General features: G+C 56.8%; 53 protein-coding genes and 1 tRNA gene (1 of these 54 only partly in view). 24 read left to right on the top strand and 30 right to left on the bottom strand.

Going from position 1 to position 56,577, the window contains the following annotated elements:
* The 7 genes from HBN61_RS09130 to rpsU all read right to left on the bottom strand — a co-directional run.
* Window positions 1-134 carry the start of a flavin monoamine oxidase family protein gene (locus HBN61_RS09130; RefSeq protein ID WP_169962024.1) on the bottom strand. 1,549 nt of this gene lie to the left of the window's left edge, so only the first 134 of its 1,683 coding nucleotides appear in the window; the start codon lies at window positions 132-134; its stop codon lies off the left edge, out of view.
* A gap of 171 nt (window positions 135-305) precedes the next feature.
* Window positions 306-758 (bottom strand): Lrp/AsnC family transcriptional regulator, encoded by a 453-nt coding sequence (locus HBN61_RS09125; protein WP_094992875.1) that lies wholly within the window; start codon window positions 756-758, stop codon window positions 306-308.
* Window positions 759-898: 140 nt separating this feature from the next.
* A tRNA-Ile gene (locus HBN61_RS09120) sits at window positions 899-975 on the bottom strand.
* A gap of 15 nt (window positions 976-990) precedes the next feature.
* Window positions 991-4,362 (bottom strand): bifunctional diguanylate cyclase/phosphodiesterase, encoded by a 3,372-nt coding sequence (locus HBN61_RS09115; protein ID WP_170046562.1) that lies wholly within the window; start codon window positions 4,360-4,362, stop codon window positions 991-993.
* 122 nt (window positions 4,363-4,484) lie between these two features.
* Entirely contained in the window at window positions 4,485-6,335 is a 1,851-nt protein-coding gene (gene rpoD, locus HBN61_RS09110) for an RNA polymerase sigma factor RpoD (protein ID WP_047278039.1), read from the bottom strand.
* Window positions 6,336-6,402: 67 nt separating this feature from the next.
* Entirely contained in the window at window positions 6,403-8,352 is a 1,950-nt protein-coding gene (dnaG, locus tag HBN61_RS09105) for a DNA primase (protein WP_170046561.1), read from the bottom strand.
* A gap of 470 nt (window positions 8,353-8,822) precedes the next feature.
* Window positions 8,823-9,038 (bottom strand): 30S ribosomal protein S21, encoded by a 216-nt coding sequence (gene rpsU, locus HBN61_RS09100; RefSeq protein ID WP_002551877.1) that lies wholly within the window; start codon window positions 9,036-9,038, stop codon window positions 8,823-8,825.
* A gap of 198 nt (window positions 9,039-9,236) precedes the next feature.
* On the opposite strand from rpsU, the gene tsaD reads away from it, so the two are divergent.
* Window positions 9,237-10,262, top strand: a complete 1,026-nt coding sequence (tsaD, locus tag HBN61_RS09095) for a tRNA (adenosine(37)-N6)-threonylcarbamoyltransferase complex transferase subunit TsaD (RefSeq protein WP_094992829.1) — start codon at window positions 9,237-9,239, stop codon at window positions 10,260-10,262.
* Between the two features lie 53 nt (window positions 10,263-10,315).
* Here the strand turns inward: tsaD and plsY are convergent, their stop codons facing one another.
* A complete protein-coding gene (plsY, locus tag HBN61_RS09090; RefSeq protein ID WP_094992830.1) occupies window positions 10,316-10,885 on the bottom strand; it encodes a glycerol-3-phosphate 1-O-acyltransferase PlsY in 570 nt (189 codons plus the stop codon).
* Window positions 10,886-10,959: 74 nt separating this feature from the next.
* Here plsY and folB point away from each other — a divergent pair, with 74 nt between their 5' ends.
* The gene (folB, locus tag HBN61_RS09085; protein WP_094992831.1) at window positions 10,960-11,313 is read left to right on the top strand and encodes a dihydroneopterin aldolase; all 354 of its coding nucleotides are present in this window, start codon (window positions 10,960-10,962) and stop codon (window positions 11,311-11,313) included.
* Window positions 11,304-11,822 (top strand): 2-amino-4-hydroxy-6-hydroxymethyldihydropteridine diphosphokinase, encoded by a 519-nt coding sequence (gene folK / locus HBN61_RS09080; RefSeq protein ID WP_094992832.1) that lies wholly within the window; start codon window positions 11,304-11,306, stop codon window positions 11,820-11,822. Before folB ends, folK begins: the two co-directional genes overlap by 10 nt.
* A 71-nt stretch (window positions 11,823-11,893) precedes the next feature.
* Here the strand turns inward: folK and HBN61_RS09075 are convergent, their stop codons facing one another.
* From HBN61_RS09075 to HBN61_RS09025, 11 genes are all read right to left on the bottom strand, one after another.
* On the bottom strand, window positions 11,894-13,141 hold the full coding sequence (locus tag HBN61_RS09075) for a multifunctional CCA addition/repair protein (protein ID WP_094992833.1): 1,248 nt from the start codon (window positions 13,139-13,141) through the stop codon (window positions 11,894-11,896).
* A gap of 62 nt (window positions 13,142-13,203) precedes the next feature.
* Complete coding sequence (locus tag HBN61_RS09070; RefSeq protein ID WP_169962013.1) at window positions 13,204-14,766, bottom strand: SpoVR family protein; 1,563 nt, start codon at window positions 14,764-14,766, stop codon at window positions 13,204-13,206.
* Window positions 14,763-16,037, bottom strand: coding sequence for a YeaH/YhbH family protein (locus tag HBN61_RS09065; protein WP_170046560.1), 1,275 nt, complete (start codon window positions 16,035-16,037; stop codon window positions 14,763-14,765). Before HBN61_RS09065 ends, HBN61_RS09070 begins: the two co-directional genes overlap by 4 nt.
* A 114-nt stretch (window positions 16,038-16,151) precedes the next feature.
* Entirely contained in the window at window positions 16,152-18,074 is a 1,923-nt protein-coding gene (locus tag HBN61_RS09060) for a PrkA family serine protein kinase (RefSeq protein ID WP_094992835.1), read from the bottom strand.
* Between the two features lie 302 nt (window positions 18,075-18,376).
* Window positions 18,377-18,706 carry a thiosulfate sulfurtransferase GlpE gene (gene glpE, locus HBN61_RS09055; RefSeq protein WP_169962011.1) on the bottom strand — a complete coding sequence of 110 codons (330 nt, stop codon included), beginning with the start codon at window positions 18,704-18,706 and terminating at the stop codon, window positions 18,377-18,379.
* 20 nt (window positions 18,707-18,726) lie between these two features.
* Window positions 18,727-19,611: a symmetrical bis(5'-nucleosyl)-tetraphosphatase gene (locus tag HBN61_RS09050; protein ID WP_094992837.1), complete on the bottom strand. Its 885-nt coding sequence runs from the start codon at window positions 19,609-19,611 to the stop codon at window positions 18,727-18,729.
* On the bottom strand, window positions 19,611-19,991 hold the full coding sequence (gene apaG / locus HBN61_RS09045) for a Co2+/Mg2+ efflux facilitator ApaG/CorD (RefSeq protein ID WP_094992838.1): 381 nt from the start codon (window positions 19,989-19,991) through the stop codon (window positions 19,611-19,613). The genes HBN61_RS09050 and apaG overlap by 1 nt, the downstream gene beginning before the upstream one ends.
* A gap of 115 nt (window positions 19,992-20,106) precedes the next feature.
* Window positions 20,107-20,925, bottom strand: a complete 819-nt coding sequence (rsmA, locus tag HBN61_RS09040) for a 16S rRNA (adenine(1518)-N(6)/adenine(1519)-N(6))-dimethyltransferase RsmA (protein ID WP_169962009.1) — start codon at window positions 20,923-20,925, stop codon at window positions 20,107-20,109.
* A complete protein-coding gene (gene pdxA, locus HBN61_RS09035; RefSeq protein WP_170046559.1) occupies window positions 20,922-21,911 on the bottom strand; it encodes a 4-hydroxythreonine-4-phosphate dehydrogenase PdxA in 990 nt (329 codons plus the stop codon). The genes rsmA and pdxA overlap by 4 nt, the downstream gene beginning before the upstream one ends.
* Window positions 21,908-23,248: a peptidylprolyl isomerase SurA gene (gene surA, locus HBN61_RS09030; protein ID WP_170046558.1), complete on the bottom strand. Its 1,341-nt coding sequence runs from the start codon at window positions 23,246-23,248 to the stop codon at window positions 21,908-21,910. The genes pdxA and surA overlap by 4 nt, the downstream gene beginning before the upstream one ends.
* The gene (locus tag HBN61_RS09025) at window positions 23,223-25,973 is read right to left on the bottom strand and encodes an LPS-assembly protein LptD (protein ID WP_170046557.1); all 2,751 of its coding nucleotides are present in this window, start codon (window positions 25,971-25,973) and stop codon (window positions 23,223-23,225) included. The genes surA and HBN61_RS09025 overlap by 26 nt, the downstream gene beginning before the upstream one ends.
* Window positions 25,974-26,103: 130 nt before the next feature.
* Here HBN61_RS09025 and HBN61_RS09020 point away from each other — a divergent pair, with 130 nt between their 5' ends.
* From HBN61_RS09020 to HBN61_RS09010, 3 genes are read left to right on the top strand one after another with little or no spacing between them, the layout of a single operon-like run.
* Window positions 26,104-27,129, top strand: coding sequence for an aminoglycoside phosphotransferase family protein (locus tag HBN61_RS09020; protein ID WP_170046556.1), 1,026 nt, complete (start codon window positions 26,104-26,106; stop codon window positions 27,127-27,129).
* A complete protein-coding gene (murU, locus tag HBN61_RS09015) occupies window positions 27,126-27,797 on the top strand; it encodes an N-acetylmuramate alpha-1-phosphate uridylyltransferase MurU (RefSeq protein ID WP_170046555.1) in 672 nt (223 codons plus the stop codon). Before HBN61_RS09020 ends, murU begins: the two co-directional genes overlap by 4 nt.
* 1 nt (window position 27,798) lies before the next feature.
* Window positions 27,799-28,563, top strand: a complete 765-nt coding sequence (locus HBN61_RS09010; RefSeq protein WP_169961998.1) for a TerB family tellurite resistance protein — start codon at window positions 27,799-27,801, stop codon at window positions 28,561-28,563.
* 3 nt (window positions 28,564-28,566) lie between these two features.
* On the opposite strand, the gene HBN61_RS09005 is transcribed toward HBN61_RS09010, so the two are convergent.
* Complete coding sequence (locus HBN61_RS09005) at window positions 28,567-29,565, bottom strand: alpha/beta hydrolase family protein (RefSeq protein WP_094992845.1); 999 nt, start codon at window positions 29,563-29,565, stop codon at window positions 28,567-28,569.
* A 74-nt stretch (window positions 29,566-29,639) separates the two neighbouring features.
* On the opposite strand from HBN61_RS09005, the gene HBN61_RS09000 reads away from it, so the two are divergent.
* From HBN61_RS09000 to HBN61_RS08975, 6 genes are all read left to right on the top strand, one after another.
* On the top strand, window positions 29,640-32,033 hold the full coding sequence (locus HBN61_RS09000) for a PAS domain-containing sensor histidine kinase (protein WP_094992846.1): 2,394 nt from the start codon (window positions 29,640-29,642) through the stop codon (window positions 32,031-32,033).
* A gap of 19 nt (window positions 32,034-32,052) precedes the next feature.
* The gene (locus tag HBN61_RS08995) at window positions 32,053-32,682 is read left to right on the top strand and encodes a response regulator (RefSeq protein ID WP_094992847.1); all 630 of its coding nucleotides are present in this window, start codon (window positions 32,053-32,055) and stop codon (window positions 32,680-32,682) included.
* Between the two features lie 250 nt (window positions 32,683-32,932).
* Window positions 32,933-34,057: an ABC transporter ATP-binding protein gene (locus HBN61_RS08990; RefSeq protein WP_094992848.1), complete on the top strand. Its 1,125-nt coding sequence runs from the start codon at window positions 32,933-32,935 to the stop codon at window positions 34,055-34,057.
* 35 nt (window positions 34,058-34,092) lie between these two features.
* Window positions 34,093-35,133 (top strand): ABC transporter substrate-binding protein, encoded by a 1,041-nt coding sequence (locus tag HBN61_RS08985; RefSeq protein ID WP_094992849.1) that lies wholly within the window; start codon window positions 34,093-34,095, stop codon window positions 35,131-35,133.
* A 68-nt stretch (window positions 35,134-35,201) separates the two neighbouring features.
* A complete protein-coding gene (locus tag HBN61_RS08980; RefSeq protein ID WP_170046554.1) occupies window positions 35,202-36,449 on the top strand; it encodes an ABC transporter permease in 1,248 nt (415 codons plus the stop codon).
* A gap of 10 nt (window positions 36,450-36,459) precedes the next feature.
* Window positions 36,460-37,290 carry an ABC transporter permease gene (locus HBN61_RS08975; RefSeq protein WP_170046553.1) on the top strand — a complete coding sequence of 277 codons (831 nt, stop codon included), beginning with the start codon at window positions 36,460-36,462 and terminating at the stop codon, window positions 37,288-37,290.
* On the opposite strand, the gene HBN61_RS08970 is transcribed toward HBN61_RS08975, so the two are convergent.
* Window positions 37,287-37,745 (bottom strand): REP-associated tyrosine transposase, encoded by a 459-nt coding sequence (locus tag HBN61_RS08970; RefSeq protein ID WP_094992852.1) that lies wholly within the window; start codon window positions 37,743-37,745, stop codon window positions 37,287-37,289. The two genes, HBN61_RS08975 and HBN61_RS08970, sit on opposite strands and share 4 nt — an antisense overlap.
* A gap of 217 nt (window positions 37,746-37,962) precedes the next feature.
* On the opposite strand from HBN61_RS08970, the gene rpe reads away from it, so the two are divergent.
* The 7 genes from rpe to HBN61_RS08935 all read left to right on the top strand — a co-directional run bounded on the left by rpe (window position 37,963) and on the right by HBN61_RS08935 (window position 44,237).
* On the top strand, window positions 37,963-38,637 hold the full coding sequence (rpe, locus tag HBN61_RS08965) for a ribulose-phosphate 3-epimerase (RefSeq protein ID WP_094992853.1): 675 nt from the start codon (window positions 37,963-37,965) through the stop codon (window positions 38,635-38,637).
* Window positions 38,634-39,452, top strand: coding sequence for a phosphoglycolate phosphatase (locus tag HBN61_RS08960; protein ID WP_094992854.1), 819 nt, complete (start codon window positions 38,634-38,636; stop codon window positions 39,450-39,452). The genes rpe and HBN61_RS08960 overlap by 4 nt, the downstream gene beginning before the upstream one ends.
* Before the next feature lie 70 nt (window positions 39,453-39,522).
* Entirely contained in the window at window positions 39,523-41,010 is a 1,488-nt protein-coding gene (gene trpE / locus HBN61_RS08955; protein ID WP_170046552.1) for an anthranilate synthase component I, read from the top strand.
* Between the two features lie 11 nt (window positions 41,011-41,021).
* Window positions 41,022-41,615 carry an aminodeoxychorismate/anthranilate synthase component II gene (locus HBN61_RS08950; protein WP_170046551.1) on the top strand — a complete coding sequence of 198 codons (594 nt, stop codon included), beginning with the start codon at window positions 41,022-41,024 and terminating at the stop codon, window positions 41,613-41,615.
* Between the two features lie 9 nt (window positions 41,616-41,624).
* The gene (gene trpD, locus HBN61_RS08945) at window positions 41,625-42,674 is read left to right on the top strand and encodes an anthranilate phosphoribosyltransferase (protein WP_094992857.1); all 1,050 of its coding nucleotides are present in this window, start codon (window positions 41,625-41,627) and stop codon (window positions 42,672-42,674) included.
* Window positions 42,671-43,507 carry an indole-3-glycerol phosphate synthase TrpC gene (trpC, locus tag HBN61_RS08940; RefSeq protein ID WP_170046550.1) on the top strand — a complete coding sequence of 279 codons (837 nt, stop codon included), beginning with the start codon at window positions 42,671-42,673 and terminating at the stop codon, window positions 43,505-43,507. The genes trpD and trpC overlap by 4 nt, the downstream gene beginning before the upstream one ends.
* A 28-nt stretch (window positions 43,508-43,535) precedes the next feature.
* Window positions 43,536-44,237: a lipoate--protein ligase family protein gene (locus HBN61_RS08935; protein WP_094992859.1), complete on the top strand. Its 702-nt coding sequence runs from the start codon at window positions 43,536-43,538 to the stop codon at window positions 44,235-44,237.
* On the opposite strand, the gene crp is transcribed toward HBN61_RS08935, so the two are convergent.
* Window positions 44,234-44,878: a cAMP-activated global transcriptional regulator CRP gene (gene crp, locus HBN61_RS08930; RefSeq protein WP_094992860.1), complete on the bottom strand. Its 645-nt coding sequence runs from the start codon at window positions 44,876-44,878 to the stop codon at window positions 44,234-44,236. The two genes, HBN61_RS08935 and crp, sit on opposite strands and share 4 nt — an antisense overlap.
* A 223-nt stretch (window positions 44,879-45,101) precedes the next feature.
* On the opposite strand from crp, the gene HBN61_RS08925 reads away from it, so the two are divergent.
* Together HBN61_RS08925 and speD are read left to right on the top strand one after the other, a co-directional pair.
* On the top strand, window positions 45,102-45,524 hold the full coding sequence (locus tag HBN61_RS08925; RefSeq protein WP_094992861.1) for an OsmC family protein: 423 nt from the start codon (window positions 45,102-45,104) through the stop codon (window positions 45,522-45,524).
* A 240-nt stretch (window positions 45,525-45,764) separates the two neighbouring features.
* Window positions 45,765-46,556 (top strand): adenosylmethionine decarboxylase, encoded by a 792-nt coding sequence (gene speD, locus HBN61_RS08920; protein ID WP_047277964.1) that lies wholly within the window; start codon window positions 45,765-45,767, stop codon window positions 46,554-46,556.
* A gap of 73 nt (window positions 46,557-46,629) precedes the next feature.
* Here the strand turns inward: speD and coq7 are convergent, their stop codons facing one another.
* From coq7 to hemJ, 6 genes are all read right to left on the bottom strand, one after another.
* Window positions 46,630-47,277, bottom strand: coding sequence for a 2-polyprenyl-3-methyl-6-methoxy-1,4-benzoquinone monooxygenase (gene coq7 / locus HBN61_RS08915; protein ID WP_094992862.1), 648 nt, complete (start codon window positions 47,275-47,277; stop codon window positions 46,630-46,632).
* 118 nt (window positions 47,278-47,395) lie between these two features.
* Complete coding sequence (locus HBN61_RS08910; protein ID WP_005792015.1) at window positions 47,396-47,734, bottom strand: histidine triad nucleotide-binding protein; 339 nt, start codon at window positions 47,732-47,734, stop codon at window positions 47,396-47,398.
* 66 nt (window positions 47,735-47,800) lie between these two features.
* Window positions 47,801-48,589 carry an SDR family NAD(P)-dependent oxidoreductase gene (locus tag HBN61_RS08905; protein WP_094992863.1) on the bottom strand — a complete coding sequence of 263 codons (789 nt, stop codon included), beginning with the start codon at window positions 48,587-48,589 and terminating at the stop codon, window positions 47,801-47,803.
* A 76-nt stretch (window positions 48,590-48,665) separates the two neighbouring features.
* Window positions 48,666-49,181 (bottom strand): DUF805 domain-containing protein, encoded by a 516-nt coding sequence (locus HBN61_RS08900; protein ID WP_170046549.1) that lies wholly within the window; start codon window positions 49,179-49,181, stop codon window positions 48,666-48,668.
* 60 nt (window positions 49,182-49,241) lie between these two features.
* On the bottom strand, window positions 49,242-50,207 hold the full coding sequence (locus HBN61_RS08895; RefSeq protein ID WP_094992865.1) for an NAD(P)H-dependent flavin oxidoreductase: 966 nt from the start codon (window positions 50,205-50,207) through the stop codon (window positions 49,242-49,244).
* Between the two features lie 29 nt (window positions 50,208-50,236).
* Window positions 50,237-50,665: a protoporphyrinogen oxidase HemJ gene (hemJ, locus tag HBN61_RS08890; protein WP_169961981.1), complete on the bottom strand. Its 429-nt coding sequence runs from the start codon at window positions 50,663-50,665 to the stop codon at window positions 50,237-50,239.
* Window positions 50,666-50,799: 134 nt separating this feature from the next.
* Here hemJ and argC point away from each other — a divergent pair, with 134 nt between their 5' ends.
* Both argC and erpA read left to right on the top strand, forming a co-directional pair.
* Window positions 50,800-51,834, top strand: a complete 1,035-nt coding sequence (gene argC / locus HBN61_RS08885; protein ID WP_170046548.1) for an N-acetyl-gamma-glutamyl-phosphate reductase — start codon at window positions 50,800-50,802, stop codon at window positions 51,832-51,834.
* A 135-nt stretch (window positions 51,835-51,969) separates the two neighbouring features.
* The gene (erpA, locus tag HBN61_RS08880; protein ID WP_094992868.1) at window positions 51,970-52,320 is read left to right on the top strand and encodes an iron-sulfur cluster insertion protein ErpA; all 351 of its coding nucleotides are present in this window, start codon (window positions 51,970-51,972) and stop codon (window positions 52,318-52,320) included.
* Between the two features lie 74 nt (window positions 52,321-52,394).
* Here the strand turns inward: erpA and HBN61_RS08875 are convergent, their stop codons facing one another.
* Both HBN61_RS08875 and HBN61_RS08870 read right to left on the bottom strand, forming a co-directional pair.
* Window positions 52,395-53,486, bottom strand: coding sequence for an anhydro-N-acetylmuramic acid kinase (locus tag HBN61_RS08875; protein WP_094992869.1), 1,092 nt, complete (start codon window positions 53,484-53,486; stop codon window positions 52,395-52,397).
* 3 nt (window positions 53,487-53,489) lie between these two features.
* The gene (locus HBN61_RS08870; protein ID WP_170046598.1) at window positions 53,490-54,890 is read right to left on the bottom strand and encodes a peptidoglycan DD-metalloendopeptidase family protein; all 1,401 of its coding nucleotides are present in this window, start codon (window positions 54,888-54,890) and stop codon (window positions 53,490-53,492) included.
* 213 nt (window positions 54,891-55,103) lie between these two features.
* On the opposite strand from HBN61_RS08870, the gene tyrS reads away from it, so the two are divergent.
* Window positions 55,104-56,303, top strand: a complete 1,200-nt coding sequence (tyrS, locus tag HBN61_RS08865) for a tyrosine--tRNA ligase (RefSeq protein WP_170046547.1) — start codon at window positions 55,104-55,106, stop codon at window positions 56,301-56,303.
* Window positions 56,304-56,577: the final 274 nt, after the last annotated feature.

The raw sequence follows: 56,577 nt of genomic DNA, 5'->3' as shown, positions 1-56,577 counted from the left end.
CCCAGTTTATGCGTGGGAATACTGCCCAGACCTGCGGGGTGTTCGATCCAGTCGTCGAAGGCAAAAGGGAAGTCTGGGCCGAAAATGGTGATCGGTTTTTTGCCGTCATTAGGGTGGCGATTGTTCTTATTCATGGCTGACCTTGCTGGCGACCCGCGCTTTACGCTGAGTATAGGAAAAGACAGGCACCATCATAAGGAGTGCAGAACACGTTCTTAAGACGCAAAGTGTCGTCGTTTCGTATTGTATTTGGACAATCTGACGAAGGTTGTGTGCAAAGTGTTGTATGAGTTGAGCGTAGCCACTTAGCCGCGGTCGACTTTGCTGCTGAGAATGATCGACGTTGTGGTTTTCTCAACGCCCTCAACACTGCCGATCTGGTCCAGCAATTGATCCAGTCGTTCAGGCGAATCGCTGCGCAGCCAGGCGACATAATCGAACTCGCCACTGACGGCGCACAACTGCTGCACCTGCGCCATCGCGCTCAGGCGCCTGACCACATCCTTGCCTGAGCGTGGCCGCACAGTGATCCCGACATACGCTTGCAGCCCGCCATCAATCAAGCGCTGCCCCAGTCGAACCCCGTAACCGGTGATGATGTTGTTTCTTTCCAAACGCGACAGCCGAGACGTCACGGTGGTGCGCGCGATCCCCAATTGACGCGCCAACATGGCGACACTTTCACGGGCATTGAGCTGCAGGGCGGCAATCAACTGACGATCGATTTCATCCAGCACGGGCGGGCGAGAGTCTGGCAAGAGAAGCTCCAGTGGCATCATCAAAGTGGACGCTCATGGTACAGCGCTTGAGGGGCGGGGCGTCCAGTGAGGCAGAACGTGGACAGTGAGGCGTTCCAATGCCAGAAACACGAAAGCCGCGCAATGCGCGGCTTTGAGTATGGTGGGCCCAGTAGGACTCGAACCTACGACCAAGGGATTATGAGTCCCCTGCTCTAACCAACTGAGCTATAGGCCCTCAGTAGGTCGCGGATTATAACGATGGTTTCTCGGCAGTGCTATCCGAAAAATCCGAAATAGAGATACGAAGAAAGGTCGCTGCAAATTCTTCCGCTGATAAAGGCACGCTGACTATATACCCCTGAATCTGCTCGCAGCCTGCTTTGGCCAAGAAGTCTTGCTGGGCTTCGTTCTCAACGCCTTCGGCAATGACGGTGAATTGCATGCTGTGACCTAACGCAATGATGGCGCGCACGATGGCTTCGTCATTGGGGTCGTGGGGTAAGCCGCGGACGAATGACTGGTCTATTTTCAAGGTGTCCAGTGGCAGGCGTTTGAGGTAGCTGAGTGAGGAATATCCGGTGCCGAAGTCATCAATGGCCAGTTGCACGCCTAACCGCTTGAGCTGGTGCAGGACGTCCAGCGCTTCTTCGGTCTGGTTCATGATGAAGTTTTCGGTAATTTCCAATTGCAGGCAGCCAGGCGTGAGGCTGTATTTCTTCAGCAGTTGCCGGATACGGGCTACAAGTCGGGGTTGATGCAGTTGAGCACCGGCAAGGTTCACGGACACGGGGCCAAATGGTTCGTATGCCTGGTTCCATTCATTCAATTGCATGCAGGCACGCTCCAGCACCCAGTCGCCCACCTGGATGATCATGCCGTTTTCTTCCGCCAAGTGAATGAAGCGCTCTGGCGCAATGACGCCCAGCGTGGGGTGGGTCCAGCGAATCAGGGCCTCGGCACCGACCAGGCCCAGGTCGGGTAGGCTGATTTTGGGTTGGTAGAACAGTGATAGTTCATTGCGCTCCAGTGCGCGTCGCAGCTCTTGTTCGAGGATCACTCGTTCTCTCGCCTGTGACGTAAGGTCATGGGTGTAGCGCTCTACGCGGTTGCGTCCTTTTAGCTTGGAGCGGTACATGGCGGCGTCGGCGTTTTTAACCAGTGTGGCCACGTCCGTGCCGTCATGCGGGTACACACTGATGCCGATGCTGGCGCTGATAAACAGTTCGTGTTCGCCGGCGGGAAACGGTGCGCTGAAGCAGGCCAGCAGCTTGTTGGCAATCACCTCTGCATCGCGGGGCTGCTGGAGGCCGGGTAGCAAGATAATGAACTCATCGCCGCCGAGGCGGGCGACGGTATCAATGTCGCGTAACTGAACCTTGAGGCGTACGGTAATGCCTTTGAGCAACAGATCGCCAACCGGGTGGCCCAAGCTGTCGTTGATGTTTTTAAAGCGATCAAGGTCTAGAAACAGTACCGCCGCGTGTTGGCCTTCCGCCTTTTGCTGGTTGATGATCTGGTCAAGTCTGCTTTCGAACAATAAGCGGTTGGGCAGGCCGGTCAGCGGGTCGTGATGAACTTGATGGTCCAGACGCGCCTGTGCGTGCTTGAGGCTGGAAATGTCGGCGAATACGGCCACAAAGTGAGTGACGATATTTTCGGGGTTGTGCACCGCGCTGATTGTCATCCAGGAGGGGTAGACCTCTCCGTTCTTGCGTTTGTTATAAATCTCCCCTTGCCAGTGACCTTCTCCGGACAGCTGATGCCACATGGCGGCAAAGAATGCGCTGTCGTGCTGACTGGAGGCCAGAATCCGGGGTGTTTGGCCCAAGGCTTCGGCCTCGCTGTAGCCTGTTATTTCAGTGAATGCACGGTTGACGGCGGTGATTGTTTGCGCCGGATCGGTGAACAAAATGCCTTCAGCGGTACTTTCAAATACGGTGGCTGTTTGCAGGAGTTTCTCCTGCATCTGTTGGCGTTCTGTGATGTCCCGCGCAATGGTCAACATGCAGTCTTCATCGCCAATTTTTAGCGGTCGGCTAGACACTTCGCAGAGGCGGATACGTCCGCTTTTGTGCCGTAGGTGGCACCTGAAATCACGCACAAATCCGTTCTGGGTCAGCAGCGCGAGCAACTCACTGCGCTGATGCACGTCGACCCAAATGTTGAGGTCCAGAGACGAACGCTTCAGCGCGCTGGCTTTGTCGTAGCCAGTCAAGCGGCTGAAGCCTTCGTTGATTTCGATAAGCAAGCCATCACTTTGCCTGCTCAACAACAATCCGTCTGGCGACGCGTGAAAGGCTTTGGCAAATTTCTCTTCAGAGAGGCGAAGGGCTTCTTCGGTTTGTTTGGTTTCGCTGATGTTGATCATCAACCCGCGCAGTACGGGCGTCTGGTTATAAGTGGTGAGGGTAATGATGTCGCGTAGCCACAGTGTTTTGCCCTCTGCGGTGATGACGCGGTAGTCGATGCTGTGATCGCGTCCGGCCTTGATTTCACCCTCGCAGAACGCTTTGGCACGGGGCAAGTCATCGGGGTGGACGATTCGCTCCCAGAAGCCAGGCGTCAGCCACTCTGCCAGCGGGTAGCCAATGAGCGTTTCGGCCTGGGGGGACACATAGGTGTAGCTGTAATCCTCCAGTTGGGCCTCCCAGGCGATGGCTGACAGACTTTCTACCAGGCCTCTGTAGCGGTATTCGCTGCTGCGCAGTTCCTGTTCGAGGGCAACCCGACGGGCTATTTCGGAGCTCAAGCGCCTGTTGATGCGCACGACCACGATCAATACGGTAACGAGCAGCAAGATGCCCGGCAGCACGTACAGTAAAAAACCGCGCCATAACCCCTGATAATTGCCCGCGCTGCCGATCCAGCGCGCTTGAATGGCTTCTACCTCTGCGGGGCTCATGTCGGCCATGACTTTGTCCAGCAGGCGTAGCAGGATGGTTTGCTCTTTGGGTACGGCCATCGCCAGTTGATAGCGATAAGGTGTTTCGCCACTGACGTACAACCCATCCAGCTTGAGCTGGCGCAGGCTCCAGACACTGGATGCCAAGTCGCCGACCATGGCATCTACTTGATCGGTCGCCAGTGCCTGCAACGCGGAGCTGACATTGGGCAGGGCGACAAGATTCAGGTCCGGGTGTTGGGCATGAAGCAGCTCGTGCGGGGCATAGTTTTCGACCACGGCGATTTTAAGCCCGTACAGCTCATCAATGTTTTTTGGGGTGGGGCCGCCTTTGTGCGCGAGGATGACAATTGGGAAGTCGAGATAAGGACGTGTGAAGGCCAGGCTTTTCTGGCGCTCAGGGGTCGACATGATGCCGGGTAGCCAGTCGAGATTCCCTTCTTTGGCGAGTTCAAGGACGTTACTCCAATCGTAGGGCTCAACCGGCTTGATGCTCACGCCCAGACGGTTTTTGATCAGCTCCACGTAATCAGCGGCCAGTCCGGTGTAGAGGCCTTTTTCGTCGCGGAACTCAAAAGGTGGCCATGATGCATCAACCCCTAGGCGCAGTTCGGGATGTTGGGCGAGCCACTGTTGCTCCTCGTCGGTCAACGTCAGGGCGTTGGCCGCTGTAGAAAAAGCGATTAGCAGCAAGAGGATGAAAGCAGGCAGTCGTGGCATGCGGGGCTCGTTCTACTCGCGAATGTGACGAGTGTAGACGGGCTGTGGGATATGGACGTCAGGCGCTGGAAAGGTTGCGTAGGTATAAAGCAAAACCCCCGGCAGGGCCGGGGGTTTTGGTATCACTCGTCGAGGAAGGAGCGCAGGTGCTCGCTTCTCGTCGGGTGGCGCAGCTTGCGCAACGCTTTGGCTTCGATCTGACGAATCCGTTCACGGGTAACGTCGAACTGCTTACCAACCTCCTCAAGGGTGTGGTCGGTATTCATGTCGATACCGAAACGCATGCGCAGTACTTTGGCTTCACGTGCTGTAAGGCCGCCGAGTACATCGCGTGTCGCTTCTTTAAGGCTCTCAACGGTGGCAACATCGATTGGCGACTGCATGGTCGAGTCTTCGATGAAGTCACCCAGATGGGAGTCTTCGTCATCACCGATCGGGGTTTCCATGGAGATCGGCTCTTTAGCGATCTTCAATACCTTGCGGATTTTGTCCTCAGGCATTTCCATGCGTTCGCCCAGCTCTTCCGGGGTCGGTTCGCGACCCATTTCCTGCAGCATTTGGCGGGAAATACGGTTGAGCTTGTTGATCGTCTCGATCATGTGCACCGGAATACGGATGGTGCGTGCCTGGTCGGCAATCGAGCGAGTGATCGCCTGACGGATCCACCAGGTGGCATAGGTCGAGAATTTGTAGCCGCGGCGGTATTCAAACTTGTCTACCGCTTTCATCAAGCCGATGTTGCCTTCCTGGATCAAATCGAGGAACTGCAAACCACGGTTGGTGTACTTCTTGGCGATGGAGATCACCAGACGCAAGTTGGCTTCAACCATCTCTTTCTTCGCGCGGCGGGCCTTGGCCTCACCGATCGACATGCGACGGTTGATGTCCTTGATCTCGGCAATCTTCAGGCCGGTTTCGGCTTCCAGAGCAGACAGCTTTTGCTGGCAACGGATGATGTCCGGTTGCAAGCGGGCAATGGCTTCAGCGTATTTGCTTTTGCCTTTGGCCAGCGCGTCGCTCCAGCTTTCGTCGACTTCATTGCCCGGGAACAGACGAAGGAAATCGGTACGCGGCATGCGTGCATCACGTACACACAGCTGCATGATGGCCCGCTCTTGTGCACGCAGACGCTCCAGAGCGCTACGAACACGTTCAACCAGGCCTTCGAATTGCTTCGGCACCAGCTTGATCGGCATGAACAGCTCAGCCAGGGCAACCAGCTCGGCAATTGCCTGCTTGCTGTCGCGGCCGTGCTTTTTCAGTGCCTTGCGAGTAATTTCCATCTGATCGGAAACGGCGCCGAAGCGCTGTGCTGCGATGATTGGATCGGGGCCGCTTTCGACCTCTTCCTCGTCATCGGTAGCGTCGTCCTTCTCTTCCTCTTCGTCATCACCTTCGGCCTTGGCCGTTTTAGGATCGACAGGAGGTGGAACCTCGGCTGCAGGCGGCGTAATTCCATCGTCCGGGTCGATATAACCGCTCAGGACGTCAGAAAGGCGACCACCTTCGGTGGTGACGCGAGTGTACTCGGAGAGAATATGGTCAACCGTGCCAGGGAAGTGCGCGATTGCGCCCATCACTTCACGGATGCCTTCTTCGATACGCTTGGCGATTTCAATTTCGCCTTCGCGTGTCAGCAGTTCTACCGTGCCCATTTCACGCATATACATGCGCACTGGGTCGGTAGTGCGACCAATATCGGTTTCTACTGCCGCCAACGCTGCAGCTGCTTCTTCAGCAGCGGCTTCGTCGGTGTCAGCATCGGCCAACATAAGGGCGTCCGCATCCGGAGCACTCTCGTGTACGGGGATCCCCATGTCATTAATCATGCGGATAATGTCTTCCACTTGCTCCGGATCTGAAATATCTTCGGGCAGGTGGTCGTTGACCTCTGCGTAAGTCAGATACTTCTGCTCACGGCCGAGGGTGATCAACTCTTTGATACGAGACTGCTGTTGCGCTTTTCCGGACATAACACCCTATCCACTGAAGGTCTTGGCGGGCAAAAAACAAGCCGAGGATTATACCTTAGCTATGACCTCACGCGCCAGTTGAGGTCGGGTTTGATGCGGGATTATTGCGACTCAGAAGGTCGCGTAACTGATTTTTCTCCTCGCTACTTAGCTCGCCTTGACGTGCTTTTCGAAGAAGTTGTTCCAGGTTTCGCTCACGTTGGCGAGCTGACAAGCTAGTTATGGTGTCGAAAAACTGTTGTTCAAGGTTATCGGCGTCAATTAGCCATTCCTTTTCCAGCAGTCTTTGCAGCAAACGACCCTGTTCAGTGCCGTGCCAGCGGGACAACAACTGTATAGAGCTTAGCTTAGGATTCTTCTGTACGGCCTCGACCAGCGCGATCAATAGCTGGTTGTTCGTCTGGTCTTCAGCTGCAAAGTGGCCTGCGTCTTCTACTTTCTTGGCCAGTTGCGGATGGTGCAGTAAGGTTCGCAGGGCGGTTAATGTCGGAGGTTCAACGCCGACCGGAATCCAGGCCTGCTCACGCTCGCCGCCGCGCTTGCCTTTTTTGTCCCAAGGTTTGTTTTCCCATTTTTTACCACCTGCGCCCGTTTTTTTCGGTGTCCATTCCTGTTGGGGGAGGTACGTGTCCGGCTGCTGGAAGTCGCTGTAGTCGGGCATGGCATCGTAATCAATGCCGGGATCGTAGGCGGGTTGCGAGGGTGGTGGGGCGCTTTGAGCCAGTTGGCTGACCGCTTCGCTGTTAAGGCCTGTGATCTCGCTCAAGTGTTGGCGCATCAGGTTGCGCAGGTTGGCGCCAGGCACTTTGTCGATAAGCGGTGCTGCCAGCGTGGCCATGTGGGCCCTGCCTTCGAGCGAGCGTGGATCGGTTTCTTCGGTCAGTTGCTGGAAGAAATAATCGGCCAGCGGCTGCGCGTGCTGGTTAATTCGTGCCTTGAACGCATCGGTGCCTTCAGAGCGCACCAGCGTGTCGGGATCTTCGCCTTCGGGCAGAAACAGGAAACGGGCGCGCCGGCCGTCTTGCAGGCAGGGCAGCGTAGCTTCCAGGGCGCGCCAGGCGGCGTTGCGGCCAGCTTGATCGCCATCAAAGCAAAACAATACGCTGGGTACGACGCGAAAAAGACGTTTCATGTGTTCTTCGCTGGTCGCGGTGCCCAGTGTTGCGACGGCATTGCGCAGGCCTTGTTGGGCGAGGGCAATGACGTCCATATAGCCTTCAACCACGATGATTTCGTCGAGGCTGCGATTGAATTTGCGTGCTTCGAACAGCCCGTACAGTTCCTGCCCTTTGTGGAAGACAGGTGTTTCGGGGGAGTTCAGGTATTTGGGTTTGTCATCGCCAAGCACGCGGCCGCCAAATGCGATGATGCGGCCACGGCTGTCGCGAATCGGAAACATCACGCGATCGCGAAAGCGATCGTAGCGTTTGCCGGTTTCCGCGTTCTCTACAAGCAAGCCTGCATCGATCATGGCTTTTTGCTGCAGTGTGTCGCTGCTCAAGTGCTTGTAGAGGTTGTCCCAGCCGGGCGGTGCAAACCCGAGGCTGAAGTCCCGGGCGATTTCGCCGGTCAGGCCGCGGCCTTTCAAGTAATCCACGGCAGCCTTGCGCGCCGGGTGGCTTTTCAGGGCCTGGCGGTAAAAGTCGGCGGCGGCGGTCAGTAGAGGGTAGAGCGGAGAGTCGGTCGGCTGTCGCGGTTTGTGCGAGCGACCGCTTTCCTCTCTGGGAATCTCCATGCCCGCGGCTTTGGCCAGTTCTTCGACAGCCTGGGGGAAGTCCAGGTTGTCGTGGTCCATGATGAAGCCGAGGGCATTGCCGCCTGCGCCGCAACCGAAGCAATAATAAAACTGCTTGTCAGGGCTGACGCTGAAAGACGGTGTTTTTTCTTTGTGGAAGGGGCAGCAGGCGGTGTAATTCTTGCCTGCTTTCTTCATTTGCACGCGCGAGCTGACGACATCGACGATATCGGTGCGGTTCAGAAGGTCGTCAATAAAGCTCTGGGGGATTAACCCGGCCATGGCGTTCTCGTCATCTCAGCGCAAAAAAAGCCGTATAGAAAGGTTTGGTCGTAGCGGCGTGCAGGCGAAAGCGCTGCTCGTACGTGTGACGTCTGCTCAATCATCTCGGGAAGTGTATCTGTCGAAGCTCCGCAGACTCGTATTTAAATCAGAGTAAATGGGTTCGAAATATCACGCTCTGAGTCCGGCAGTGACCAATGGCTGGTCTCGGATAGCTCATAAGCAGGCATGGGAGAAATGCCTTGGGCTGATCGTCTTTTAGGAAAATCAGAGGTGTGTGCTCGTCGGTAGCCTTGAAGGCTCGTCAGTAAAGACGTGCACCGCTGGCTTAAAGGCCAGGTCTGACGTGATGTAGCAGTTTGTCGCGGTCGCATCTGCGGCCTTGACGGTAAAGCATGTAACTTGCTGCAACTGCCTACGGCCCGGCTTTAGGCCGGGCTTGGCAGAAGCTTGCAACGAACGTCTGTGTATTAGTACAGACGAACGGCGCGGCGCTGCTCGCGCTGAACTTTCTTCGCGTGACGCTTAACAGCGGCTGCTGCTTTGCGCTTACGCTCGGAAGTCGGCTTCTCGTAAAATTCGCGGCTGCGAACTTCAGCCAGTACACCGGCTTTTTCGCAGGAGCGCTTGAAACGACGCAGAGCTACGTCGAAGGGTTCGTTCTCTTTTACTTTGACGGCTGGCATCCAGAGCTACCTTCATTCATTACCGGGGTCAACGTCTCAAGGCAAAATCGCGTTGGAAGACGTCGGTTTTTAAGGGTTGCGGATGTTAACCCCTCATCGCCCGGAATGCAAAGCCTCTGATCGAAAACCGCTGGCCGGGGGCGGTGGTGGCGACTATTATGCGCGCCTTCGAATTTAGCCTCTACAAGGCGCAAACCCATGCTAGTACTGGGATTAGAAACCTCCTGCGACGAAACCGGCGTCGCGCTATACGACAGTGAACGCGGGCTTTTGGCCGATGCACTGTTCAGCCAGATCGACCTGCACCGCGCCTATGGCGGCGTGGTGCCGGAGCTGGCCTCACGGGATCACGTCAAACGCATGCTGCCCCTGATTCGTCAGGTGCTGGCTGAAGCTGACTGTGTGCCTACAGAAATCGATGCGATTGCCTACACGGCAGGCCCGGGTCTGGTCGGTGCCTTGCTGGTCGGGGCTTCCTGCGCTCAAGCGTTAGCGTTCGCATGGGGTATCCCTGCGTTGGGCGTGCACCACATGGAAGGCCATCTACTGGCGCCGATGCTGGAAGAGCAGCCCCCCGAGTTTCCGTTCGTCGCTTTGTTGGTTTCCGGTGGCCATACGCAGCTCGTTCGTGTGGATGGCATTGGTCAATACGCGTTGCTTGGTGAGACGCTGGATGATGCCGCGGGCGAAGCCTTCGACAAAACAGCGAAGATGATGGGGCTCAACTACCCGGGTGGTCCCGAGATCGCCCGTCTTGCGGCGCAGGGTGTGGCGGGGCGCTTTGTCTTCCCGCGGCCCATGACCGACCGCCCTGGTCTGGATTTCAGTTTCAGTGGCCTCAAGACCTTTGCTTTGAACACTTGGCAGCGCTGCGTGGCAGCGGGTGACGACAACGAGCAGGCTCGCAGTGACATCGCCTTGGCGTTTCAGCAAGCGGTGGTCGAAACACTCACCATCAAGTGCAAGCGTGCCCTCAAGCAAGCAGGCATGAAGCGTCTGGTGATTGCGGGTGGTGTGAGTGCAAACAAGGCGTTGCGCGCTTCGCTGGAGACCATGCTCGGTGGCATGAACGGTCAGGTGTTTTATGCGCGCCCTGAGTTCTGTACCGACAACGGCGCGATGATCGCTTTTGCCGGGTGTCAGCGCTTGCAGGCGGGGCAGCATGAAAGCCTGGCAATCAGTGTGCAGGCGCGCTGGCCGATGGAGCAGTTGAAGCCGTTGTGATGGGGGCGTTCAGACGTTTTCAGACCGTCATGAGGCATTTTCATGCAGGCGAATCAGAAATGCCGTTCGCGCCCGGCCATCAGGTCGCGTAAATTGCCGCGGTGGCGCCAGACAATCAGTGCGGTTAATCCGCACATGGGCAGCAGCGCGGCAGGCTCTTGCCAGGCCAGTAAAGGCAGGGTCAAGGGTGTGGCAATCAGCGCAGCAAGTGAACTGGTACGGGTTAGCTGGAAGGTCAGCAACCAGGCCAGGACAGCCAGCAAGGCGGCGGGGGGGTAAAGCCCTAGCAACATGCCGGCAGCGGTCGCGACACCTTTGCCGCCCCGAAATCGGAAGTACAGCGGATACATGTGCCCGATGACGGCACAGACACCAATCCAGGCTTGTTGCTGGAGTGGCAGGTTGAGTTGGTTGGCGAGCAGGACGGGCAGCAGGCCTTTGCACAGGTCACCGAGCAAGGTCAGGACGGCCAGTTTTTTACCGGCCAGACGTAACATATTGGTCGCGCCAGCATTGCCTGAGCCACTCATTCGCGGGTCGGGATGACCCGTCAGGCGGCTGAGCAAAATGGCGAAGGACAGCGAGCCAAGCAGGTAGGCGATAATCGCCAGTAACCAAAACATGCTAACTATTCCGGGCGAGGACGCCCTGATTCTAACGGCGCATTGCGCCCTTGTCGTGCTGCGGAGAAAAGTGCTTGGACAGAGTGTTTATCGAAGGCCTGGAAGTTGACACCGTAATCGGTGCCTATGACTGGGAGCGTGGCATCCGTCAGTGTTTGCGCCTTGATCTGAGTTTTGCGTGGGATAACCGCCCGGCCGCAGCAGGGGATGATCTGACTCTGGCGCTGGATTACGCCAGTGTCTCGGCCAGAATCCAGGCTTTTGCCGAGCAGACCCAATACCAATTGGTAGAAACTTTTGCCGAGCGTCTGGCTGAAGTGCTGATGAGTGAATTTAATATTCCCTGGCTTCACCTCAAGTTGACCAAGCCGGGCGCTGTCGCGGCCGCCACAGGGGTGGGCGTGGAGATTGAGCGCGGATGTCGCTAACTCAGGTTTTTCTCGGGCTGGGCAGTAATGTCGAGCGCGAAAAGCATTTGCATGCGGGGCTCGATGCGCTGGCTGGCTTCCTGCAAAACATGCAGTGTTCGGCAGTGTTTGAAAGTCAGCCTGTGGGAATAAAAAGCGGGCCTTTCTTCAATCTGGTGGTGGTGGCCAACACAGATTTACCATTGGCGGATTTGACCCGACGTTTGAAGCTGATCGAAGCCGATAACGGACGATACGCGCAGGATCGCAAAGGTTTGCCGCTCGATATTGACGTGTTGTTTTACGGTGACTGGGTGGGCGATTTTGACGGTTTGGTCTTGCCGCGCGCCGAGATACTCAGAAATGCCTTTGTGCTGTGGCCGCTTTCGCTGATCGCCCCTGACAAGCTACATCCGAGTGTGGGCATGACACTTGGTCAGATCTGGGCAGAGGCTCAGATTGATCAAGTGCTTGCCCCCGCGGCGTTTGAATGGCGTGGCGAGCAATTGACACCGAAAGAGATGCTTTGAGGCTGCTGTAAATGCGCTGCCGCCGCTCACAACCGAGTGGTGGCAGCGCAGCAGCTGCAGTTCGCAAGCGATTAGGCTGTGGGCGATGCTGGCTTTTGGGTCGCGTCTTTGTAGGCTTGTAAAGCGCTGAGCCGTTCGCGCTTAAGGGCTTCGCCCAGCGCCGGGCCCTTGAACCCCTGTGCCAGCAGCGGCTGGATGTCGACTGCCTGGGCTGCTTTCGCGGCGCCACGCAAATAGTCAGCCTGAGGGTATGGCCGTTCTTCAAGCCCCAAGCGACCCTTGGCGTCCATCTCACAAGCGACGATAAATTCCTCGAAGCGTTGAGGACGACGGTAAACGTCAAATCGTTGCAGCAATTCCAGTAAGGTCGAGGCCTTCAGCTCAAAGGCCCGATGCCCGTGGGTGTGGTATTCGCCGACCAGCAATGCAAGTTCCTGACAATCGCGAGGTGCTTTGAACCGCTCGTTTGCGGCTTTGATCAGGCGCAATCCGGTGTGCTCATGGGCGATATGGCGTGGCCATTTCGATTCCGGCGTAAGGCCTTTTCCCACGTCATGCAGCAAGCACGCCCAGCGTACGGTCAAAGGCTGGTGATGCCGCGCAGCTTGTTCAAGCACGCTCAGGGTGTGAATGCCACTGTCGATTTCAGGGTGGTGAGCTGGCGGTTGCGGTACGCCGAATAATGCCTGGACTTCGGGCAATAGCACTTCAAGTGCGCCGCAACGTCTGAGTACTTCAATAAAAACGTGGGGATGGTCTTCCATCAGGGCGCGGGATATTTCCTTCCAGCAACGTTCCGGTGTTAGCGCTTGGAGTTCGCCTGAGGCTGACAGTTGACGCATCAGTTCCAGTGTTTCGTCTGCCACCCTGAACCCGAGCCCGGCATAACGTGCAGCGAAGCGCGCAACACGCAGCACCCGCAGGGGATCTTCGGCGAATGCTGGAGAAACATGGCGCAATATTCGTGCTTCCAGATCTCGTTGGCCGTGGTAGGGGTCAGTAATATTGCCCGCATCATCTTCGGCCATCGCATTGATGGTCAGATCGCGGCGGATCAAATCCTCTTCGAGGGTTACGTCAGGGCTGGCATGAAATACAAAGCCCCCATAACCGTGTCCGCTTTTGCGCTCGGTGCGGGCGAGGGCGTATTCCTCCCCGGTTTTAGGATGGAGAAAGACCGGGAAGTCGGAGCCTACGGGACGAAAGCCCTTGGCCAGCATTTGTTCGGCACTCGCGCCTACTACGACCCAGTCGATGTCTGTGACGGGTTTGCCAAGCAAGCGATCGCGGACTGCACCGCCGACTTTATAAATCTGCATAAAAAACCTCCGTTAGCGCGACAGGATAACCGCTGCGTCGCGCAAACGGAGGTTCACGTCTATCACAAGTGAATGGCGCTCAAATCCAAACGTCCGTATTCAGCATCGCCATGTTCACTTTTTGGCGGGACATGATGGACCTTCATCACTTGATCCCCTTGCAGGGTTTCGAGGTGAATATCAAAGCCCCACAGGCGGTGCAGGTGTTTAAGTACCTCGTCAGTGGAGTCGCCCAGCGGTTTGCGGTCATGCTGTTGATGGCGCAGGGTAAGCGAGCGATCGCCGCGACGGTCGATACTCCAGATTTGCACGTTAGGCTCGCGATTCCCCAGGTTGTACTGCGCTGCCAGGGTTTCGCGAATGATCCTGTAGCCGTTTTCATCGTGGATAGCGGGTACGAGTAAATCGTCTTTCTGATCGTCATCCATGATGCTGAACAGCTTGAGGTCGCGAATAACCTTGGGGGACAGGTATTGCAGGATGAAGCTTTCGTCTTTGAAGCTGCTCATGGCGAACTTGATGCTCGATAACCAGTCGCTGCCCGCCAACTCGGGGAACCAGCGACGATCTTCCTCGGTGGGTTCTTCGCACATCCGCCGGATATCGCGGTACATCGCGAAACCCAAGGCATACGGGTTGATCCCGCTGTAGTAGGGGCTGTCAAAACCCGGTTGAAACACCACGCTCGTGTGCGAGGTCAGGAACTCCATCATGAAGCCGTCCGTCACCAGCCCCTCATCGTAAAGATCGTTCATCAGGGTGTAATGCCAAAAAGTTGCCCAGCCTTCGTTCATGACCTGGGTTTGGCGCTGTGGGTAAAAGTACTGGGCGATTTTGCGTACGATACGCACCACTTCGCGTTGCCAGGGTTCCAGCAGCGGCGCGTGTTTCTCGATGAAATACAGGATGTTTTCCTGAGGTTCGTCCGGAAAACGTGCGTTGTCCTTTTCGTTGAATTTGTCAGCGTTCTTGGGGATGGTGCGCCACAAATCATTGATCTGTTTTTGCAGGTGCTCTTCGCGCTCCTTCTGACGACGACGCTCTTCTTCGGCCGAAATCGGATAAGGCCGTTTGTAGCGGTCTACGCCGTAATTCATCAGTGCATGGCAAGAGTCCAGCAAGTCTTCCACCGCGTCGATACCGTGGCGCTCTTCGCACTGCATGATGTATTGCTTGGCGAACACCAGGTAATCAATGATCGAACTGGCGTCAGTCCAGGTTCGGAACAGGTAATTACCCTTGAAGAAGCTGTTGTGGCCATAGCAGGCATGGGCCACCACCAGGGCTTGCATGCAGATGGTGTTCTCTTCCATCAGGTAAGCGATGCACGGGTCTGAGTTGATGACGATTTCATACGCCAGCCCCATTTGCCCGCGGCTGTAGGACTTTTCGGTACTCAAGAAATGTTTGCCGTAGGACCAATGGTGATAGCCCAATGGCATCCCGACAGAGGCGTAGGCGTCCATCATCTGCTCGGCGGTGATGACTTCAATCTGGTTGGGGTAGGTGTCCAGTGCATACCGTTCGGCCAGGCGACCGATTTCCCGGTCGTAGGCCTGGATCAGTTCAAAGGTCCACTCGGAGCCAGTGGAGATGGGGTGGCGTTTATTCTCTTTGGCGGTCATGTCACTAACCTGCGCTGGAAGAGTTCACGGAAGACCGGGTAAATATCGCCGGCCGAGACCAGTTGCTGTTGAGCGAAGGTGTCGGGAAAAGCCTCGTTGATACGCTCATATTCGTACCAGAGCGCCTGATGTTCGCGCGGGGTAATTTCCACATAAGTGTAGTACTGCACGAATGGCATGATCTGGTTGATCAAAATGTCACGGCAAATGGGTGAGTCGTCGTTCCAGTTGTCGCCGTCGGAAGCCTGGGCGGCATAAATGTTCCATTCGTTAGTGGGATATCGCTCGGCCATGATCTCCTGCATCAACTTGAGTGCGCTGGAGACAATGGTGCCGCCGGTCTCGCGCGAATAGAAAAACTCCTCTTCATCTACCTCCCGGGCACTGGTGTGGTGGCGAATGAACACTACTTCGATTTTGTCGTAATTTCGTTTCAGGAACAGGTACAGCAAGATAAAGAATCGCTTGGCGATGTCCTTGGTGGCTTGCGTCATGGAGCCTGAAACGTCCATCAGGCAGAACATCACCGCCTTCGAGCTCGGGTTGGGGTGTTTAACCAGCAAGTTGTATTTGAGGTCGAAAGTATCGAGAAACGGGACACGATGAATGCGGGCGCTGAGCTTTTCGATTTCAGCTTCGATGTCTTTGATATCGCCGAAATTGTCAGGTTCTTCGCGTTTTAAACGCTCAAGTTCGATTTTTGCTTCTTTGAGCCGTGCGCGGCTGCTGCCGGTCAGGGCAATGCGCCGGGCATGGGCGGAACGCAAGGTACGGATGATGTTGATTCGTGAGGGGTTACCCTCGTTGCTGATGCCAGCACGCACGGTTTTAAACGTGTCGGTGCCCGTCAGGTGGCGTTTGACCAGGTTTGGCAGTTCGAGGTCTTCGAACATGAATTCGAGGAATTCTTCCTGGGTGATTTGAAACACAAACTCATCCATGCCTTCGCCGGAATTGCCTGCCTTGCCCGGGCCGCCTCCGGCCCCGGACCCGCCTTGAGGGCGTTGAATGTGTTCGCCGCTGGTGAACTCCTTATTACCCGGATGCACGACCGTTTGTTTGCCGCCGCGCCCGTGGTGCAGCACCGGCTCGTCAATATCGCGACCGGGAATGCTGATCTGTTCGCCATGTTCCATGTCGGTAATGGAACGCCGGCCCACGGCTTCTTCGACGGCCTTTTTAATGTGGTCGCGATAGCGCCGCAGAAAACGTTGGCGGTTTACCGTGCTCTTGTTCTTGCCATTAAGGCGTCGATCGATCACATAGCTCATAAGCCCTCCGGGCCGCTTCAAGAGGTGAGCTGCACGCTGCAAGCCACCGCGAGCTCCCGGGTTCGGGAGTTTCGTCGGGTGCTAGCAGCGTGTAGCCGGGCGCTTGCCGCTGCCTCACTGCGATTTTCTGACCCGCAGGTACCACTCGGAGAGCAGTCGTACTTGTTTGTCGGTGTAACCGCGTTCAACCATTCGGGTCACGAAGTCGTTGTGTTTTTGTTGATCCTCTTTGCTCGCCTTGGCGTTGAAGCTGATGACCGGCAGCAGGTCCTCAGTGTTGGAGAACATTTTCTTCTCGATGACCACCCGCAGTTTTTCGTAGCTGAGCCATGTCGGGTTTTTGCCATTGTTGTTGGCGCGGGCACGCAGGACGAAGTTGACGATTTCGTTGCGGAAATCTTTCGGGTTGCTGATGCCAGCCGGTTTTTCGATTTTCTCCAGTTCTTCGTTAAGGGCGATGCGGTTGAGGATTTCGCCGGTTTCGGGGTCACGGTATTCCTGATCCTGAATCCAGAAATCGGCGTACAGAACGTAGCGGTCGAAAATGTTTTGCCCGTATTCGCTGTAGGACTCCAGGTAAGCGGTCTGAATTTCCTTGCCGATGAACTCGATGTACCGGGGCGCCAGGTACTCTTTCAGGAAGCGCAGATAACGCTCGCGGGTTTCTGGCTGGAACTGTTCCTGTTCGATCTGTTGTTCAAGCACGTAGAGCAAGTGCACCGGGTTGGCAGCGATTTCGTGCGGGTCGAAGTTGAAGACTTTGGACAGGATTTTGAAGGCAAATCGGGTCGACAAACCGTTCATGCCTTCGTCGACGCCAGCGCTGTCACGGTACTCCTGAATGGATTTGGCTTTCGGATCGGTGTCTTTGAGGTTTTCGCCGTCATAGACACGCATTTTGGAGTAGATGTTGGAGTTTTCAGGTTCTTTGAGGCGTGACAGCACCGTGAACTGCGCGAGCATCTTCAGGGTGTCAGGTGCGCAATGGGCTTTGGCCAGCGAGCTGTTATAAAGCAGTTTGTCGTAGATTTTGACTTCGTCACTGACCCGCAGGCAGTACGGCACTTTTACGATGTAAATCCGATCGATAAACGCTTCGTTGTTTTTGTTGTTACGGAAGGTATGCCACTCCGATTCGTTGGAGTGCGCCAGCAGAACCCCGGTAAAAGGAATCGCCCCCAGTCCTTCGGTACTGTTGTAGTTGCCTTCCTGAGTAGCCGTGAGCAATGGGTGCAGCACCTTGATCGGTGCCTTGAACATTTCGACGAATTCCATCAGGCCCTGGTTGGCCCGGCACAGCGCGCCCGAATAGCTGTAGGCGTCGGCATCGTTTTGCGGGAATTCTTCTAGCTTGCGGATATCGACCTTGCCCACCAGTGCCGAAATGTCCTGGTTGTTTTCATCGCCGGGTTCGGTTTTGGCCACTGCAATCTGGTTAAGGATTGACGGGTAGAGTTTGACCACCCGGAACTGGCTGATATCGCCGCCAAATTCAGCCAGGCGCTTGGTGGCCCAGGGCGACATGATGGTGCTCAGGTAACGCTTGGAGATCCCGAAGTCTTCTTCAAGAATCGCGCCATCTTCCGTGGCGTTGAACAGGCCAAGCGGCGACTCGAAAACTGGCGAACCCTTGATGGCGTAAAAAGGGACTTTCTCGATCAATTGCTTGAGCTTTTCAGCCAGGGACGACTTGCCGCCGCCCACCGGGCCCAGCAAGTAGAGGATTTGTTTCTTTTCTTCCAACCCTTGGGCTGCATGGCGGAAGTAGGAAACGATTTGCTCAATGCACTCTTCCATTCCGTGGAAGTCGGCAAAAGCCGGGTAGCGGCGAATCACTTTGTTGGAGAAGATTCGCGAGAGGCGAGAGTCAGTCGAGGTGTCCAGCAGTTGCGGTTCACCAATGGCCAACAGCAGCCGTTCGGCAGCCGAGGCGTATGCGCTTTTATCGTTTTTGCACAGCTCAAGGTATTCCTGGAGCGTAAGTTCTTCCTGGCGCGTGGATTCAAAGCGCTGTTGGAAGTGGCTAAAAATACTCATGACGTCACCTCGCTCGATACGTGGAGCCGGCGATTGATCGGTCAGTTCGAGTGCTGGCATGCGGCAACGTTGCAGTTGCTGTGTACCCCCCCCAGGACACCATCAAAGGGGCTAACCCTTTGAAGTTACTACTGATGATCCTCACGCCGGTGTACCGGCTCTCCCCAGATTCGGATGGCCTGAGCTAAAGGATAGTTGGTTCTGGGAGAGGTCAAGGCGAGATGCGCGAATTGTTGTGTTTGACCGTTGGTCAGGTAGGGCGCCAGCCCACTGAATACGTGGGCTTGGCGTGTATTAAAAAATTATTCCTCAGCGCTTTGGTCGGTTTCGCCCGGATAAGTCGCACGCCACAGTTCGAAACCACCGTCGAGGCTGTACACCTCGCTGAATCCCTGGCCTACCAGATACGCCGCCGCGCTCTGACTTGAATTACCGTGGTAGCAAGCGACGATCAACGGTGCATCCAGATCTGCCTTGGCAATGAAATCGTGAAGCGAGTGGTTATCCAGGCGCGTTGCGCCAGTGATATGCCCGGCGGCATAAGTCTGCGGGTCGCGAATGTCGACTACTACGGCGCCTTTTTGACGCAGTGTGTGGGCCTGTTCGGGAGTGATACGTTTGAAATCGGTCATGGGAAATTCCTCTGGCCTGACTACGGGCGTGGGGTTGTGACGCCCAAAGGTTGGGGAGACGGTTGTGGGCTGGCAGGGGCTTTAAGGTGCAGGTCATCGCAGTCGCAGCTCAAGCGCTGCCCGTTGTCGACGTTGAGCAGGGTCATGGCGCCGCCCCATACGCAGCCAGTGTCGAGTGCGTAGATGCCGGGCTCCTTGCAGTTGCCTTCGAGTGCAGCCCAGTGACCGAAGATGATTTTGAGGTCCTGGGTTTTGCGTTCTTTATAGCTGAACCACGGTGCATAACCGGGCGGAGCGCTGCCCACGCCTTCTTTGCTTTTAAGGTCGAGTTTGCCGTCGCGGGTGCAAAACCGCATGCGGGTGAAGTAGTTGGTAATAACCCGCAGGCGTTCAATGCCCGTCAGGTCACTGTCCCATTTGGCAGGCTCATTGCCATACATGCCATCGAGGAAAGGGCCCAAAAGGCTGTCATCGCGCAATGCGTGTTCCACTTCGCTCGCATATTTGAGGGCTTTTTTCAGGCTCCATTGCGGGGGAATACCGGCATGAACCAGTGCGGTATTTCGTTCGAGGTCGTAATGCAACAGAGGTTGCTGGCGCAGCCAGTCCAGCAATTGGTCACAGTCCGGTGCCTCGAGGATTTCGCGAAGCGTGTCACCCTTTTTCAGGCGCTCAATATTGTTGCCGACCGCAAGCAAGTGCAGGTCGTGGTTGCCCAGCACGCAAACCAGTGATTCACGCATGCCATACAGAAAGCGCAGCGTCTCCAACGACTCGGGTCCCCGGTTAACGAGGTCGCCCACCAGCCACAGGGTGTCTTTTGCAGGATCGAACGCAACCCGCTCTAACAGACACTTGAGCGGTTGCAGGCAACCTTGAAGGTCACCGACTGCGTACACCGCCATCAGTGCAGCGCTCCGGGGACAGCAAGGCGGAAGGGCGCAATGATGGCCTTGAACTGATGATCGTCTTGCGCCTGCATCAGGTAGCTGCCCTGCATGGTGCCGACTTTTGTGGTGATCACGGAGCCGCTGCTGTAAGTGTGCACCTGACCCGGTTCGATCACCGGTTGTTGCCCGACGACACCTGCACCGCGCACTTCTTCGGTGTGCCCGTCACCGTCGGTGATGATCCAGTGCCGTGACAGCAATTTTGCAGGGATTGAGCCGTTGTTCTTCACCGTGATGGTGTAGGCGAAGGCGAAGCGGTCTTGCTCGGGTTGAGATTGTTCTGGCAAGTAACGGGTGACGACGCTGACGTCAACCTGATAGCGGGGTTCGGACATGCGGAAGGCCTTACTTGAAAGCAGAGACACAGCTCGGGATAAAACTGATGCCTGAGTCTAGGCCAAGTCACGGGTACTAGGCCAGATGCGGCCAGTACCCGATTTGTAAGGACGGTCAGTCGGCAGCGGGCGCTGCGACGGTTTGCTCGCTCAATTTGTCAGCCAGACGCACGAATGCTGCCAGGTCGAGTTGCTCGGGACGCTTGCTGCCATCGACCCCGGCGGCTTCGATTTCGGCATTGCTCAGCAAGGCCTTGAGGGTATTGCGCAAAGTTTTGCGACGCTGGTTGAAGGCTTCGCGCACGACGCGCTCCAGCAGACGATGATCCTTGGCCGGATGCGGCAGGATTTCGTGTGGCACCAGGCGCACAATGGCAGAGTCGACTTTAGGGGGCGGGTTGAATGCACCCGGACCTACGTTGAACAGATGTTCCACGCGGCAATGGTACTGAACCATGATCGACAACCGGCCCCAGTCGCCGCCGCCCGGGCCAGCAGCCATGCGCTCTACCACTTCTTTTTGCAGCATGAAGTGCATGTCGCGGATCAGCTCGGCGTTTTTCAGCAGGTGGAAAATCAGCGGTGTGGAGATGTTGTACGGCAGGTTGCCGACCACACGCAGAGTGCGTGGCGCCGCGCCCAGTGTATTGAAGTCGAACTTGAGGGCGTCGCCCTGATGCAAGTTGAAGTTACTCATGCCTGCGAACTGTTGATTGAGGATCGGGATCAGGTCTTTGTCCAGTTCGACCACATCAAGCTGGCCGCCACTGTTGAGGATGCCTTCTGTCAATGCACCCTGGCCCGGGCCGATTTCCAGCAGGCGGTCGCCCGCCTTGGCATTGATGGCGCGCAGGATGCGGTCAATAACACCAGCATCGTGCAGGAAGTTTTGACCAAAACGCTTACGCGCCTTGTGTTGGTATTGCTCGTTCATAAACGGGTCTCGGCCATCTGGTAGGCGGTTTCCAGGGCGACTTGCAGGCTGCCGGTGTCGATCTTGCCGCTGCCCGCCAGATCCAGGGCAGTGCCATGGTCAACAGAGGTGCGGACGATCGGCAAGCCAAGGGTGATGTTGACGGCGGCACCAAACCCTTTGTACTTCAGCACGGGCAGGCCTTGGTCGTGGTACATCGCCAGCACTGCGTCACAGTGCTCCAGATATTTGGGGGTAAACAGAGTGTCGGCAGGCAGCGGGCCACGTAGGTCCATGCCCTCGCTGCGCAGAAGCTCCAGGGTGGGTTCGATAATATCGATTTCTTCACGGCCCAAATGCCCGCCCTCACCAGCATGGGGGTTGAGCCCGCACACCAGGATTCGCGGTTGGGCAATGCCGAACTTTTGCTGCAGGTCGGCGTGCAGAATACGCGTCACCCGCATCAGGCGTTCGGGGGTGATTGCATCTGCAACCTGACGCAGCGGCAGGTGCGTGGTGACAAGCGCCACGCGAAGACCGCGGGTGGCGAGCATCATTACCACTTGCTCGGTGCGCGTCAGGTCGGCGAGAAATTCGGTATGGCCGGAAAACGGGATGCCGGCTTCGTTGATGACGCCCTTATGGACAGGGGCAGTAATCATGCCTGCGAAGTCGCCGTCCAGGCAGCCTTGAGCCGCACGGGTCAAGGTGTGCAGCACAAAGGCCGCATTGGCTTTGTCCAGTACACCGGGCGTAACCGGTGCGCTGAGCGGAGTATCCCATACATACAAGCTGCCTGCGGGTGCCGGTTGCTTGGGCCACTGCCCCGGCGTGACGGGCAGCAGGTTGACGGCCACACCCAGCCTGGCGGCCCGCTCAGAGAGCAGGTCGCAGCTGGTAATGGCAATCAGGGGATGGGGCTGGTGTTGCGAAGCGAGCAGCAGGCACAGGTCTGGACCTATGCCTGCCGGTTCGCCGGGTGTCAGTGCAAACCGCTGGGTGTTCACTGTGCCGCCTGGCTTGCGCTCTCGTCCGAGGTCGCGCCGGGCAGTTTGATCTCTACGTAGGCTTCGTCGCGGATCTGACGCAACCAGCTTTGCAGCTCTTCATCGTACTTGCGGTTACGCAAGGCGTTCATGGCCTGTTGCTCGCGAGCTTGAGAGGTGCTGTCAGTGGCGCGGCGACCAAGTACTTCAAGCACATGCCAGCCGTATTGAGTCTGGAATGGCTTGGACAATACACCTTGAGGCGTATCGAGCATGGCAGCACGGAACTCGGGAACCAGTGAGTTGGGGTTTACCCAGTTCAAATCGCCACCGTTGAGTGCCGAACCGGGGTCTTCCGAGTAGGTTTTTGCCAGGGTGGCAAAATCTTCGCCCGCTTCGATGCGGTCGTGGATTTTGTTGATCAGGGCTTCGGTCTGCGCTTCAGTGCGGATTTCGCTTGGCTTGATCAGGATGTGGCGAACATGCACTTCGTCCACAACCACAGACTGGCCACCGCGCTTGTCATTGAGCTTGAGGATGATGAAGCCGCCCGGTGTCCGGATAGGCTCAGTGATCCCGCCAACCGGCATTTCGCTGAGCAGACGATCGAACGGAGGTGGCAGTTGAGCGGCTTTACGCCAGCCCATGTCGCCGCCTTCCAGTGCGGTATCGCTGCCGGAGCGGGCAATGGCCATCTGGCCGAAGTCAGCGCCTTTCTTCAGTTGGTTATATACATCAACCGCTTGCTTATAGGCGTTCTGGATGGCTTCCGAATTCGCGCTGTCAGGCGTTGGAATCAGAATGTTGGCCAACTGGAACTCTTCGGACATCTGCATCTTGCCCAAGTCGGATTTCAAGAAGTTCTGCACTTCTTGATCCGTGACCTGGATACGCTCGGCGACACGACGCTGGCGCACACGGCTGATCGTCATTTCACGACGGATCTGCTCACGGGCGTCTTCATAAGACAGACCGTCGTGCGCCAGGGCCTTGCGGAACTGGTCGACGGTCATGCCATTGCGCTGGGCAATGGTGGCGACAGCATCGTTCAGCTCTTCATCGGTAATACGAATACCCATGCGTTCGCCGAGCTGCAATTGCAGGTTCTCAACGATCAAGCGCTCCAGCACTTGCTGATCCAGCACGCTCTTGGGCGGAACGCCCTGATTGCGCTTGGCGATGGTCTGCTGAACTTCATGAACACGCTGGTCCAGTTGGCTCTGCATGATCACGTCGTTGTCGACGATGGCCACAACACTATCCAGGGGTTGAACCGCGGCGTGAGCCGCAGTACCCAGGAACAACGCGCCCAGCACTAGCGGGCGCAAACACTCAGAAAGCTTGATCTTCACGTTCACGATAACCTTGGATGCCTTTGTCGAGGAAGCTCTCTACTTTGGTGCCAACAACGCCACCGAGACCTTTCAGCACAATTTGAAGGAAGAGACCATGGTCGCCCTTTTCGTTGGTCGGGGCTTCTTGGGTGTACTCATCGTTGTCGACCCAGTAACGGTTGATCAGACGAAGTTTCCAACAGCAGTTGTCGTACTCGAAGCCGCCAAAGGCTTCCAGCGTGCGGTTACGGTTGTAGTCGTACTGCCAGCGGCTGATAACGTTCCACTGTGGCACGATCGGCCAGATAACCGAGAAATCGTGCTGCTGGATCTTGTAATAGTCCTTGATATAGCCAGGCTTCCCCTTCACACCGAAGTCACCGCCGCCGATCTCCCACTTACCGGTGTACTGGTTGTAGCGCACCTGGTCGTTGCGATAGCGGTAACCGATGTTGACCACCTTGTTCGGGTTGTCTTCCGGCTGGTAGTGCATCATCGCGCTGCCAGAACGTGGGCTACGGGTTTCCGGGTCCCAGTTGTAGTCAGCGGTAGCGCGCCAGTCGCGGTTGAAACGGTAGGCGTACTCGAGTGCATACGGCGAAACGCTGGAAGTGGAGTCGTCGCGGTTCTCCGTGATACCCGGCATTTGCACTTTGCGATCTTTAAAGTAATACGCTTGGCCCAGGCTGATGCGTTGGCGCTCAAAGCCGTTTTCTTCAATCCAGCGGCTGGTCAAGCCCAGCGACAGTTTGTTTTCGTCACCCACACGGTCGCTGCCGGAGAAGCGATTGTCGCGCCACAGTGAGGAATAGCTGAATGTGCTTTCGCCTGTGTCGAAAACCGGTATGTCTTGCTGATCGCGTTCTGGTACGTATAGATAGAACGCACGCGGCTCAAGGGTCTGGCGATAATTGGTGCCGAACCATTGAGTGTTGCGATCGAAGTACAACCCGCTGTCGATGCTGGCGATTGGAACACTGCGGGTTTGAGAACTCTTATATTGCTCTCCTGCCAACAGGGTACTTTTACCTTTCGAATCCAGGTCCAGATCGTACTGGGTGTACATGTACTTGAGTGTTGGCGTGACATAGCCGTAGCTTGCAGTCATCGGCAAGCTCATGCTTGGCGCAAGATTCAGACGGGTGCCGTTGGCGCGAGCCAGACCTTTAACGTTGGTATCCAGTCGAGGATCTGAAGTACCGTTTTCGTTAACGTAGTTACCGCTTTCCAAGTCACGCTCAAACCGCACCAGTTCGGTGTTGTAGTTAAAATTCACACCACCCGGGTGATACGGCAGCGCACCATTGAAGGTGATTTGCGGCAGTTTGTTGTAAGGCGTGATTTGCGTCACTGTGGCCAGTTGATAGGCCTGCGCATTCAACTTGGCGTTGAAGGTGTCGCCACGGTAAGTCACCGAACCCTGCTGGTTCACATAATCCTGACTTTCGACCCCAATCTGTTCACTTTGCAGATCCTGGAAGTAATACGGATCGCTGATCTTGGTGTAGTCGACCTCGGTCAGGACGCGGGAGTCCAGGCCACCCTTGTGCTGCCAGTTGAGCATGTAGCGGGTGTCTTTGTAGTCAGTCTGTTCTTTACGCTTGTCGTCCTTGTCGTTCAGGTAAGCAGCACCGAACTGGCCTTCGCTGGACTCGGTGAGGTAGCGGAATTCGCCTTCCATCAACAAGCCGCGTTTGGTCATGTAGCGCGGGTACAACGTGGCGTCGTAGTTGGGCGCCAGGTTGAAGTAGTACGGGGTCACGAGCATAAAGCCGGTGTCGGTGCTGCTGCTGAACGACGGCGGCAGGAAACCGGACTGACGGCGATCGTCGATCGGGAAATAAATGTACGGGGTGTAGAAGACCGGAATGTCTTTGACCCGCAACGTCACGTTGGTCGCCGTACCGAAACCGGTGGCCGGGTTCAACGTGATGTTGTTGCCCTTGAGTTGCCAGGCGTTGCTGTTCGGTTCGCACGTGGTGTACGTACCATCCTTGAGGCGGATGATCGCGTTTTCGCCACGCTTGGCGTACAGCGCACTGCCGCGGATGCGCGACTTGTGCAGGATGTATTCCGCGTTGTCGACCTTGGCCGCACCGGTGTCGAGTTGAACGTCGGCGTGGTCGCCCACGATCAGTGCACCGTTGTCGCGCAGGCGGACCTTGCCGTTAAGCTCGCCGCGGTTTTCAGCCTGATACAGGCTGGCTTCGTCGGCTTCGATCTGCATGCTGCCCTGACGCATGACAACGTCACCGGCCAGCGTCGCGATCTGCTCTTCTTGCTGATAGCGCGAGGCCTTGGCGCCAATAAAGGTAGGCGCGTCGCTTTTGCTGGTCGGGTCGTTCATGCCCGGACGGATCGGCTCGACGTAAGCGCCCGCGCAATACGGGCCGGTTTCGGCCAGTTGTGCGGGGGTCAGCTTGTCTCGCGGAACCCAGTCGAGGTGACTGTAGTCAGCACTGCGCGCTTTCAGACCACGGCCTTTGGCTTCTGTCACCAATGGGGTCTGAGCGACCTGCTCGACGGTTTCGCCACTGGCGCCCACCGAGTTGCCGCTGTGAACCGGACGCGGCGGCAATTGAGCCGTGGTCGCTTTCGGTGCGCAGTCCCAGCCGCCCGTAGCCGACACAGAACAGTCATACTGCTCCTCGGCAACAGCGAAAGGCGTGGCTAGAGGTTGCATGGCCAGCAAACTGCCGGTTACCAGCAACGGAAATTTTTTACGAAACGCGGGGGATTTCAATGCCATCTTATTAGTCCGGGCTTCCTGCGTGCCATCAGCCCGCGGTGGGGGCCGCACGCCTCTCGATGGTCTGGAAAAGATGCTGGATAATAAAGCATGACCCGCTTGACGGCTAGGGCCGTCGGAGACCCACGTAATGCCTGACCAAGATGTACGCCTGCAACACCTTAAAGTTTGGCTCGATGAGCAATTGTCAGCCCTTTTTTTAAACAACGGATGGGGCGCCGTACCCCCGGCCACGCTGACTGCGGCCAGCAGTGATGCGAGTTTTCGGCGGTATTTTCGCTGGGAAGGTGAGGGGCGCAGTTTTATTGTCATGGACGCCCCGCCGCCCCAGGAAAACTGCAAACCTTTCGTCGATATCGCTGAATTACTGCGTATCAGCGAGATAAATGTGCCGGAAATTTTTGCTCAAGACCTCGATCGCGGGTTTCTTTTGCTCAATGACTTGGGCAATAAAACCTTTCTCGACGTCATTAATGACCGCAACGCCGATGAGCTGTTCGACGATGCCATCGAAGCATTGCTGGCTTTTCAGCAGTTGCCCATGACTGCACCGTTGCCCAGCTATGACGTGGCTTTATTGCGCCGCGAGCTCGAATTGTTCCCTGAATGGTACGTTCGCCGTCATTTGGGGATTGAGTTGGATGAGCAACAGCAGGCGCAGTGGCAGCGGGTCCGCGATCTGCTGATCGACAGCGCGCTGGCTCAGCCCAAGGTGCTGGTGCACCGCGACTTTATGCCGCGCAACCTGATGCTGAGCATTCCCAACCCCGGCGTGCTGGATTTCCAGGATGCGGTGTACGGGCCGGTGACCTACGACATCACGTGCCTGTTCAAAGATGCCTTCCTCAGTTGGCCTGAAGAGCGGGTGCTGCAATGGCTGGCCCAGTATTGGGAAAATGCGCGCCACCTGGCGATCCCGGTGCAGCCTGTGTTTCAGGATTTCCTGCGTGCCAGCGACTTGATGGGCGTGCAGCGGCACTTGAAGGTGATCGGCATTTTTGCCCGCATTTGCCATCGCGATGGCAAACCCCGCTACCTGGCCGATGTGCCGCGTTTCTTCTCTTATATAGAAGCGGTATTGGCCCGCCGCCCGGAGCTGTCTGCATTGGGTGAGCTTTTTGCCAGCCTGCCTGAACCGGTTGAGGCTCAGGCATGAAGGCGATGATTCTGGCTGCGGGCAAAGGTGAGCGCCTACGGCCTTTGACCCTGCATACCCCCAAGCCGTTGATTCGTGCGGGGGGTGTGCCCTTGATCGAATACCACCTGCGTGCGCTCGCGGCGGCAGGGTTTACTGAGATTGTCATCAATCACGCCTGGCTGGGTCAGCAGATCGAGGATCATCTGGGCGACGGTTCGCGTTTCGGGGTGAGCATTCAATACTCCGCAGAAGGCGAGCCGCTGGAGACCGGTGGCGGTATTTTTAAAGCATTGCCTTTGTTGGGCGATAACCCGTTCGTGGTGGTGAACGGTGATATCTGGACTGACTACGATTTTGGTGCGTTGCGTCGGCCTCTCGCCGGTCTGGCGCATCTGGTGCTGGTGGACAACCCGCCCCATCATCCCACGGGTGATTTCAGCCTGATTGATGCGCAAGTTCAGGCTGCGCAACCCGATGCGCAGGTACTGACCTACAGCGGTATTGCCGTGTTGAGCCCGGCGTTGTTGCGCGGGTGCGAGCCCGGCGCGTTCAAGTTGGCTCCGTTATTACGTACAGCCATGGCCGCAGGCCATGTCACAGGAGAGCGTTTGCAAGGGCATTGGGTAGATGTAGGCACGCACGAGCGTTTGGCTGAGGTCGAAAGCCTGATTAAGGGCGCTCACTAAGATGCTGTGGCCAGGGACTCTGATCGGAGCCGGAGGCGGGTTTTTGATTGCCAGCATTCCGGGGGCTATGTTGGGTGCTTTGTTGGGGCAGGCGCTGGATCGGCGTCTGAACCTGCAAAGCTGGGCGCATGTGCGCGAACGCCTTGGCGGTCGTGCTGCGCTGCGCAATGACGAACTGTTGTTCGTGTTGCTCGGCCGTCTGGCCAAAAGCGGCGGGCGCGTGGTGGATAAGCATATCGAGCAGGCGCGACAGGAGATGCGCTTGCTCGACATGAGCGCCCCCGCGCAGAAACGCGCGATCGCTGCGTTTAATCGGGGCAAGTCCGGCAATGACTCATTACGCGGTTACCTGCGGCGTCTCAAGGCGCAACCCCATGCGGCAGAAGGCGTGTTGCGCGCTTGCTGGCGGATGATCGTGGCGGACGGGCGGGTTGACACGCAAGAGCGTGAGTTGATCGGGCTATGGGGTAAATGGTTGGGCTGGACCCCGCAACAGATTCAGGCACTGGGGGCTGATTACGAGCCGCAGAAAAGGCCGCTGGCCACGCGCGGCGGGACTTATCAGGAGTCGCTGACGCTGCTCGGGGTCACTCATCAGAGCGACCCGGTGCACATCAAACGGGCGTATCGACGTTTGCTCAGCCGTCATCACCCTGACAAAGTGGCCGGTTCAGGGGCTAGCCCGGCGCAGGTGCTGGACGCGACAGAGAAAACCCGCGAGCTGCATCACGCCTACGCGTTGATCCGCCAGCGGCGCGGGTTTTGACCGTTACTTATCCACAGGCTGTGGGCTGAGCCAACCGCGAATCCGGCGATACAACTGTTCTTGGCCAGCATCGCGGTTCCCCGGCATCGCAGTCAGTGCCACCTGAGTGAAATCCCCGCCATTGACCCGCTTGCTGGCTTGCAACCGTTGCAGGGCGGCCTTGCGCAGTAACGCGTTGTCTTTATAGAACACGTCCAGCAGCGCGACCTTGAGGCCAGGCGTCATCAGGCTCAAGTCTGCCGGTGCCTGCACCGGTGTTTGCGCGGCGACCATGATCAGCTTGCCCACTTGCGCCGGTTGTTTCTCGGCGATGTAGCGTGCTGCCCAGTACGCGCCTGTGCCGTGCCCCAGCAGTACGATGCTGCGCGCGTTTTGTTGTTGCGCGAAGGCAATTGCCGCCTCGATACGGGCGAAAATCCGCTCGGCATCCGCCTTGTTCATTTCTTCCAACGACGCCACCGGCTTCAGGTCCGGGGCCGGGTTTTCAGTGCCGACACTGGCGGCTTGTTCGATAGGTTTGGCTGTGGTGCTGGCGTCTTTGCTGCTACTGTCTGGCGCTTGCGGTGTAGGCAATTTCTCTGGTTCAGCGGTGCGTGCCTGACTGGCTTCGCTTTGCATGTCCGGCAAACTCAGGCTCAGGCTTGCCCAATGGGCGTCCGGCAGCTTGTTGCGCAGCGGGCCGACAACGATTGGCCAATCTGCGGTTTCGCCAGCGCCGGGGACAATAATCACCGCACCGCTGGGGTCGCTGTTATTGGCGGGCTTCCACAGTGCGAGAAAGTTGCCTTCACCGGCTTGGAGCTGTTGCTGCTCGTGTGGCGGGAGTTGCCGCTCCAACGCGGCCGCGTCTTCCTGGCTGCGTTCGGGCAGCGGCTCGCGCTCCACGGGCTTGGGTTGGGCGGGTTCAGCAACGGGCGCCGAGTCGTCCGCCTGAACAGGAAACGCCAGGGGCAATAACAACGACAGGCACAGGGCTGGCAGTGCCAGGCGGTAAGAAGACATCAGTTTTTCCAGGCCAGAAGTAATCCCGGCAGCCTAAAGGGTTGATCAGTATTTGTCAGGGTGTGAGCGTTCAGATGACACGTTTTTGCTATCTGTTGGTTATCGGCTGGTTTTGGCTGCCCTTGATGGGCCACGCGGCGCCTGTGCCAGCGGCGCAATTGAGTGCCGAGCAACAGCAATGGCTGTCGCAGCATCGGGAATTACGCGTCGGGCTGGTGCTGCAAGCCCCGTACGCGCGCTTTGACCAGCGCTTGCAGCAGCTGTCCGGGGCCAATGTTGAACTGATGAAATGGTTGGCGCAGGCACTTAACGTTGAGTTGCTGTGGCGCAATTACCCGGACCTGGCGCACTTGGAAAAAGCCGCCCGTGACGGGGAAATCGACCTGGTGCCGGGCCTGATGCAAACCCCGGCGGGGCTGCGGCTGTGGCAATTTTCTGACCCCTACATGCGCGTCCCGCAGCTGATTGTGGGCGTGCGCGACGGCAGCGGCGCTGTCGATTTGGAGCGCCTCGACAGCAAGACTCGCGTGGCCGTGCGCATGCCTGGCGCCACGGCAGAGTTCTTGCGAACCAGCTATCCGGGGCTGAATTTGCAGGGTGTTCCACTGGAGCGCCAGGCCTTGCAATTGTTGCTGAGCCAGCAAGCCACTTACGCCGTGATTGATGAAGCGCAGCTCAGTCGCTTGTCCAGCGAACCCGAGTTCTCAGGATTGGCAGTGGTAGGTGATATTGGTTTGCCACTCTTGCTGCGCGTGGCCACCCGGCGCGACTGGCCGGAGCTGGCCAGCATCGTCGAGCGCGGTTTGCACGCCATTCCGGCGCGGGACATGGAGCAGTTGCACGCGCGCTGGTTGCAGCCCAAGTATCCCCACGCCGGACCGTCTCCCGGTTTTTGGCAGAACTTCAGCCTGTTGATCGGTACCTTACTGCTGGCGAGCATGGCGATTGTGTTCTGGCAGCGTCGCCAGCAAACCTCACTGGAACGGGCGCTGCTGAGTGCACGCGAAGACATCGCCCTGCGCGCAGCGAGTGCCGAGGCATTGCGGCTGACTCAGTTTTCAATTGACCGCAGCCCGGTTGGCATCCTTTGGGTCAATTGGGACAGTCACGTGCGCTATGCCAATCTGGCCGCCGAGCACATGCTCGGGTGCGCGCCGGGTGCCCTGCTTGAGCGGCCTTTGAGTGATTTTGAACCGGGGCTGAGCATGGACCGCTGGTTGGGGCTATGGAAGCGTGCGCGGGCTGGCGAAGAGGGCGCGCAACGGTTTGAAACAAATTGCGTGCGTGCGGATGGCAGCACCTTCCCGGCCGACGTCACGCTCAGTTTTTTGCGCTTTCAGGCCGCTGAATACTTGGTGGTGTATCTCAATGACATCACCGAGCGCCGTCGTGTGCAGGCGGCGTTGCAAGAAAGTGATGCTCGCCTGCAAGGGATCGCGGCCAACGTCCCAGGGCTGGTGTTTCGTCTGGAGCGCTCGTTACTCACGGGCGAACTGGACTTCCCCTACATCAGTGAAGGTAGCGAAAGTCTGGCCGGGTTCTCGCCAGCGACGTTACGTAAACGTGAAGTCGGTTTGCGCAGCCTTGTGCACCCGGACGACAAGGCGGATTACCACCGTGTGCAGGATCAGGCGCTCGACAGCGACAGCGATTGGTCATGGCAGGGGCGGATTGTCACGCGTAAAGGCGAGCAGCGCTGGGCCGAGATCAAGGCCATTACCCGTCGCCTGCAAGATGGCACTGTGGTGTGGGACGGCATCGTCTGGGACATCAGCGAAAGCAAGCGTATCGAACTGGAACTGGACAGTTCTCGCGGGCAGTTGCGTGAACTGTCGGCGCACCTTGAAAGTGTGCGCGAAGAAGAAAAGGCGCGCATTGCCCGAGAAGTGCACGACGAGTTGGGGCAAATGTTGACCGTGCTCAAGCTTGAAACCTCCATGTGCGAGCTGGCCTATGCGGATCTGGACCCTGGCCTGCGTGAGCGCTTGAACAGCATGAAAAAGCTCATCGCCCAGTTGTTCCAGTTGGTGCGCGATGTGGCCACTGCGCTGCGGCCGCCAATTCTGGATGCAGGCATCAGTTCGGCCATCGAATGGCAGGCGCAGCGCTTCGAAGCGCGTACGCACATTCCATGTCTGGTGCAGGTTCCTGAGCATTTACCACCGCTGAGTGCGGCCAAGGAAGTAGGACTATTCCGAATTTTGCAGGAGGCGCTGACCAACGTGATGCGTCATGCTCAGGCACAAACCGTAGAGTTAACCCTGACCGTTGAAGCGCATGCGTTGTGCCTGACCATTAGCGATGATGGCCAGGGCTTTATTCCTGTCACGGGCAGGCCGACGTCCTTCGGGCTGGTGGGCATGCGTGAACGTGTATTGATGATGGGCGGCACGCTGTCGGTGCACAGTGTGCCGGGTGAAGGCACGACGCTGAGTGTGCGGGTACCGTTGACGACGGATCCGCAATGACCTTGAGGAGGAGCTGTCTGTGATTCGTGTACTGGTAGCTGAAGACCACACCATCGTGCGGGAAGGGATCAAGCAATTGATCGGCCTGGCCAAGGACCTGCGGGTGGTGGGGGAGGCAAGCAATGGCGAGCAATTGCTGGAAACCCTGCGCCATGTGCCGTGCGAGGTGGTGCTGCTGGACATTTCCATGCCCGGCGTGAACGGGCTGGAAGCGATCCCGCGCATCCGGGCCTTGAATAACCCGCCCGCGATCCTGGTGCTGTCGATGCACGACGAGGCACAGATGGCGGCGAGGGCGCTGAAATTCGGCGCGGCGGGTTACGCGACCAAGGACAGCGATCCCGCACTCTTGCTGATGGCCATTCGTAAAGTCGCGGCGGGCGGGCGCTACATCGACCCCGAGCTGGCGGACCGGATGGTCTTTGAAGTAGGGCTGACTGACTCACGCCCGCTGCATGCGCTGTTGTCAGAGCGCGAGTTCTCGGTGTTTGAACGGCTGGCGCAAGGGGTGAACGTGAATGATATCGCCCAGCAACTGGCCCTGAGCAGCAAAACCATCAGCACCCACAAAGCGCGGCTGATGCAAAAACTTCACGTCACCTCATTGGCGGAACTGGTGAAATACGCAATGGAGCATAAGCTGGTGTAACGGCTGACGAGCTGCGAGCGTTTTAGCCGAGGCTGCAGGGCATGCCTGTTTGCGACTGTTTTTGAGCAGCGTTTCAGCCGCTAGCGGTGTCCGCCGTTACCCAGTGTTCTATTCACGACATCCTTGTAGGGCGTGCCCTACCCGCAATCTTCCAGGCTCCTGATGTAAATCTCTCCTGCGCCCCGATTTCTGGGGGGTGATGCCTTCTTTAGTCTTGGACTACAGCAGTCCAAAACAAAAAGGTGTGGCTATGAGTGAGGTCGGTGCAAGCGCTGGGTCGAATGACATTTTGGTCAGCTTTCGTGGTGTGCAGAAAAGCTACGATGGCGAAAACCTGATTGTTAAAGACCTTAACCTGGACATTCGCAAAGGCGAGTTTCTGACCTTGCTCGGGCCGTCTGGGTCGGGCAAAACCACCAGCTTGATGATGCTCGCAGGGTTTGAAACCCCCACCGCGGGCGAGATCCAGCTGGGGGGCCGTTCTATCAACAACGTGCCGCCGCACAAACGCGACATCGGCATGGTGTTTCAGAACTATGCGTTGTTCCCGCACATGACTGTGGCCGAAAACCTGGGTTTCCCGTTGTCGGTGCGCGGCCTCAATCGCACCGACATCAGCGAGCGGGTCAAGCGCGTGCTGAGCATGGTGCAGCTCGATGCCTTCGCCCAGCGTTACCCGGCACAGCTTTCCGGCGGCCAGCAACAGCGGGTTGCGCTGGCGCGTGCGCTGGTGTTCGAACCGCAGCTGGTGTTGATGGACGAACCGCTGGGGGCACTGGATAAACAGCTGCGCGAGCACATGCAGATGGAGATCAAGCACCTGCACCAGCGCCTTGGCGTGACAGTGGTCTACGTCACTCACGATCAGGGCGAAGCGCTGACCATGTCGGATCGGGTGGCGGTGTTTCACCAAGGTGAAATCCAGCAGATCGCCCCGCCGCGTTGCTTGTATGAAGAACCCAAGAACACCTTTGTTGCCAACTTCATTGGCGAGAACAATCGCCTCAATGGCCGCCTGCACAGTCAGGACGGCGAGCGCTGCGTGGTAGAGCTGAGCCGAGGCGAGAAGGTTCAGGCGCTGGCGGTGAATGTCGGCCGTACCGGCGAGCCCGTGACCCTGTCGATCCGACCGGAACGCATCAGCCTTAACGGCGCCAGCGAGGCTTGCGTGAACCGGTTCTCGGGGCGCGTCGAAGAGTTCATCTATCTGGGCGACCACGTGCGGGTGCGTCTGGAAGTCTGCGGTAAGAACGATTTTTTTGTGAAACAGCCGATTGCCGAACTGGACCCGACGCTGGCAGTCGGTGACGTGGTGCCACTCGGTTGGCAGGTTGAACACGTACGTGCGCTGGACCCTCTCTTAGAGGCGAATTAATCGCCCCGGCTTCACCAACCCTGTGGAGAATAAAAATGCATAAAACACTGAAACTCACGGCCTTGAGCTTGGGCCTGATGTGCGCCGCCAATGCGTTGGCAGCCACCGACCTGACCGTGGTCTCGTTTGGCGGGGCGAACAAGGCCGCGCAGGTCAAAGCGTTCTACGCGCCTTGGGAAGCCAAGGGCGACGGCAAAATCATCGCCGGTGAATACAACGGCGAAATGGCCAAGATCAAGGCCATGGTCGACACCAAAAGCATCTCGTGGGACCTGGTTGAAGTTGAGTCTCCGGAATTATCCCGTGGCTGTGACGAAGACATGTTTGAGCAACTGGACCCGGCACTGTTCGGCAATCCTGATCAGTACGTTTCCGGTGCAATCCAGTCATGCGGCGCTGGTTTCTTCGTGTGGTCGACTGTGATGGCGTACAACGCCGACAAGCTGAAAACAGCGCCGACCAGTTGGGCGGATTTCTGGGACACCAAAACATTCCCCGGCAAGCGCGGGTTGCGTAAGGGCGCCAAGTACACCTTGGAATTTGCCTTGATGGCAGACGGCGTTGCGCCCAAGGACGTGTACAAGGTGTTGGCGAGCAAGGACGGCCAGAACCGCGCCTTCAAGAAACTCGACGAGCTGAAGCCCAGCATTCAGTGGTGGGAGGCCGGTGCACAGCCACCGCAGTACCTGGCTTCAGGCGATGTAGTGATGAGCTCTGCGTACAACGGGCGTATCGCCGCGGTGCAGAAAGAGAGCAACCTGAAAATTGTCTGGAATGGCGGGATTTACGACTTTGACGCCTGGGCCATCCCTAAAGGCTTGAGCAAAGACAAAGCCGACGCGGCGAAGAAGTTCATGCAGTTCACGTTGCAACCTCAGCAGCAGAGCATGTACTCGCAAAACATCGCGTATGGCCCGGCCAATAAAGAGGCGATGCCTTTGCTGCCGCAGGCGGTGCAAGCGGACATGCCGACAGCACCCGAGAACATCAAAGATCAAGTGCAGATCGATGTCAGCTTCTGGGCTGATAACGGTGAGCAACTGGAGCAGCGTTTTAACGCCTGGGCTGCCAAGTAAGCAGCGCTGACACGCGGCGCGCCTGATCGGGTCGCGCCGCCCTTGTTTAAAGATTTGCGGAGTTCGCCATGGCCATCGCCATCCCCCTGAACGAAGTCTCAAGCCCCAGCTTGAAGAAGCGTCTGGCGCATGCCGAGCGCGTGAATCGCTGGAAAGCACAGGCGTTGATTGCGCCTCTGGTGATTTTCTTGCTGCTGGTGTTTTTGGTGCCAATTGCAGCGCTGCTTTATAAAAGTGTCGGCAACCCGGAAGTGGTCGAAGGTCTGCCACGCACTGTGGTGGCCGTGCATGGGTGGGATGGTAAAGGCTTACCGGCCGAACCGGTGTATCTGGCGCTTAGCGAAGACTTGGCTGAGGCGCGTAAGAATCAAGTCCTGGGTGATTTGTCGAAACGTCTGAACATGGAATTAGCCGGTTATCGCAGTTTGCTGATGAAAACCGCCAAAGCGCTGCCTTTCAAGGTTGCACCTGACTCTTATAAAGATGCACTGGAAGCCCTCGACGAGCGTTGGGGTGATCCGGCGTATTGGCAGGCGATCAAGCGCAACAGCTCAAGTGTGACGCCGTTTTATCTGCTGGCGGCTGTCGATCACCGTATTGATGACTTGGGTGAAGTGGCTCCCGCTACTCCGGATCAGGCGATTTATCTGGATATTTTCGCCCGGACCTTCTGGATGGGGCTGGTCATTACCTGCATCTGTCTGGTGCTGGCGTACCCTTTGGCCTATCTGCTGGCCAACTTGCCTGCACGCCAGAGCAACCTGTTGATGATTCTGGTGCTGCTGCCGTTCTGGACGTCTGTGCTGGTGCGGGTCGCGGCCTGGATTGTGTTGCTGCAATCGGGCGGGTTGATCAATAGCGCGTTGATGAGCATGGGGCTGATCGATAAACCGATGGAACTGGTGTTCAATCGCACCGGCGTGTACATCGCAATGGTGCACATTTTGCTGCCATTTATGATCCTGCCGATTTACAGCGTGATGAAGGGTATTTCTCCGACCTATATGCGTGCGGCCATCTCATTGGGATGCCACCCATTTACGAGCTTCTGGCGTGTGTATTTCCCACAAACTTATGCCGGTGTGGGGGCTGGTTGCTTGCTGGTGTTCATCATCGCAATTGGCTACTACATCACCCCCGCCTTACTCGGCAGCCCGAACGATCAAATGGTCAGTTACTTTGTGGCGTTCTACACCAACACCAGTATCAACTGGGGCATGGCCACGGCACTGGGCGGCTTGCTGCTGCTGGCGACTGTCCTGCTGTACCTGATTTACAACTGGCTGGTGGGTGCCACCCGCCTGCGTTTGAGTTAAGGAGATCGCCATGCTGAGCCCGTACATGTCTCCCGTTGAGCGGATCTGGTTCTACAGTTTGCGCATCCTTTGCGCACTGATTCTGCTGTTCCTGATCTTGCCTGTGCTGGTCATCATTCCGTTGTCCTTCAACTCGGGGAGCTTTCTGGTGTACCCGCTGCAAGGGTTTTCCTTGCACTGGTATCAGGATTTCTTCGCCTCTGCCGAATGGATGCGCGCGCTGAAAAACAGCGTCATCGTTGCGCCGGCTGCCACAGTGCTGGCTATGGTGTTCGGTACGTTGGCGGCGATTGGTCTCACACGTGGTGACTTCCCGGGCAAGGCGCTGGTCATGGCACTGGTGATATCGCCTATGGTGGTGCCAGTGGTCATCATCGGCGTGGCCAGTTACCTGTTTTTTGCACCGCTGGGACTGGGCAACAGTTACTTCTCGTTGATCGTGGTGCATGCGGTGTTAGGTGTGCCATTTGTCATCATCACCGTGTCTGCGACATTGCAGGGTTTTAATCACAACCTGGTGCGTGCGGCTGCCAGCCTGGGGGCGTCGCCCTTGACGGCGTTCCGTCGGGTGACCTTGCCGCTGATTGCGCCGGGCGTCATTTCTGGTGCCCTGTTCGCCTTCGCCACGTCATTTGATGAAGTGGTGGTGACGCTGTTTCTGGCCGGGCCTGAGCAAGCGACCTTGCCACGCCAGATGTTCAGCGGCATTCGCGAAAACCTCAGCCCTACCATTGCGGCGGCGGCCACGTTGCTGATCGCATTCTCTGTGGTACTGCTGCTGACCCTTGAGTGGTTGCGCGGGCGCAGCGAGAAAATGCGTACGGCGCAGGTTCAGGCCTAGACCCAACAGGCGTCCCATAACGGGTAATCCCCGATTCGTGTAGTCAGTTGCGCGCGAATCGGGTTTTTGATCAGGTGGCGGGCGGTGGCCTTGAGGTCTTCTTCTTCGTGCAGGACGCGGTCATAAAACCCTTTTTGCCAGACACGCTCACTGGCGCAGGTCATTTCGTTGATGGTCAGGCTGCTGCGCGATTTAACCCTGCACATCACTTCTCCCAGCGTTTTGTGACGCAACTCGACAAGCCAGTGGCAATGATCAGGCATCACAACCCATGCGATTGACTTGACGATGCCATCGTCGTGCGCCTGCTTGAGTTGATTGACCACGAGACGTCCCACGTGAAAGTCGCTGAAGATCGGGCGGCGTTGTTCGGTAACGGTGGTGAGCAAATAAACACGGCCGGGCTCGGTGTTACGGCCTTTCAAGAGTTGCCCGCTGCTGTAGGACTTCGGCATTCCGTTGCCTTCCTCGTGGTGATCGTTGTTTAAACCTAGACGAGTTGTGGAAGCATGCCTTGTGCCTTTGTTCGCAAGATATTGCCGGAAGCTCCCTGGGGGCTCACTCGCCGCCGAAGGCTGCGATCGGTCGCGTAGCGTCTGCGAGGCGGTGTGCGGGTCGCGGTCGGCGGTATACAATGCGCGCCACCGTGTTTAGCTCACTAAAAGGTGCGTCATGCAGCCCTTCGCTATTGCCCCATCGATTCTTTCTGCCGATTTCGCCCGTCTTGGCGAAGAGGTGGACAACGTTCTCGCAGCGGGTGCTGACATCGTTCACTTCGATGTCATGGACAATCATTACGTGCCCAACCTGACCATCGGCCCGATGGTGTGCGCGGCCTTGCGCAAGTACGGGATCACGGCTCCCATCGACGCGCATTTGATGGTCAGCCCGGTGGACCGCATCATCGGTGACTTCATCGAAGCTGGCGCGACTTACATCACCTTCCACCCTGAAGCCACGCAGCACATCGACCGTTCCCTGCAATTGATCCGCGAAGGTGGTTGCAAGGCGGGCCTGGTGTTTAACCCGGCCACCCCGCTGGACGTGCTCAAGTACGTGATGGACAAGGTCGACATGGTTTTGCTGATGAGCGTGAACCCCGGCTTCGGCGGCCAGAAGTTCATTCCCGGTACTCTCGACAAATTGCGTGAAGCCCGTGCGCTGATCGATGCGTCGGGCCGCGACATCCGTCTGGAGATCGATGGGGGGGTGAACGTCGGCAACATCCGTGAAATTGCAGAAGCTGGCGCCGACACGTTTGTCGCGGGCTCGGCAATTTTCAACACGCCGAATTACGAAGAAGTGATTCAAAAAATGCGCGCCGAGCTTGCGTTGGCTCGCCCATGAGCGGTTTTGAGCAGCTACTGCAAGGGCAGCTGCCAAAACTGGTGATGTTCGATCTGGACGGCACCCTGATTGATTCGGTGCCGGACCTCGCGGCTGCGGTGGAAACCATGTTGCAGACGCTTGGGCGTCCGCCTGCCGGGCTCGAAAACGTCAAGATGTGGATCGGCAACGGGGCGCCGATGCTGGTGCGCCGGGCGCTGGCAGGCAATCTGGATGCGTCGGGCGTCGATGATGCCGAGGCTGAGCAGGCGCTGGAAGTGTTCATGGAGGCCTACGAGGGTGGCCATGCGCACACCAAGGTTTACCCGGGCGTGCGTGAAAGCCTCAAGTGGCTGCAAAAGCAGGGCGTCGAAATGGCCCTGATTACCAACAAGCCCGAACGCTTCGTGGCGCCGCTGCTGGATGAGTTGAAGCTGGGCCGGTTTTTCCGCTGGATCATTGGCGGTGACACCTTGCCACAGAAAAAGCCTGATCCCGCCGCGCTGCTGTTTGTGATGAAAATGGCCGGGGTCACCCCGCAGCAATCGATGTTTATCGGTGATTCACGCAATGACGTGTTGGCAGCCAAAGCTGCTGGCGTGCGTTGCGTGGCCCTGAACTACGGCTACAACCACGGTCGCCCGATTGAAGAAGAGTCGCCTGACATGGTGATTGGCAATTTGCAGGAGCTGATAGCCGGTTGCTTAGATTCGGCGGCTGAGATACCGTTGGGCTCTTCTGTTCACCCCTCTCGTAGAGATTCCATCGTGGTGGTCACTCGCAAACTCTGGATGAAAGTTATCAAGGCCCTGGCCCGTTGGCGTTGGCGCGCCTGACTTGAATCTGGCCGGAGATCCGGCACGTTTGCATACCTGACTGTTTGACCCTCAGACCACGAGGCACCTCATGATCCGTGAAGAATTCCTGCGTTTGGCCGCTGCCGGCTATAACCGTATCCCGCTTGCCCGCGAAACCCTTGCCGACTTCGACACACCGCTGTCGATCTACTTGAAATTGGCCGATGAGCCCAACTCCTATTTGCTGGAGTCGGTGCAGGGCGGCGAGAAGTGGGGGCGTTACTCGATCATCGGTTTGCCGTGCCGCACCGTATTGCGGGTACACGACCATCAGGTGCGCGTGACCCACGACGGTGTTGAGATCGAGTCCTGCGAGGCCGATGATCCGCTGGCGTTTGTCGAAGCCTTCAAGGCCCGTTACAACGTGCCGACCATTGCCGGATTGCCGCGTTTCAATGGCGGGCTGGTGGGCTACTTCGGTTATGACTGTGTGCGGTATGTGGAAAAACGTTTGGGCAAATGCCCGAACCCTGATCCGCTGGGCGTGCCGGACATCCTGTTGATGGTGTCGGATGCCGTGGTGGTGTTCGACAACCTGGCAGGCAAGATGCACGCGATTGTGCTGGTCGATCCGGCACAGCCTGAGGCGTACGAAGACGGTCAGGCGCGGCTTGAAGCCTTGCTTGAGCAACTGCGCCAGCCGATTGCGCCGCGCCGCGGTCTGGACTTCACGGCACAACAGGCTGCTGATCCGGTTTTCCGCTCCAGCTTTACCCAGAGCGACTACGAGAAAGCCGTCGACACCATCAAGGACTACATCCTGGCGGGCGATTGCATGCAGGTTGTGCCATCGCAGCGGATGTCCATCGACTTCAAGGCCGCGCCTATTGATTTGTACCGCGCGCTGCGCTGCTTCAATCCGACACCTTATATGTACTTTTTCAACTTCGGTGACTTCCACGTAGTGGGCAGTTCGCCTGAAGTGCTGGTGCGGGTCGAAGACAACCTGATTACCGTGCGCCCGATTGCTGGCACCCGCCCGCGGGGAGCAACCGAAGAAGCGGATGTGGCGCTGGAGCAAGACCTGCTCAGCGATGACAAGGAAATCGCCGAACACTTGATGCTGATCGACCTGGGGCGCAATGACACCGGCCGTGTCTCTGAAATCGGCTCGGTCAAACTCTCCGAAAAAATGGTGATCGAACGTTACTCCAACGTGATGCACATCGTTTCCAACGTCACCGGACAGCTAAAAAGCGGTCTGACGGCGATGGACGCGCTGCGGGCGATTCTCCCGGCAGGCACGTTGTCGGGTGCGCCGAAAATCCGTGCGATGGAAATCATCGACGAGCTGGAACCTGTCAAGCGTGGTGTGTATGGCGGTGCGGTCGGTTACTTCGCCTGGAACGGCAATATGGACACGGCCATCGCCATTCGTACGGCGGTGATCAAGAACGGTGAATTGCATGTGCAAGCGGGTGGCGGCATTGTCGCTGACTCGGTACCGGCCCTGGAGTGGGAAGAGACGCTGAATAAACGCCGCGCGATGTTTCGTGCCGTAGCGCTCGCCGAACAAACCCCCGCGTCCGACGCCTGAGGAGCTTAGCCATGTTGCTGATGATCGATAATTACGACTCTTTTACGTACAACGTAGTGCAGTACCTCGGCGAGCTGGGTGCAGAGGTCAAGGTGGTGCGCAACGATGAGCTGACCGTGGCCGAGATCGAAGCGCTCAAGCCCGAGCGCATTGTGGTCTCGCCCGGCCCGTGCACGCCGAATGAGGCAGGCATCTCGCTGGAAGCCATCCAGCACTTTGCGGGCAAATTGCCAATTCTGGGCGTGTGCCTGGGGCATCAATCCATCGGCCAGGCCTTTGGCGGCGACGTGGTGCGAGCGCGTCAGGTGATGCATGGCAAGACCAGTCCGGTTTATCACCTCGATACGGGGGTGTTCCACGGGTTGAACAACCCGTTGACCGTTACTCGCTATCACTCGCTGGTGGTCAAGCGCGAGACATTGCCCGACTGCCTCGAGCTGACGGCCTGGACGCAACATGCCGATGGTTCGGTCGACGAGATCATGGGCTTGCGCCATAAAACCCTCAACATCGAAGGGGTGCAGTTTCACCCTGAATCGATCCTGACCGAACAAGGTCATGAACTGTTCGCCAATTTTCTTAAACAAACCGGCGGCACGCGCTAAGGACTTCATATGGATATCAAGACTGCCCTGAACCGTATCGTCGGTCACCTCGACCTGAGCACCGAGGAAATGCGCGATGTGATGCGCGACATCATGACCGGCCAATGCACCGAGGCGCAGATCGGCGCCTTCATGATGGGCATGCGCATGAAGAGTGAAAGCATTGATGAAATCGTCGGTGCCGTTACTGTTATGCGCGAGCTGGCGGACAAAGTTGAACTCAATACGCTCGAGGGCGTGGTGGATATTGTTGGCACCGGCGGCGATGGTGCGAATATTTTCAACGTCTCCACAGCATCCGCGCTGGTGATCGCGGCAGCCGGTTGCACCGTTGCCAAACACGGTAATCGCGCCGTATCCGGCAAAAGCGGCAGTGCCGATTTGCTCGAGGCCGCGGGTGTTTACCTGAATCTGACCCCGGTGCAAGTGGCACGCTGCATCGACAGTGTGGGCATCGGTTTCATGTTTGCTCAATCCCATCATGGCGCCATGAAGCACGCGGCCATCCCGCGTCGCGATTTGGGCCTGCGCACCTTGTTCAACATGCTCGGCCCGCTTACGAATCCGGCGGGCGTGTTGCATCAGGTGGTCGGCGTGTTCAATCAGGCGTTGTGCCGTCCATTGGCTGAAGTGTTGCAGCGTCTGGGCAGCAAACATGTGCTGGTGGTTCATTCGCAGGACGGGCTGGACGAGTTCAGTCTTGCCGCGCCTACGTATGTCGCTGAGTTGCGCAAAGGCGAGATCACTGAGTATTGGGTTCAGCCCGAAGATCTGGGCATCAAGAGTCAAAGCCTGTTTGGTCTGGTGGTCGACAGCCCTGAACAATCGCTGGAGCTGATTCGCGATGCGTTGGGGCGTCGTAAAACCGAGGCCGGGCAAAAGGCCGCTGAGATGATCGTGCTCAATGCCGGTGCTGCGTTATACGCAGCCGATCTTGCCTACACTCTGAAAGAGGGTGTGGCGCTGGCGCACGATGCGCTGCACACCGGGCTGGCCCGGGAGAAGCTGGAAGAACTGGGCGCGTTTACCGCGATTTTCAAGCAGGAGAATGAAGCATGAGTGTGCCAACCGTTCTGGAAAAAATTCTGGCGCGTAAGGTTCAGGAAGTGGCCGAACGCAGCACGCGCATCAGTCTGGCTGAGCTTGAACGTCAGGCCGCTCAGGCCGATCCAGTCCGGGGCTTTGCCAACGCTTTGCTGGCGCAAGCCAAGCTGAAACAACCGGCCGTGATTGCCGAAATCAAAAAGGCATCCCCGAGCAAAGGTGTCATTCGCGAACACTTCGTGCCTGCCGAGATTGCGCAAAGTTATGAAAAAGGCGGCGCCACCTGCCTGTCAGTGCTGACCGACATCGATTACTTTCAAGGTGCCGATGCATACCTGCAGCAGGCGCGTGCCGCGTGCAAGCTGCCGGTCATTCGCAAGGATTTCATGATCGATCCTTATCAGATCGTTGAAGCCCGCGCGTTGGGTGCGGACTGCGTGTTGTTGATCGTATCCGCGCTGGATGACGTCAAAATGGCCGAGCTGGCCAGTGTTGCCAAAAGTGTCGGGCTTGATGTGCTGGTTGAGGTGCATGATGGCGATGAGCTGGAACGTGCGTTGAAAACCCTCGATACACCGTTGATCGGCATCAACAACCGCAACTTGCATACGTTCGACGTAAGCCTGGAAACCACGCTGGACCTGCTGCCGCGTGTGCCGCGTGATCGACTGGTGATTACCGAGAGCGGAATTCTGAACCGTGCCGATGTCGAGCTGATGGAAATCAGCGAGGTGTATTCGTTCCTGGTCGGTGAAGCGTTCATGCGCGCTGAAAATCCGGGCGCTGAACTGCAACGGTTGTTCTTCCCGGAGCGCAGTACGCCACTATCGAGTTCGACAGCGGATTAAACCCGGTCTCTGTTTTCCAAGGACTTACATGACCAGCACTCAGCGTCTTTCTGTCGAAGCCGGCCTCAAAGCCGAACAGGATTTATTGGCGTCGGTTTGCGCGGGTGAGCGTGAGGCCGGGGTGCTGTTTTGGCAGCCTACCGATCGGGCGCTGGTCATGCCCAAGCGTTTGGCTCGACTGCCCGGCTTCGAGAGTGCGAGTGTTGAACTGGCTGCCAGCGGCTGGCCGATCCTGCTGCGTGAGACGGGCGGTGAGCCGGTTCCGCAGTCGGCGTCTACGGTCAACATCGCCCTGGTTTACGCTCCGCCACGCAGCGAGGGTGATCAGGGACGAATCGAAACGGCTTATCGCCGTTTGTGCCAACCGATCTGCGATCTTTTGACCGAATTGGGCGGCATTGCGTCCTTGGGAGAAATTGAAGGGGCTTTCTGCGATGGCCGTTTCAACGTCAACCTGAACGGACGCAAGCTGGTGGGCACCGCTCAGCGCTGGCGTCAAAGTCAGGGCGGGCAGCGCCCGGTCGGGCTAGTTCATGGCGCATTGTTGCTGGATGACGAGCGTGAATCGATGGTGGCATCGGTCAATCGCTTCAATGAGCTGTGTTTACTGGAACAGCGTTGCCGTGCGGACAGCCACATCGCCTTGCATGAGGTTTTTGCGGCACCTGATTTTTTCGAACAGTTACAGGCCCGCTATCAAGGCATTCTGTTGCCCTTGCTCACGCCTTAACGCGTACCGAACACGACCATGGTCTTGCCTTTGACGCTGACCAGGTTTTGCTCTTCCAGGTCCTTGAGCACACGCCCGACCATCTCCCGCGAACAACCGACAATCCTGCCGATTTCCTGGCGCGTGACTTTGATTTGCATGCCATCAGGATGAGTCATTGCGTCAGGTTGCTTGCACAATTCAAGCAGGCAGCGTGCAACGCGCCCCGTAACATCAAAAAACGCCAGATCACCGACCTTGCGCGTGGTATTACGCAGTCGTTGAGCTATTTGGCCACTGAGGGCGTACAGAATTTCAGGTTCCTGATGCGCGTATTCCCTGAATTTGGCGTAAGTGATTTCTGCTACTTCGCATTCCGTCTTGGCCCGGACCCAGGCACTGCGCGCCTGCTCAAGGCCCGGTTGCTCGAATAACCCCAATTCGCCAATAAAGTCCCCTGCATTGAGGTAGGCAATGATCATCTCGCGACCGTCGTCGTCTTCGATCACGATGGTCACCGAGCCTTTGACGATGAAGAACAGCGTCTGCGAGCGTTCACCGGCACAAATGATGTTGCTTTTGGCTTGATAACGCTTGCGTTGGCAATGAGTCAGAAATTTGTCGAGGTTTTTGATCTTGGGTATGGGAGTAAGGGCAACCATGGTTGTGTCCCGTAAAGCCTGCACGGTAAGGGCCAGATCTATTTTTATATAGAGCGCTTGCCGGCTTGGCGCCAGCTAATTGGCGCCAGCTTAACAGACGAATTCTTTACCTAATGCAGAAATTTCCTTGAACGCTGTAAGACAAACCCTCGCTGGCGGTCGGTCATCGAATTTAGGCGCTGTGATAAGCTGGCGCCCCTTTTAAGACAGTGGAGTCTGAGCGATGAAGGCACGCATTCAATGGGCGGGCGAGGCCATGTTTTTGGGCGAATCGGGCAGTGGCCACGTCGTCGTCATGGACGGGCCTCCAGAAAGCGGCGGCCGGAACCTGGGTGTGCGTCCCATGGAGATGCTGCTGCTGGGCCTTGGCGGTTGCAGCAACTTTGATGTGGTGAGCATTCTCAAGAAATCGCGTCAGGCAGTCGAAAGCTGCGAGGCGTTCCTGGATGCGGAGCGCGCCACTGAAGACCCGAAAGTGTTCACCAAGATCCACCTGCACTTCGTGGTCAAGGGCCGCGGGTTGAAAGAGCCACAGGTCAAACGTGCGATCGAACTGTCTGCCGAGAAGTATTGCTCGGCGTCGATCATGCTGGGCGCAGCCGGGGTCGCCATCAGCCACGACTACGAAATAATCGAACTGGGCTGAGTGGACATTCAATTTTCATAAAAGCATTGCAGACTCTGGCGATCAGTCGCTGACGTCTGCATAATGCGCCACTTTTTTAAGGGTCGTGGCGGGGAATCATCCCGGCGGCGGGTCCGAACAGATAACCAAAATCGCCATCGCGAAGAGGTGTTAACCGTCCTACGCAGGTGCGTCCCACGCACTTGACGGGCATGCTGGATCACGCGGCCGAGCCGCATCGACATAGAGAGTTTTATTACGGTGAAAAGCAAACTCAAGCTCCACGGGTTCAATAACCTGACAAAGACCTTGAGCTTCAACATCTATGACATCTGCTATGCGGAAACCCCGCAAGACCAGCAGGCATACGTTGAGTACATCAATCAAGAGTACGACGCAGAACGCCTGACGCAGATCCTTACAGATGTGGTTGATATCATTGGTGCCAACATCCTGAACATCGCCCGTCAGGATTACGATCCCCAAGGCGCCAGCGTGACTATTCTGATTTCCGAGCAGCCGGTAACACCTACCGAAAGCCAGATCGAAGAATCCCCAGGCCCGCTGCCAGAGACCATTTTGGGTCACCTCGACAAAAGTCATATCACGGTGCATACCTATCCGGAGATTCATCCGGTGGACGGCATCGCGACGTTCCGTGTGGACATCGACGTGTCGACGTGCGGCGTTATTTCACCGCTTAAAGCTCTCAACTATCTGATCCATCAGTTTGATTCGGATATCGTGACGGTCGACTATCGCGTGCGCGGCTTTACCCGTGACGTGGAAGGCAAAAAGCACTTTATCGATCATGAGATCAATTCGATCCAGAACTACCTCTCCGAAGACACGCGCGACGGTTATCAAATGACTGACGTGAATGTGTACCAAGAGAACCTGTTTCATACCAAGATGCTGCTCAAGGACTTCGAACTGGATAACTACCTGTTCGGCGATGCCACGAGCAACCTTTCGACCGAGCAGCGCGCTCAGGTCACTGAGCGTGTGAAGCACGAAATGCTCGAAATCTTTTACGCGCGCAACATGTCGTAAGCAGCGAGCATCAAAAAAAGGCGGCTACCGTGAGGTAAGCCGCCTTTTTTGTGCGTACGTTGCGCGAGGGCGATTAAATGCGGTAGGTGCTTTTGGTCATGACTTTTGCCATCAGGCTCATGCCAAACTTCACGGGTGCCGGGAAACGATAACCGCCAGCGTCCAGGGCGGATTCAGCATGGTGTTCTTCGTCGATGCGCATTTGTTCAAGAATGGCCCGCGACTTTTCATCCTCGGGCGGCAGTTGCGCCAAGTGTTCGTTCAAGTGCTTGCACACTTGATCTTCGGTTGCGGCGACGAAACCCAGGCTGACCTTGTCGCTGATCAGACCCGCCACCGCGCCAATTCCGAAAGACATGCCGTAAAACAGCGGGTTTAGCACGCTCGGATGGCTTCCCAGTTGGCGAATACGTTGTTCGCACCAGGCCAGGTGATCGATTTCTTCTTCAGCGGCATGTTCCATGGCTTCGCGCACATGCGGCAGTTTGGCGGTCAGGGCCTGGCCCTGATACAAGGCCTGGGCGCAGACTTCGCCGGTATGGTTAATCCGCATGAGGCCCGCCACATGACGCGTGGCCTGTTCCCCCAGAGGGTTTTCAGGTTTGACGATGGCAGGCGAGGGGCGATACGGCTGGCCACTGAAAGGCAGCAAGGTGCGCATTGCGGTATCAGCTTGTAACAGAAGACGGTCAATCGGCGAGTAGTGACGTTGGGTAGTCATGCTTACCTCCGGAAAAAATCACGGCGGCCAGTTTACCCCAATCGGGCAGGCAGGGTTTGCGTTGGATCATGGGCAAGCGCGGGAGCGTTTGGCGTTCCCGCGCATGATTGTCGCTGAATCAGCCCGGAGGCCAGTTCATTTGGCGCTGACCCAGCACATGCATATGGATGTGGTAAACCGTTTGGCCGCCATCTTCATTGCAGTTCATGACAACGCGAAAACCCTTCTCGCAGCCTTGTTCCACGGCCAGACGCTGGGCGGTGAACAAAATATGACCGGCCAGTGCTTTGTCTTCTTCGGTCAGGTCGTTGAGGGTGCGAATTGGTTTTTTCGGAATGACCAGAAAATGCACAGGCGCTTGTGGCGCAATGTCGTGAAAGGCCAGTACCTGATCATCTTCGTAGATGATCTTCGCGGGTATTTCACGGTTGATGATCTTGGTGAACAGAGTATCCAAAGCTGTATCTCCGTAAGTGAAGTCTGTTCTGAGTGTACTCAGGGGATCGTTGGGCGGCCAGCTACCTTAACGAGGACAGTACGACTTGTTAACCGAGGCGGCGATTTTGCGTGTCATCCAGCGCGACAGTACGCGAGGCACACGGGTCAGCCAGCGATTTCGCCAGCCCGGCATGATGATGGCCTTGTTCTTTTCAAGTGCGCGTACGGTATAGAGCGCGACTTCTTCGGGGCTCAGTGCATGACGATTGTGTTTGAGGGGTTCGGCGTTCATGTTCGCTGCCTCAAAAAAACCGGTGCGGGTGATGCCGGGGCAGAGCACTGACACCTTGATCCCGGTTTTCTTGACCTCTTCGCGCAAACCCTCCGAAAAGTGCAGTACATACGCTTTACTCGCGAAGTAGGTGCTCAACCAAGGACCCGGCTGATACGCCGCGATCGATGAAACGTTCAGGATCTGCCCGCCGCCCTGTACCGCCATCATATTGCCGATGGCGTGGCACAGCCGAGTAAGTGCAAGCACATTGAGTTCGATCAAGTCTTGCTCAGCGCTCCAGTCGTGCGCCAGGAAAGGACCGCAGGTGCCGATCCCCGCGCAATTGATCAGCAAATCAATCTGTCTGTCACCTTCTTCCAGCTCCAGCAGGAAGCCCGACAACCTCAGTGGCTCACCCAAATCGCAGGCGCGGATCAGCACTTCTACGCCAAAGCGCTGAGTGAATTCGAGGGCGATGGCCTCCAGTGCATCCCGTTGGCGGGCAACCAGGATCAAACTGCGCCCGCGACGGGCTAGGGCTTCTGCCAGGGCCAGGCCAATGCCGCTTGAGGCGCCAGTGATCAAAGCGTAACGGGTCATGCTGTTCTCCATCGCAACGGTTCAGTCCGGTGACAATGATGTCCCTGGCGTTAGCGCGTTTATTAAAAAGCGCAGTCTACAGGCTGTTGGTGCTGGCTGCGTTGATGAACGAGGCCGCGAGGCCAAGTGTGAAGGCGAGGATTGTCGCGATTATTGAAAGGATCGCAAAAGTGATCGAAACCCAGGCCAGGACTTTGACTGCAGTGCTGTTAGGGGGAGGTGGCGGACCATACTGATTCGGCCCCGTTGTACCCGGCATCAATACCAGCATGAAGGAGAGAATCAGGGTCGCGACGGGCACAAGATGCAGCAAGAGCATCCACGCTGACCAATTGAGGTCATGCAGGCGCTGCGCGCTTATTCTCAGGCTGATAATCAAATAGGCCAGCATCACCGTCAGGCTGCAGGTGATCCCCAATGTGTAGGAAATGTGGGTTATCAGCATGGACGGGATGAGGACGGCGCCAGCGATTGCTGTGAGCACCAGTGTCCACGCCAGCATTCGCATACGGCCAATGCGACCGTTGAACCCCAATGGATCCAGCGTGCCGTAAACCGTTTGAGGTGATTTTTCCAGGCTAATTTCTGGCATTACTACTTCCTTGTCCGGTAGCTAAAAATTAAAGCCCGCCGAGTGGCGGGCTTCGCTGTTTCAACGGTGCGGCCAATGCTCGGATAGCCGTTGAGTTTCGCTTAACGCCTGGCGGTATTCTTCTTCCAGGCGTGCGATCAGCTCATCTGTTGAAGGCAAGTCGGAAATTTCGCCTACGCCCTGACCTGCCGACCACACGGTTTTCCAGGCTTTGGCTTCATCACTGAGCGGTTTCAGTTTGTTTCCTGACTCCGTTTTGCTTTGCAGCGCCGCCAAGTCATAGCCGGCGTTTTCAAGACTTTGCCGCATAAAGCTGGCAGGTACGCCTGACACGGCCGGGGTGTGGATGATATCGGCCGCGTGGGATGCGAGCAGCATCTCTTTATAAGCCTCAGGAGCATGGCTTTCGCAGGTTCCGATAAAGCGCGTGCCCATGTAAGCCAAATCGGCGCCGATTGTTTGAGCTGCCAATATCTCGTGGCCATGGTTCAGGCAGCCTGCGAGAAGGAGCGTTTTGTCGAAGAACTGGCGTATTTCTGCTGCCAGGGCGAAAGGGCTCCAAGTGCCCGCATGCCCACCTGCGCCAGCAGCGACGGCAATCAAGCCATCTACACCTGCTTGCGCGGCCTTTTCGGCGTGACGGCGGGTGGTGACATCATGGAAGACCACGCCGCCATAGCTGTGAACGGCGTCGACCACCTCTTTGACGGCGCCCAGGCTGGTGATCACGATGGGCACTTTGTGCTCGACGCAAATGGCAAGGTCTGCTTCAAGCCGCGGGTTGCTGTTGTGCACGATCAGGTTCACAGCGTAGGGCGCCGGGTTATCCAGCAGCGTAAGGCCTGCTTCGATTTCCTCCAGCCAGGCCTTGAACCCCAGGCTGTCGCGCTGGTTCAGTGCCGGAAAACTGCCGACTACGCCATTACGGCAACAGGCAAGTACCAGTTGCGGGTTGGAAATCAGAAACATCGGCGCGGCCACCACCGGCAGGCGTAAGCGTTGTTCAAGCAGGGCAGGCAGTGACATCGGATAACCTCGTTGAAAGATGAGATGAGTTAGAACGGTTTGACCACCACAAGAATGACGATAGCGATCAGAAACAGGACAGGTACTTCGTTGAACCAGCGGAAGTACACATGGCTGCGGGTATTTTCTCCACGGGCGAAGCGCTTCACCTGTGCGCCACACATATGGTGATAGCCGATTAGCAGCACCACCAATGTCAATTTGGCATGCATCCAGCCCTGGCTGAAGTAGCCGCCAGGGTTAAGGCTGATCAACCAGCCGCCAAAAATGATTGTGGCGATCATCGCGGGTCCCATGATGCCGCGATATAGCTTGCGCTCCATTACGCTGAATCGCTCTTTGCTGACGGAATCTTCACTTTGTGCGTGGTAAACAAACAGGCGAGGCAGGTAAAACAGGCCAGCAAACCAACAGACGATGCTGATGATGTGGAAGGCTTTAAGCCATAGATAAAGCATTTTTAGTTATTCCCAGGTTCACGGTAGATCAAATAGTAGTAGTAGAGCGTCTGTGAGTCACCTTGGCGGTTGTCGCAGGGACGCGCTGTCCCTATTATCGATGGCTTTCCAGTGGGTTCGTTGAGGGGCAGGTTATGGTCAAGGTCGGTATTGTCGGCGGCACGGGTTACACCGGGGTCGAATTGCTGCGTTTGCTGGCACAGCATCCGCAGGCTGAAGTGGTGGTGATCACTTCTCGATCCGAAGCGGGCCTGCCGGTTGCCGATATGTATCCCAACCTGCGCGGTCATTACGACGGCCTTGCCTTTAGCGTGCCGGATACTCTGACGCTGGCGGCATGTGACGTGGTTTTTTTCGCGACGCCGCATGGTGTGGCTCATGCCTTGGCGGGTGAATTGCTTGCAGCAGGTACCAAGGTTATCGACCTGTCGGCCGATTTCCGTCTGCAAGATGCTGATGAGTGGGCTAAATGGTACGGCCAGCCGCATGGCGCGCCTGAGCTGCTCAAGGAAGCTGTTTATGGTTTGCCGGAGGTGAATCGTGAGCAAATCAGGCAAGCACGGCTGATTGCTGTGCCGGGTTGTTATCCAACGGCGACCCAGCTGGGTTTTTTGCCTTTGCTGGAAGCTGGCCTTGCCGATACATCGGTTTTGATTGCCGACTGCAAGTCGGGCGTGAGCGGGGCTGGTCGCGGTGCTAGCGTAGGTTCTCTATACGCAGAAACGTCTGAAAGCATGAAGGCTTATGCCGTAAAAGGGCATCGTCACCTGCCTGAAATTCGTCAGGGGTTACGTCGGGCGGCCGGTAAAGATGTCGGGCTGACATTCGTCCCACATTTGACGCCGATGATTCGCGGGATCCATTCCACGTTGTACGCGACCGTTACCGATCGCTCTGTGGATCTGCAGGCGTTGTTTGAAAAGCGTTATGCCAATGAGCCTTTTGTGGATGTGATGCCCGCTGGCAGCCACCCTGAAACTCGCAGTGTGCGAGGCGCCAATGTGTGCCGAATCGCTATTCACCGCCCGCAAGATGGTGATCTGGTGGTGGTGTTGTCCGTCATCGACAATTTGGTCAAGGGCGCGTCGGGTCAGGCTGTACAGAACATGAATATCCTGTTTGGTCTGGATGAGCGTTTGGGCCTGTCCCACGCCGGAATGCTGCCTTAACACCAGCAGATATGCTCAAGCGGTAAGTGCCCAGCTTGCCGCTGCTACTTATGAATAGTTGACCGCTTTTCTAGGAGAAGCGGATAATGCGCGTCATCACGCATTATGGCGGCATAGCGCCGGGAGATAGTCAGCATGAGCGTCGAATCCTTCACCCCCATGGCTTTGCAATTCACCGAAGGTGCTGCGCACAAGGTGAAGAGCCTGGTCGATGAAGAGGGTAATGATCGTTTGAAGCTGCGCGTGTTTGTGACGGGCGGCGGTTGTTCAGGTTTTCAGTACGGTTTCACGTTTGATGAGGACGTTGCAGACGATGACACTATCGTCGAGCGCGAGGGTGTGAGCCTAGTGGTTGACCCAATGAGCTTCCAGTACCTGGCGGGTGCTGAGGTGGACTATCAGGAAGGTCTGGAAGGTTCGCGTTTTGTGATCAAGAACCCGAATGCCACTACGACCTGTGGTTGTGGCTCGTCATTCTCGATTTGATCGGGTAGTAGAAGCACGCTAAACGCCGCGTCGATACGCGGCGTTTTGCTGTCTGCCTTTTATGGAGTGGGTGTTCAGGCGGGATAGATAGCGCCGAGGATACGCATGCCGCGTGCACCCGTCACGCTGGGGCGGTTGGTGGGAATACCCTCCAGACAGCAATGGGCCAGCCATGCAAATGCCATGGCCTCTACCCAATCGGGATCCACCCCTTTGATCAGGGTGCTATTGACCTTGGTATGTGGAAGAAGCGAAGCCAGCCGTGTCATCAACGCGGTGTTGTGCGCACCACCACCGCATACCAGAAGCTCGTCGGTGCGCGGTTGGGCTATTTGCAGTGAGTTCACGATCGTAAGCGCTGTGAGTTCGAGCAGGGTTGCTTGAATGTCTTCAGCGGGGAATGCTGGCAAGCTGACGAGGTGATGCTTCAGCCAATTCAGGTTAAAGACCTCACGCCCGGTGCTTTTCGGACCCTGTGTCTTGAAGAATGGATCGCTTAACAAGCTCTTGAGAAGGATGGGCTCCACAGTGCCGCTGGCCGCCCACTGGCCGCTGCGGTCATAGAGGTCGCCGCGTGTATCTTGTATCCAGGCATCCAGCAAGACATTTCCCGGGCCGCAGTCGAAACCAGCTACAGGCTCGGTAGGTGTTATCAAGCTTAGGTTGCTGAACCCGCCTACGTTTAATACGGCTCGATAGCTACCCTCGTTATTGAACAGGGCTTCGTGAAATGCAGGCACAAGCGGCGCACCCTGGCCGCCAGCTGCTACATCCCGCCGACGGAAATCACCGACCACGCAAATACCTGTTAGCTCGGCCAATAACGCTGGGTTACCGATTTGTACCGTAAAACCCAGGGCGGGTTCGTGCCGGATGGTCTGGCCATGGCTACCTATCGCCCGGATGTCTTTTGGAGAGAGCTGCTGTTGTGCGAGAAGTGCGTGCACCCCTTGCGCTGCAAGCTCAACCCAATGATTTTCAGCAATGGCGCAGCGTGCAACTTCGTCAGGGCCGCTGGTGCAAAGGCCGAGTAATTCGGCGCGTAATGACGAAGGCATGGGGGTGTAGTGAGAGGCGAGAAGCTTGATGCTCGCCCCTAACTCAATCAAGGCGATGTCCATGCCATCAAGGCTTGTGCCGGACATTACCCCTATGTAGAGCGCCATGGCTTAGCGCTTGCTCGAAGCAAGCATTGTGGCTTTTTCCTGATTCATGCGGGCCATTAACGGTTGGCTCTGTTGCATGAACCGGGCGCGTTCATTTTTGGCAATCGGGTCAGCCATTGGCAGCTTTTGCCCAAGCGGGTCAACGTGGACGCCGTTGACCTGAAACTCATAGTGCAAGTGCGGACCTGTCGACAGGCCGGTGGTGCCAATGTAGCCAATCACTTGCCCCTGCTTGACGGAGCCGCCAGTTTTGACGCCTTTGGCAAACCCCTGCATGTGCCCATAGAGCGTGCGATATGTGTTGCCGTGCTGAATGATCACGGTGTTGCCGTAACCACCGCGCCGGCCTGCAAGTAACACTTTGCCATCGCCAGCGGCCTTGATGGGAGTGCCGCGTGGAGCAGCATAATCCACGCCTTTGTGAGCACGAATTTTGTTCAGGATCGGGTGTTTGCGCCCGGAAGAAAAGCGTGAGCTGATGCGGGCAAAATCTACCGGTGTGCGGATGAATGCCTTGCGCATGCTATTGCCATCAGCCGTGTAGTAATTGCTGATGCCCTGCTTGTTGGTGTAACGAACGGCTGTATAGGTCTTGCCGCGGTTGGTGAAACGTGCAGACAAGATGTTGCCAGTACCCACTGTTTTCCCGTTGACCACTTTTTGCTCGTAGATAACCTCAAACTGGTCACCTGGACGAATGTCTTGGGCAAAGTCGATGTCATAACCGAATACTTTGGCCATATCCATCGTCATGCTGTGGGGCAGGCCGGCACGCTGACCGGAAGTAGAAAGCGAGCTGCTGATTACGCCGTGAACGTAAGCTGTGCGCACTGTCGGCTGCGCAGTAACACGGCGAAACGAATACCCTTTTGCTGTCTTGCTCAGGGTGATTGTTTCAAGATCGCTGACGCGGCTGTGCAGGTTGTTGAGCTGGCCGTCTGCGCCCATCTCAAACTCTAGTTTCTGGCCATGTTTAAGCTGGCTGAACTGTTTGGCTTGTTTGTCGCTGGCCAAAACCTCATGCACTGATGAGGCGGGAAGGCCCACCTTCTCAAAAAGCGTAGAGAGCGTGTCACCTTTGGCGACAACTACTTCGCGGTGGCTCGGCTCTTTCTTGTCTTCAACTTTTGCAGTCGCAGCGGGCGTACTGTCTTGCTGATCTATTTGGGTAAACGGGGCGGGTGTAGCTTCATTTGTGGCCTGAACGAGTTCGGCGGCGTCTTGATCTTGTGTCAGTTGTTCAGCAGGGGTTTCCAGCTCCAGATTTAGAGTCGTGCGTTTGGCTTCTACTTCGCTGGAGGGAAACACCAGCAGCGCCAAACTCAATAAGGCTGCGATCCCGCTTGCGGCGAGAAGGTGGGTCTTCGGATAAAGCGGTGGCGCTTTAGGCGGTTGACTGGTCATAGGTAATTTGACTTTGAGATAAAGGATGAATTGGAAAAGATGACTGACACGGTGAAGATGAAATAACTGTATAAAATATAACCAAAACGCCCTTGAAGCAAGTTGACCACACATTAACTGACAGATAGCCACCCGTACGCCTGCCAGAACTTGTATTTAGCGGGTGATCTTGTATGGTTGGATCCCTTTGAATTTGAGCCTTACGGGTCTGATATGAAGTCGGTTGAAGAGCAGCTAGCGCTAATCAAGCGTGGTGCCGAAGAGGTACTGGTCGAGTCGGAATTGGTTGAGAAGTTGAAGCGTGGCCAACCGCTGCGTATTAAGGCTGGATTTGACCCTACTGCACCCGATCTGCATTTGGGACACACCGTACTGATCAATAAGCTGCGCCAGTTTCAGGAATTGGGACATCACGTCATCTTTCTGATTGGTGACTTTACGGGGATGATTGGTGATCCAAGTGGTAAGAGTGCGACGCGTCCTCCGCTGACGCGCGAACAAGTACTCGACAACGCCGAAACCTACAAGACCCAGGTCTTCAAGATTCTCGATCCATCGAAAACCGAAGTGGCGTTCAACTCTACCTGGATGGATCAGATGGGGCCTGCGGATTTTATTCGTCTGACGTCCCAATACACCGTAGCGCGCATGCTTGAGCGCGACGACTTTGATAAGCGCTATACCACGAATCAGCCGATTGCCATTCACGAGTTTTTGTACCCTTTGGTACAAGGGTATGACTCGGTTGCCTTGCGAGCGGATGTCGAGTTGGGCGGTACCGATCAGAAATTCAATTTGCTGATGGGTCGTGAGTTGCAGCGCGGTTATGGGCAAGAGGTGCAGTGCATTGTCACGATGCCTTTGCTTGAGGGGTTGGATGGCGTCAAGAAGATGTCCAAATCCTTGGGTAATTACGTGGGCATCCAAGAAGCGCCGGGGGTGATGTATAGCAAGTTGGTGTCTATCCCGGATGCATTGATGTGGCGTTACTTTGAGCTGCTCAGCTTTCGTTCCATGGATGAGATCAATGGCCTTAAGGCTGAGGTTGAGGCCGGTGCCAATCCACGTGACATCAAAATCAAGCTGGCTGAAGAGATTGTGGAGCGTTTCCATGGTGCAGAGGCTGCAGCCAATGCGCACCGTGGTGCGGGTAATCGCATGAAAGACGGTGAGTTGCCGGATGACTTGCCGGAGATTGAATTGGTTGCGGCGGAAGATATGCCTATTGCGGCTGTGCTCAATAAGGCCGGGCTGGTGAAGAACTCTGCTGTTGCTCGTGATTTGTTGGGGTCGGGTGGTGTGCGTATAGATGGTGAGGTCGTGGATCGCTCCTATATATATGTGCTGGGCTCCACGCATGTTTGTCAGGCTGGCAAGAAGGCGTTTGCTCGAATTACATTGAAATCTGAATAAATTTGAAAATAGTGCTGGACGGCGCATTTTGTTTGCCTATAATGCGCCCCAGTTCCGGCGCAGTCGAAGCGGAAAACTCCTTTAGATTCAAAGAGTTAAACGATTTCGAAAGTGTCAGCTTCAAGTCATCGAAGCAGGAAATGAGGTGTTGACAGCAGCGTGTAACGCTGTAGAATTCGCCTCCCGCTGACGAGAGATCGAAAGCGCAAGTGGTTGATGTTACAGAGGAAGCTTTGAAAACATCTTAAAATAACCGCTTGACAGCAACAGGGGC

This window comes from Pseudomonas sp. WS 5071 (assembly GCF_012985765.1).
GTDB classification, from domain to species: Bacteria; Pseudomonadota; Gammaproteobacteria; order Pseudomonadales; family Pseudomonadaceae; genus Aquipseudomonas; species Aquipseudomonas lundensis_A.
Note: the sequence above shows the minus strand (reverse complement) of the source record. Positions and strands in the feature narration are given on the sequence as shown.

Excerpts from the sequence above, each read along its gene's own strand:
- HBN61_RS09115 (WP_170046562.1), bottom strand. The coding sequence starts at position 4,362 with ATGCCACGACTGCCTGCTTTCATCCTCTTGCTGCTAATCGCTTTTTCT.
- rpoD (WP_047278039.1), bottom strand. The coding sequence starts at position 6,335 with ATGTCCGGAAAAGCGCAACAGCAGTCTCGTATCAAAGAGTTGATCACC.
- dnaG (WP_170046561.1), bottom strand. The coding sequence starts at position 8,352 with ATGGCCGGGTTAATCCCCCAGAGCTTTATTGACGACCTTCTGAACCGC.
- rpsU (WP_002551877.1), bottom strand. The coding sequence starts at position 9,038 with ATGCCAGCCGTCAAAGTAAAAGAGAACGAACCCTTCGACGTAGCTCTG.
- tsaD (WP_094992829.1), top strand. The coding sequence starts at position 9,237 with ATGCTAGTACTGGGATTAGAAACCTCCTGCGACGAAACCGGCGTCGCG.
- plsY (WP_094992830.1), bottom strand. The coding sequence starts at position 10,885 with ATGTTTTGGTTACTGGCGATTATCGCCTACCTGCTTGGCTCGCTGTCC.
- folK (WP_094992832.1), top strand. The coding sequence starts at position 11,304 with ATGTCGCTAACTCAGGTTTTTCTCGGGCTGGGCAGTAATGTCGAGCGC.
- HBN61_RS09075 (WP_094992833.1), bottom strand. The coding sequence starts at position 13,141 with ATGCAGATTTATAAAGTCGGCGGTGCAGTCCGCGATCGCTTGCTTGGC.
- HBN61_RS09070 (WP_169962013.1), bottom strand. The coding sequence starts at position 14,766 with ATGACCGCCAAAGAGAATAAACGCCACCCCATCTCCACTGGCTCCGAG.
- HBN61_RS09065 (WP_170046560.1), bottom strand. The coding sequence starts at position 16,037 with ATGAGCTATGTGATCGATCGACGCCTTAATGGCAAGAACAAGAGCACG.
- HBN61_RS09060 (WP_094992835.1), bottom strand. The coding sequence starts at position 18,074 with ATGAGTATTTTTAGCCACTTCCAACAGCGCTTTGAATCCACGCGCCAG.
- glpE (WP_169962011.1), bottom strand. The coding sequence starts at position 18,706 with ATGACCGATTTCAAACGTATCACTCCCGAACAGGCCCACACACTGCGT.
- HBN61_RS09050 (WP_094992837.1), bottom strand. The coding sequence starts at position 19,611 with ATGGCGGTGTACGCAGTCGGTGACCTTCAAGGTTGCCTGCAACCGCTC.
- apaG (WP_094992838.1), bottom strand. The coding sequence starts at position 19,991 with ATGTCCGAACCCCGCTATCAGGTTGACGTCAGCGTCGTCACCCGTTAC.
- rsmA (WP_169962009.1), bottom strand. The coding sequence starts at position 20,925 with ATGAACGAGCAATACCAACACAAGGCGCGTAAGCGTTTTGGTCAAAAC.
- HBN61_RS09025 (WP_170046557.1), bottom strand. The coding sequence starts at position 25,973 with ATGGCATTGAAATCCCCCGCGTTTCGTAAAAAATTTCCGTTGCTGGTA.
- HBN61_RS09020 (WP_170046556.1), top strand. The coding sequence starts at position 26,104 with ATGCCTGACCAAGATGTACGCCTGCAACACCTTAAAGTTTGGCTCGAT.
- murU (WP_170046555.1), top strand. The coding sequence starts at position 27,126 with ATGAAGGCGATGATTCTGGCTGCGGGCAAAGGTGAGCGCCTACGGCCT.
- HBN61_RS09010 (WP_169961998.1), top strand. The coding sequence starts at position 27,799 with ATGCTGTGGCCAGGGACTCTGATCGGAGCCGGAGGCGGGTTTTTGATT.
- HBN61_RS09005 (WP_094992845.1), bottom strand. The coding sequence starts at position 29,565 with ATGTCTTCTTACCGCCTGGCACTGCCAGCCCTGTGCCTGTCGTTGTTA.
- HBN61_RS09000 (WP_094992846.1), top strand. The coding sequence starts at position 29,640 with ATGACACGTTTTTGCTATCTGTTGGTTATCGGCTGGTTTTGGCTGCCC.
- HBN61_RS08990 (WP_094992848.1), top strand. The coding sequence starts at position 32,933 with ATGAGTGAGGTCGGTGCAAGCGCTGGGTCGAATGACATTTTGGTCAGC.
- HBN61_RS08985 (WP_094992849.1), top strand. The coding sequence starts at position 34,093 with ATGCATAAAACACTGAAACTCACGGCCTTGAGCTTGGGCCTGATGTGC.
- HBN61_RS08980 (WP_170046554.1), top strand. The coding sequence starts at position 35,202 with ATGGCCATCGCCATCCCCCTGAACGAAGTCTCAAGCCCCAGCTTGAAG.
- HBN61_RS08975 (WP_170046553.1), top strand. The coding sequence starts at position 36,460 with ATGCTGAGCCCGTACATGTCTCCCGTTGAGCGGATCTGGTTCTACAGT.
- HBN61_RS08970 (WP_094992852.1), bottom strand. The coding sequence starts at position 37,745 with ATGCCGAAGTCCTACAGCAGCGGGCAACTCTTGAAAGGCCGTAACACC.
- rpe (WP_094992853.1), top strand. The coding sequence starts at position 37,963 with ATGCAGCCCTTCGCTATTGCCCCATCGATTCTTTCTGCCGATTTCGCC.
- HBN61_RS08960 (WP_094992854.1), top strand. The coding sequence starts at position 38,634 with ATGAGCGGTTTTGAGCAGCTACTGCAAGGGCAGCTGCCAAAACTGGTG.
- trpE (WP_170046552.1), top strand. The coding sequence starts at position 39,523 with ATGATCCGTGAAGAATTCCTGCGTTTGGCCGCTGCCGGCTATAACCGT.
- HBN61_RS08950 (WP_170046551.1), top strand. The coding sequence starts at position 41,022 with ATGTTGCTGATGATCGATAATTACGACTCTTTTACGTACAACGTAGTG.
- trpD (WP_094992857.1), top strand. The coding sequence starts at position 41,625 with ATGGATATCAAGACTGCCCTGAACCGTATCGTCGGTCACCTCGACCTG.
- trpC (WP_170046550.1), top strand. The coding sequence starts at position 42,671 with ATGAGTGTGCCAACCGTTCTGGAAAAAATTCTGGCGCGTAAGGTTCAG.
- HBN61_RS08935 (WP_094992859.1), top strand. The coding sequence starts at position 43,536 with ATGACCAGCACTCAGCGTCTTTCTGTCGAAGCCGGCCTCAAAGCCGAA.
- crp (WP_094992860.1), bottom strand. The coding sequence starts at position 44,878 with ATGGTTGCCCTTACTCCCATACCCAAGATCAAAAACCTCGACAAATTT.
- HBN61_RS08925 (WP_094992861.1), top strand. The coding sequence starts at position 45,102 with ATGAAGGCACGCATTCAATGGGCGGGCGAGGCCATGTTTTTGGGCGAA.
- coq7 (WP_094992862.1), bottom strand. The coding sequence starts at position 47,277 with ATGACTACCCAACGTCACTACTCGCCGATTGACCGTCTTCTGTTACAA.
- HBN61_RS08905 (WP_094992863.1), bottom strand. The coding sequence starts at position 48,589 with ATGACCCGTTACGCTTTGATCACTGGCGCCTCAAGCGGCATTGGCCTG.
- HBN61_RS08900 (WP_170046549.1), bottom strand. The coding sequence starts at position 49,181 with ATGCCAGAAATTAGCCTGGAAAAATCACCTCAAACGGTTTACGGCACG.
- HBN61_RS08895 (WP_094992865.1), bottom strand. The coding sequence starts at position 50,207 with ATGTCACTGCCTGCCCTGCTTGAACAACGCTTACGCCTGCCGGTGGTG.
- hemJ (WP_169961981.1), bottom strand. The coding sequence starts at position 50,665 with ATGCTTTATCTATGGCTTAAAGCCTTCCACATCATCAGCATCGTCTGT.
- argC (WP_170046548.1), top strand. The coding sequence starts at position 50,800 with ATGGTCAAGGTCGGTATTGTCGGCGGCACGGGTTACACCGGGGTCGAA.
- erpA (WP_094992868.1), top strand. The coding sequence starts at position 51,970 with ATGAGCGTCGAATCCTTCACCCCCATGGCTTTGCAATTCACCGAAGGT.
- HBN61_RS08875 (WP_094992869.1), bottom strand. The coding sequence starts at position 53,486 with ATGGCGCTCTACATAGGGGTAATGTCCGGCACAAGCCTTGATGGCATG.
- HBN61_RS08870 (WP_170046598.1), bottom strand. The coding sequence starts at position 54,890 with ATGACCAGTCAACCGCCTAAAGCGCCACCGCTTTATCCGAAGACCCAC.
- tyrS (WP_170046547.1), top strand. The coding sequence starts at position 55,104 with ATGAAGTCGGTTGAAGAGCAGCTAGCGCTAATCAAGCGTGGTGCCGAA.